The 57,090-nt window shown below is 65.2% G+C and carries 47 protein-coding genes and 1 tRNA gene; 23 read left to right on the forward strand and 25 right to left on the reverse strand.

Annotation, left to right across the window (positions count from 1 at the left end):
* The first annotated feature begins 250 nt into the window (after positions 1-250).
* The 3 genes from VIG90_RS00700 (at position 251) to VIG90_RS00710 (ending at position 2,585) form a co-directional block, all read left to right on the forward strand.
* Positions 251-327 (forward strand) — tRNA-Arg (locus VIG90_RS00700).
* A 395-nt stretch (positions 328-722) separates the two neighbouring features.
* Positions 723-2,216 (forward strand): ATPase domain-containing protein, encoded by a 1,494-nt coding sequence (locus tag VIG90_RS00705; protein WP_331591444.1) that lies wholly within the window; start codon positions 723-725, stop codon positions 2,214-2,216.
* 3 nt (positions 2,217-2,219) lie between these two features.
* Complete coding sequence (locus VIG90_RS00710) at positions 2,220-2,585, forward strand: response regulator (RefSeq protein ID WP_331591445.1); 366 nt, start codon at positions 2,220-2,222, stop codon at positions 2,583-2,585.
* Positions 2,586-2,594: 9 nt separating this feature from the next.
* Here VIG90_RS00710 and VIG90_RS00715 read toward each other — a convergent pair whose 3' ends face one another.
* Positions 2,595-3,263: a TetR/AcrR family transcriptional regulator gene (locus VIG90_RS00715; protein WP_331591446.1), complete on the reverse strand. Its 669-nt coding sequence runs from the start codon at positions 3,261-3,263 to the stop codon at positions 2,595-2,597.
* An 85-nt stretch (positions 3,264-3,348) separates the two neighbouring features.
* On the opposite strand from VIG90_RS00715, the gene VIG90_RS00720 reads away from it, so the two are divergent.
* Together VIG90_RS00720 and VIG90_RS00725 are read left to right on the forward strand one after the other, a co-directional pair.
* Positions 3,349-5,100 carry an FAD-binding protein gene (locus VIG90_RS00720; protein ID WP_331591447.1) on the forward strand — a complete coding sequence of 584 codons (1,752 nt, stop codon included), beginning with the start codon at positions 3,349-3,351 and terminating at the stop codon, positions 5,098-5,100.
* A 193-nt stretch (positions 5,101-5,293) separates the two neighbouring features.
* Positions 5,294-5,749 (forward strand): nuclear transport factor 2 family protein, encoded by a 456-nt coding sequence (locus VIG90_RS00725; RefSeq protein WP_331591448.1) that lies wholly within the window; start codon positions 5,294-5,296, stop codon positions 5,747-5,749.
* A gap of 85 nt (positions 5,750-5,834) precedes the next feature.
* Here the strand turns inward: VIG90_RS00725 and VIG90_RS00730 are convergent, their stop codons facing one another.
* The 6 genes from VIG90_RS00730 to VIG90_RS00755 form a co-directional block, all read right to left on the reverse strand.
* Positions 5,835-7,958, reverse strand: a complete 2,124-nt coding sequence (locus VIG90_RS00730) for a S8 family peptidase (RefSeq protein WP_331591450.1) — start codon at positions 7,956-7,958, stop codon at positions 5,835-5,837.
* A 96-nt stretch (positions 7,959-8,054) separates the two neighbouring features.
* On the reverse strand, positions 8,055-8,360 hold the full coding sequence (locus tag VIG90_RS00735) for a hypothetical protein (RefSeq protein WP_331591451.1): 306 nt from the start codon (positions 8,358-8,360) through the stop codon (positions 8,055-8,057).
* Positions 8,361-8,626: 266 nt separating this feature from the next.
* The gene (locus VIG90_RS00740; protein ID WP_331591452.1) at positions 8,627-10,027 is read right to left on the reverse strand and encodes a hypothetical protein; all 1,401 of its coding nucleotides are present in this window, start codon (positions 10,025-10,027) and stop codon (positions 8,627-8,629) included.
* A 537-nt stretch (positions 10,028-10,564) separates the two neighbouring features.
* Entirely contained in the window at positions 10,565-12,505 is a 1,941-nt protein-coding gene (locus VIG90_RS00745; protein WP_331591453.1) for a PhoX family phosphatase, read from the reverse strand.
* Positions 12,506-12,615: 110 nt separating this feature from the next.
* The gene (locus VIG90_RS00750; protein WP_331591454.1) at positions 12,616-14,583 is read right to left on the reverse strand and encodes a GGDEF and EAL domain-containing protein; all 1,968 of its coding nucleotides are present in this window, start codon (positions 14,581-14,583) and stop codon (positions 12,616-12,618) included.
* A gap of 291 nt (positions 14,584-14,874) precedes the next feature.
* Positions 14,875-15,399 carry an O-acetyl-ADP-ribose deacetylase gene (locus VIG90_RS00755; RefSeq protein ID WP_331591455.1) on the reverse strand — a complete coding sequence of 175 codons (525 nt, stop codon included), beginning with the start codon at positions 15,397-15,399 and terminating at the stop codon, positions 14,875-14,877.
* 109 nt (positions 15,400-15,508) lie between these two features.
* Between VIG90_RS00755 and VIG90_RS00760 the strand changes: the two genes are divergently transcribed.
* On the forward strand, positions 15,509-16,369 hold the full coding sequence (locus VIG90_RS00760) for a dienelactone hydrolase family protein (protein ID WP_331591456.1): 861 nt from the start codon (positions 15,509-15,511) through the stop codon (positions 16,367-16,369).
* Positions 16,370-16,459: 90 nt separating this feature from the next.
* Here VIG90_RS00760 and VIG90_RS00765 read toward each other — a convergent pair whose 3' ends face one another.
* Positions 16,460-17,566, reverse strand: a complete 1,107-nt coding sequence (locus VIG90_RS00765; protein ID WP_331591457.1) for a glycosyltransferase family 4 protein — start codon at positions 17,564-17,566, stop codon at positions 16,460-16,462.
* A gap of 37 nt (positions 17,567-17,603) precedes the next feature.
* Complete coding sequence (locus VIG90_RS00770) at positions 17,604-18,791, reverse strand: class I SAM-dependent rRNA methyltransferase (RefSeq protein ID WP_331591458.1); 1,188 nt, start codon at positions 18,789-18,791, stop codon at positions 17,604-17,606.
* Positions 18,792-19,006: 215 nt separating this feature from the next.
* Here VIG90_RS00770 and VIG90_RS00775 point away from each other — a divergent pair, with 215 nt between their 5' ends.
* From VIG90_RS00775 to VIG90_RS00795, 5 genes are all read left to right on the forward strand, one after another.
* Positions 19,007-20,743 (forward strand): hypothetical protein, encoded by a 1,737-nt coding sequence (locus VIG90_RS00775; protein WP_331591460.1) that lies wholly within the window; start codon positions 19,007-19,009, stop codon positions 20,741-20,743.
* A gap of 146 nt (positions 20,744-20,889) precedes the next feature.
* Complete coding sequence (locus VIG90_RS00780) at positions 20,890-22,437, forward strand: leucyl aminopeptidase (RefSeq protein WP_331591462.1); 1,548 nt, start codon at positions 20,890-20,892, stop codon at positions 22,435-22,437.
* A 144-nt stretch (positions 22,438-22,581) separates the two neighbouring features.
* Positions 22,582-24,270 (forward strand): hypothetical protein, encoded by a 1,689-nt coding sequence (locus VIG90_RS00785; protein ID WP_331591464.1) that lies wholly within the window; start codon positions 22,582-22,584, stop codon positions 24,268-24,270.
* A gap of 288 nt (positions 24,271-24,558) precedes the next feature.
* Positions 24,559-25,773, forward strand: coding sequence for a Na+/H+ antiporter NhaA (gene nhaA, locus VIG90_RS00790; protein ID WP_331591466.1), 1,215 nt, complete (start codon positions 24,559-24,561; stop codon positions 25,771-25,773).
* A 410-nt stretch (positions 25,774-26,183) separates the two neighbouring features.
* On the forward strand, positions 26,184-28,166 hold the full coding sequence (locus VIG90_RS00795) for a putative bifunctional diguanylate cyclase/phosphodiesterase (RefSeq protein WP_331591467.1): 1,983 nt from the start codon (positions 26,184-26,186) through the stop codon (positions 28,164-28,166).
* 33 nt (positions 28,167-28,199) lie between these two features.
* On the opposite strand, the gene VIG90_RS00800 is transcribed toward VIG90_RS00795, so the two are convergent.
* Positions 28,200-28,652, reverse strand: coding sequence for an Lrp/AsnC ligand binding domain-containing protein (locus tag VIG90_RS00800; protein ID WP_331591468.1), 453 nt, complete (start codon positions 28,650-28,652; stop codon positions 28,200-28,202).
* Positions 28,653-28,801: 149 nt separating this feature from the next.
* Here VIG90_RS00800 and putA point away from each other — a divergent pair, with 149 nt between their 5' ends.
* A complete protein-coding gene (gene putA, locus VIG90_RS00805) occupies positions 28,802-31,918 on the forward strand; it encodes a bifunctional proline dehydrogenase/L-glutamate gamma-semialdehyde dehydrogenase PutA (protein ID WP_331591469.1) in 3,117 nt (1,038 codons plus the stop codon).
* A gap of 151 nt (positions 31,919-32,069) precedes the next feature.
* Entirely contained in the window at positions 32,070-32,924 is an 855-nt protein-coding gene (cysQ, locus tag VIG90_RS00810) for a 3'(2'),5'-bisphosphate nucleotidase CysQ (protein WP_331591470.1), read from the forward strand.
* A 101-nt stretch (positions 32,925-33,025) separates the two neighbouring features.
* Here cysQ and VIG90_RS00815 read toward each other — a convergent pair whose 3' ends face one another.
* Positions 33,026-33,487 (reverse strand): Lrp/AsnC family transcriptional regulator, encoded by a 462-nt coding sequence (locus VIG90_RS00815; RefSeq protein WP_331591472.1) that lies wholly within the window; start codon positions 33,485-33,487, stop codon positions 33,026-33,028.
* A 134-nt stretch (positions 33,488-33,621) separates the two neighbouring features.
* Here VIG90_RS00815 and VIG90_RS00820 point away from each other — a divergent pair, with 134 nt between their 5' ends.
* Entirely contained in the window at positions 33,622-34,422 is an 801-nt protein-coding gene (locus VIG90_RS00820; protein ID WP_331591473.1) for a tryptophan 2,3-dioxygenase family protein, read from the forward strand.
* A 35-nt stretch (positions 34,423-34,457) separates the two neighbouring features.
* A complete protein-coding gene (locus tag VIG90_RS00825; RefSeq protein WP_331591474.1) occupies positions 34,458-34,970 on the forward strand; it encodes a lipocalin family protein in 513 nt (170 codons plus the stop codon).
* 334 nt (positions 34,971-35,304) lie between these two features.
* Here VIG90_RS00825 and VIG90_RS00830 read toward each other — a convergent pair whose 3' ends face one another.
* A complete protein-coding gene (locus VIG90_RS00830; protein ID WP_331591475.1) occupies positions 35,305-36,954 on the reverse strand; it encodes an ATP-binding protein in 1,650 nt (549 codons plus the stop codon).
* Positions 36,955-37,128: 174 nt separating this feature from the next.
* Between VIG90_RS00830 and VIG90_RS00835 the strand changes: the two genes are divergently transcribed.
* A complete protein-coding gene (locus VIG90_RS00835) occupies positions 37,129-37,443 on the forward strand; it encodes an NINE protein (protein ID WP_331591476.1) in 315 nt (104 codons plus the stop codon).
* Positions 37,444-37,591: 148 nt separating this feature from the next.
* Here the strand turns inward: VIG90_RS00835 and VIG90_RS00840 are convergent, their stop codons facing one another.
* The 3 genes from VIG90_RS00840 to VIG90_RS00850 form a co-directional block, all read right to left on the reverse strand.
* The gene (locus tag VIG90_RS00840) at positions 37,592-38,380 is read right to left on the reverse strand and encodes a TIGR02186 family protein (protein ID WP_331591478.1); all 789 of its coding nucleotides are present in this window, start codon (positions 38,378-38,380) and stop codon (positions 37,592-37,594) included.
* Positions 38,377-39,300, reverse strand: a complete 924-nt coding sequence (locus VIG90_RS00845) for a sulfite exporter TauE/SafE family protein (RefSeq protein WP_331591479.1) — start codon at positions 39,298-39,300, stop codon at positions 38,377-38,379. The genes VIG90_RS00840 and VIG90_RS00845 overlap by 4 nt, the downstream gene beginning before the upstream one ends.
* A 217-nt stretch (positions 39,301-39,517) precedes the next feature.
* Complete coding sequence (locus VIG90_RS00850) at positions 39,518-40,378, reverse strand: methyltransferase (RefSeq protein ID WP_331591480.1); 861 nt, start codon at positions 40,376-40,378, stop codon at positions 39,518-39,520.
* Positions 40,379-40,553: 175 nt separating this feature from the next.
* On the opposite strand from VIG90_RS00850, the gene VIG90_RS00855 reads away from it, so the two are divergent.
* Positions 40,554-40,769, forward strand: a complete 216-nt coding sequence (locus tag VIG90_RS00855) for a hypothetical protein (RefSeq protein WP_331591481.1) — start codon at positions 40,554-40,556, stop codon at positions 40,767-40,769.
* Here VIG90_RS00855 and VIG90_RS00860 read toward each other — a convergent pair.
* On the reverse strand, positions 40,758-41,597 hold the full coding sequence (locus tag VIG90_RS00860; protein WP_331591482.1) for a bifunctional precorrin-2 dehydrogenase/sirohydrochlorin ferrochelatase: 840 nt from the start codon (positions 41,595-41,597) through the stop codon (positions 40,758-40,760). The genes VIG90_RS00855 and VIG90_RS00860 overlap by 12 nt on opposite strands.
* Before the next feature lie 181 nt (positions 41,598-41,778).
* On the opposite strand from VIG90_RS00860, the gene VIG90_RS00865 reads away from it, so the two are divergent.
* Both VIG90_RS00865 and VIG90_RS00870 read left to right on the forward strand, forming a co-directional pair.
* Positions 41,779-43,710, forward strand: coding sequence for a tetratricopeptide repeat-containing diguanylate cyclase (locus VIG90_RS00865; RefSeq protein ID WP_331591483.1), 1,932 nt, complete (start codon positions 41,779-41,781; stop codon positions 43,708-43,710).
* A gap of 85 nt (positions 43,711-43,795) precedes the next feature.
* Positions 43,796-44,263: a hypothetical protein gene (locus VIG90_RS00870; protein WP_331591484.1), complete on the forward strand. Its 468-nt coding sequence runs from the start codon at positions 43,796-43,798 to the stop codon at positions 44,261-44,263.
* A 206-nt stretch (positions 44,264-44,469) separates the two neighbouring features.
* On the opposite strand, the gene VIG90_RS00875 is transcribed toward VIG90_RS00870, so the two are convergent.
* From VIG90_RS00875 to cobA, 5 genes are read right to left on the reverse strand one after another with little or no spacing between them, the layout of a single operon-like run.
* Positions 44,470-45,255: a phosphoadenylyl-sulfate reductase gene (locus tag VIG90_RS00875; RefSeq protein ID WP_331591485.1), complete on the reverse strand. Its 786-nt coding sequence runs from the start codon at positions 45,253-45,255 to the stop codon at positions 44,470-44,472.
* Positions 45,256-45,262: 7 nt separating this feature from the next.
* Positions 45,263-45,814: a DUF934 domain-containing protein gene (locus VIG90_RS00880; protein WP_331591486.1), complete on the reverse strand. Its 552-nt coding sequence runs from the start codon at positions 45,812-45,814 to the stop codon at positions 45,263-45,265.
* On the reverse strand, positions 45,801-47,456 hold the full coding sequence (locus VIG90_RS00885; protein ID WP_331591487.1) for a nitrite/sulfite reductase: 1,656 nt from the start codon (positions 47,454-47,456) through the stop codon (positions 45,801-45,803). Before VIG90_RS00885 ends, VIG90_RS00880 begins: the two co-directional genes overlap by 14 nt.
* Before the next feature lie 3 nt (positions 47,457-47,459).
* Complete coding sequence (locus VIG90_RS00890) at positions 47,460-47,741, reverse strand: DUF2849 domain-containing protein (RefSeq protein ID WP_331591488.1); 282 nt, start codon at positions 47,739-47,741, stop codon at positions 47,460-47,462.
* A gap of 7 nt (positions 47,742-47,748) precedes the next feature.
* Positions 47,749-48,612 carry a uroporphyrinogen-III C-methyltransferase gene (gene cobA / locus VIG90_RS00895; protein WP_331591490.1) on the reverse strand — a complete coding sequence of 288 codons (864 nt, stop codon included), beginning with the start codon at positions 48,610-48,612 and terminating at the stop codon, positions 47,749-47,751.
* Between the two features lie 222 nt (positions 48,613-48,834).
* Here cobA and VIG90_RS00900 point away from each other — a divergent pair, with 222 nt between their 5' ends.
* Positions 48,835-49,668: a universal stress protein gene (locus VIG90_RS00900; protein ID WP_331591491.1), complete on the forward strand. Its 834-nt coding sequence runs from the start codon at positions 48,835-48,837 to the stop codon at positions 49,666-49,668.
* Between the two features lie 148 nt (positions 49,669-49,816).
* Positions 49,817-50,656, forward strand: a complete 840-nt coding sequence (locus VIG90_RS00905; RefSeq protein ID WP_331591492.1) for a Coq4 family protein — start codon at positions 49,817-49,819, stop codon at positions 50,654-50,656.
* A 41-nt stretch (positions 50,657-50,697) separates the two neighbouring features.
* Here VIG90_RS00905 and VIG90_RS00910 read toward each other — a convergent pair whose 3' ends face one another.
* The 4 genes from VIG90_RS00910 to VIG90_RS00925 form a co-directional block, all read right to left on the reverse strand.
* Complete coding sequence (locus VIG90_RS00910; protein ID WP_331591494.1) at positions 50,698-51,987, reverse strand: N-succinylarginine dihydrolase; 1,290 nt, start codon at positions 51,985-51,987, stop codon at positions 50,698-50,700.
* Positions 51,988-52,061: 74 nt separating this feature from the next.
* Complete coding sequence (gene astD / locus VIG90_RS00915) at positions 52,062-53,513, reverse strand: succinylglutamate-semialdehyde dehydrogenase (protein ID WP_414695455.1); 1,452 nt, start codon at positions 53,511-53,513, stop codon at positions 52,062-52,064.
* Between the two features lie 16 nt (positions 53,514-53,529).
* Complete coding sequence (locus VIG90_RS00920) at positions 53,530-54,606, reverse strand: arginine N-succinyltransferase (RefSeq protein WP_331591497.1); 1,077 nt, start codon at positions 54,604-54,606, stop codon at positions 53,530-53,532.
* Entirely contained in the window at positions 54,603-55,859 is a 1,257-nt protein-coding gene (locus VIG90_RS00925; RefSeq protein WP_331591499.1) for a hydrolase, read from the reverse strand. The genes VIG90_RS00920 and VIG90_RS00925 overlap by 4 nt, the downstream gene beginning before the upstream one ends.
* 100 nt (positions 55,860-55,959) lie before the next feature.
* Between VIG90_RS00925 and VIG90_RS00930 the strand changes: the two genes are divergently transcribed.
* Positions 55,960-56,472 carry an Lrp/AsnC family transcriptional regulator gene (locus VIG90_RS00930; protein WP_331591500.1) on the forward strand — a complete coding sequence of 171 codons (513 nt, stop codon included), beginning with the start codon at positions 55,960-55,962 and terminating at the stop codon, positions 56,470-56,472.
* A gap of 33 nt (positions 56,473-56,505) precedes the next feature.
* Complete coding sequence (locus VIG90_RS00935) at positions 56,506-57,072, forward strand: GNAT family N-acetyltransferase (protein ID WP_331591501.1); 567 nt, start codon at positions 56,506-56,508, stop codon at positions 57,070-57,072.
* Positions 57,073-57,090: the final 18 nt, after the last annotated feature.

Consider the following 57,090-nt stretch of genomic DNA (forward strand, 5'->3'; position numbering starts at 1 on the left):
TTTTATAGAGGGGCGTGCGTTGGCGTTTCGATGATGCCGGCGGGACGGGGGCTGGAGGGGGGGTAAAAACAGCGTCGCTGCGCTGTTTGTGGCGTCATACGGGCTGATTGAACGCGGGAAGCTGCGGATATATTCTAAAAAAATCGTTTAGAATCAGTTAGTTATAAAGAAATTCAAAAACCCTGACAAAAACCCTTGCATGGTAGGGGTGATCTGGATAGGTTCCGCGCCGTCAGCCGATGAGGCTTGCGCGCCCGTAGCTCAGCTGGATAGAGCATCAGACTACGAATCTGAGGGTCGGACGTTCGAATCGTTCCGGGCGCGCCATTTTCTCCCTGACATCCCCCCTGAAAAGCGAAGAATTGATCGTCCCGCCACGCTTGCGATGCCGGATGGCACAGGGCAGGCTTGCGGCCGTCCTTGCGCGTGGGAGTTCATGCACGAGGCGGTGCCATGCAGCAGACCCTCCCTTGGCAAAAGCGCGCTGGCTCACTTTGGAGCGCTCCTGACCGCTACAGTCTGGTCCTTTGCCTAAAGCAAACTATTTGTGGGCGAACGGCCTGTGGATTCCGCATACGGAGCGATAAAAGGGAACAAAGATTAATTTGTTTGTTACAGAAACACCTGTGCTCTAAGTTTCTGTTTAGAAACAAAAATACGATCAGTAGATCAGAATGCATCTCTTTTGTCGGTTTTGATTTCCAGCGTGGACGGAGGCCAGTGTGAAGCCGAGTATCTCAGCGTCAGTTGATCGACTGCCGACGGGCATTGACGGGCTTGATGCTGTGTTGAGCGGCGGGCTCCTGCGTGGGGCGGCTTACATCATTCACGGCCCGCCGGGTGCGGGCAAGACCATCCTGTCCAACCAGATCTGCTTCGGCCACACCAGCCGCGGCGAATCTGCGCTTTATGTTTCCCTGTTCGCCGAATCCCACGACCGCATGATCCGCTTCATGCAGCGAATGGGCTTCTTCATGCCCGAGCATATTCCCGAGCGTCTGGTCTACCTGTCGGCCTATGCGGCGTTGCTGAAGGAAGGCCTGTCCGGCGTTCTGGGGCTGATTACGGCCGAGGTGCGCAAGCGCAAGGCGACGCTGGTCATCTTCGACGGTCTGTTCGTGGCGCAGGATGCGGCCGTGAGTGACCAGTCCTTCCGCGAGTTCGTTCACGAACTTCAGGGCATCGCCTCCATGCTGGGGGTGACGCTGCTGCTGCTGACCAACCAGCGCCGTGATCCGTCCTCCCCCGAATACACCATGGTGGATGGCTGGGTGGAGCTGTGCGACGAAAGCAAGGGGCTGCGCGCCGTGCGGTCTCTGGAAGTGCACAAGCAGCGCGGCGGCGGCTTCATGCGCGGCCGCCATCACTTTCGCATCACCAGCGGCGGTATCCAGGTATTTCCCAGGGCGGAAGTCGCCTTCAAGGCGTCGGTTGCCGATACGCCTTCGGGCCGGGTCACGTCTGGCGTTGCCGGGCTCGATGCCATGCTGCGCGGGGGCTATCCGTCCTTGTCGGCCACGTTGATTCATGGACCGACCGGCTCGGGCAAGACGACGCTCGGCCTGCACTTCGTGGGAAGCGCCACGAAAGAAGCGCCCGCCCTGTTTTATACCTTCTATGAATCGCCCCAGGCGCTGATGGCGAAGGCTGCGGCCTTCGGCATCGATGTGGAACGGCTTGTTGACGAGGGGGCGCTCAAGATCATCTGGCGCTCACCGGCTGAGAATCTGGTGGACGAGATCGTTCACGAGATCGTTCGGGAGGTGAAGTCCGGCGGCACGAAGCTGCTGTTTATCGACGGGCTGCACTCGCTCAAGACCTCCCTCATGTTCAGCGAACGCCTGCCGTATGTCATTCACGCTCTCAATCAATTTCTGAAGTCAGCGGGCGTCACTTCGCTCTATTCTTTGGAGACCAGGGAACTCTACCGCCCGACCAACCTTGAGTTGGGAGAGCTGTCCGCCATCATCAGTAATTTGATCCTGGCTCACTACGCCAGGGATGATGAGATGTTGCGGCGGAACATCTCCATTCTCAAGGTGCGGGATAGTGACTTCGATCCGATGACGCGGGAATTCTACATTACCAGTGGCGGTGTTGTTCTTGCCGAAGACAAGGCTGCTCTCCCAAGGGGCAAGGGCCCTCGGTCGGAAAGAGTACTGGATGTTGGCGCTAGCAGCGAAAGATCTGAGTGGTCCACTGAGAAAGACCGCTAAGCAATGGCACGGGTGCTGGTTGTTGAGGACGAGTTTGTCATTGCCTTGAATGCAAGCATGCTGCTTGAAGACGAGGGGATGCTTGTCGACACCGCCTATGACGGTGCCGAGGCGCTGGAGATGATCGTCTCGAACCCGCCCAGCCTGATCGTGACCGACTACATGATGCCCGTCATGGACGGGCTCGAACTGATTACTGCCCTTCGCAGGCAAGGATGGCGCGGCCCGATCATTCTGGCCACGGCGATTTCCGAGGATCGGCTGCCCTCGAACTACAAGGGCGGACACGACGCCTATATTTCCAAGCCGTACATGGCGGGCGACTTCGTCTCGCTCGTGAAGGAACTGCTCGCGCGGGCCGGGCAGTAGCGCGCGCGTTCAGCTTGCGCCGCGCGGACGGGCGCCATCAAGGAACAGGTCAACGGCATAGCGCGTCCAGTTGCGGCAGGCGTCGGCATCGAAGGTGTCGAGCCCGAGCGAGGCTGCGCGCAGCGGCGCGGCCAGCACCATATGCTGCAGCATGAGCATGGCCTGATGCGGATCGGGGCAGTCGATCTCGCCGCGTTCGGCGGCCTCCGTCAGCAGGGCGTGAAGAATGCTGCGACCGGGGAACGACTCGTCCCGGTCCGTCATGCGGGCAAGTTCGGGAAAGCGCTCGGCCTCGGCGGTGATGATGCAGTGCATCCGCACCATGCGGGGGTCGAGCATGGCGGCCAGCATCTGGTCCGCCACCTGCACGAGAGCATCGCGCAGCGTGCCCTGCCCGGCCGAGACCGGTGCGAACCGCTCCTTCAGCAGCCCATTGCTGACCTCTATGAACAGCGCTTCCTTGCTGCCGAAGCGGGCATAGACCGTCTGCTTGGTGGTGCCCGCCCTTGCGGCAATGGCCTCCATGCGCGCGCCGCCGAACCCTTCCGCCAGAAACACCTGCTCCGCCGCCGCCAGAATCGCTGCGCCCAGCCGCTCAGTGTCGGCCCGGCCGGGCCGGCCGCCGCGACGGCGAGCTGTGGAGTCGGGAGCGGGTGAGGTGGGGTTGGAGGCAGGCATCGGTTCCCCTGAAATTAACTTGACGGACCGTCATCTTAATCGCAATGCTCATGACAAGGGAAGTCTTATACGGGGAAGGGTCGCCATGATCGCGCAGAATGATCGTCCGGGTTCGCCGAACTGGCTGAGCAAGGTTGAAGCGGCGGAAGTTGTTGCCAACGCCGATGCGGCGCACTGGGACGAGACGGTGGACGTGGCCGTCGTCGGTTACGGCGGCGGCGGCGTGGCGGCGGCGCTGCATGCGGCCGAACTCGGCCTGTCGGTGGTGGCGCTGGACCGCTTCAACTGCGGCGGCTCGACCGCAATGAACGGCGGCATCGTCTATGCGGGCGGCGGCACTGCCATCCAGAAGCAGGCCGGCTTCGAGGATTCGACCGAGGCGATGTTCCGGTACCTGCAGCTGGAGACGCAGGGCGTGGTCTCCGATGAGACGCTGCGCCGCTTCTGCGAGCAGAGCCCGGCGTTGATCGATTGGCTGATGCAGCACGGCGTGCAATTCAACACCACCACTTACACGGGCAAGACCTCCTACCCGCCGCTGGACTACTACCTCTACCATTCGGACAGCTCGCTGAGCGGCCGGTATTCGGCAGTGTCCCGCCCTGCGCCGCGTGGTCACAAGGTTTACTCCCCCATCCAGAACAAGACCGGCACCGGCTTCGGCGCGGCGCTGTGGGGCCCGCTGCGCGAGTCTGCGCAGAAGCATGGCGTCAAGGAAATGCCGCCCGCCGAAGTGCGCAAGCTGGTGATGGATGAGAGCGGCGCGGTCGTCGGTGTGATTGCGCTGATGTTCGAGACCGGAACCAAGGTTGCCGAACAGCACGCCAAGTATCGGGCTCTCTCGCGCAAGCTGCTGCTGGCGCTGCCGCCGAGCTTTCCGGGCGGCAGCCTGCTGTGGAAGCTGGCGGACTATTACAGCGCCAAGGCGGAGGCGCTGGAGAAGCGCTATCGCATCGAATACCGCATCCGCGCCCGGCGCGGCGTGGTGCTAAGCGCGGGCGGCTTCATCTTCAACCGTCCGATGGTGGAAGCGCTGGCCCCCAAGTACGCCCCCGGCATGCCGCTGGGCAATCCGGGCGACGACGGCAGCGGCATTCGCCTCGGCCAGACGGCGGGCGGCGCGGTCAGCCGCATGGAGCACATCAGCGCATGGCGCTTCGTCAATCCGCCGGTGGCGCTCTCACGCGCCATGCTGGTCAACGCCAAGGGCGCGCGCTTCTGTGACGAGGCGTGGTACGGCTCCGCCATTGCCTACGAAATGTGCGAGAAGCACGGCGGCAAGGGCTGGCTGATCCTCGACAAGGCGCTGTATCAGCAAGCCTGGCAGAACGTGAAGAACGACGGGCTGCTGCCGTTCCAGCGCGACCCGGTGATCCTTGCCCTGCTGTTCCAGCGCAAGAAGGCGGCAACGCTGGACGCGCTGGCGGCCAAGATGGGCTTCGATCCCGCCACCCTGCGCGAGACCGTGCGCCAGTATAACGCCGCAGCCAAGGGCGAGCAGGCGGACCCGTTCGAGAAGAAGGCGACCGACATGGCGGTGCTGGGCGAGGGGCCGTACTACGCCATCGACGTCTCCATCACGAGCCGCCTGTTCCCGCTGACCACCCTCAGCATGGGCGGCCTTGTGGTGAACGAGGAGACCGGCAACGTGAAGCGCGCAGACGGCACGGACATTCCGGGTCTTTATGCCGCCGGGCGCACCGCCATCGGCATCTGCTCGCACCTCTACGTCAGCGGCCTGTCAGCGTCGGATTGCATGTTCTCCGGCAAGCGCGCAGCCGCCAGCATGGCGGGGCTCGGCGCACAGGTGGCGGCAACCGCAGAGGCGGTGGCTTAGAGCCTTTTCCGATCTGATTGCATCAGATCGCGGTTCTAAGCTCTTTGCTGGTCGCACTTTCTTAAGCGCAGGGTGTGCACCCTGCTCAAAAGCTGCTCTAGCGAACTGGCGCAGCCTCACAAAAAAAGCGGGGTGCGGGGGACCGAAACCCTTGCGAAAAAAGAAGAACGATAATCGAGGTGGGGAGAAAAGAATGACGACGCTTCAGGTGCTGCTCGATGAGCGCGAGATCACACGCGGGCTTGCCCGCTTTGCCCGGGCTCTGGATCAGAAGGACTGGGGCGCCGTCAGCGATGTGTTCGCGCAGGACGTGAGCTTCGACTACGGCACGGGCGGCGACCGGCACGGGATGGACGCGCTCATGGACAACTTCCGCCGCTTTCTGGACGTATGTGGCGGCACCCAGCATCTGATCGGGAGCATCATGATCGATGTGGACGGCGACCGGGCCGTCAGCCGCAGCTACGTGCAGGCCCGCCATCAGGGCGTCGGCGCGAAGGCGCACCTGTTCTTCGATTCCAACGGCGAGTACATCGACCGGTGGGAGCGTCGCCCGGAAGGGTGGCGTATCGTGCGCCGTGACGCCAAGTGGCAGATGCACATGGGCAATCCTTCGGTGCTTTCAGCGGATAGCGCGGACCTGGGCTGACCGGAGTCGCCGGGTCGGAGAAAAGGGCAGAGGGCCGCGCGGGCCCTCTGCAAGCAAGTCAGACAACTGTTGCAACAATCCGGCCTTATAGCAATCCGGCGGCGCGCATCTGAGAGATGAGCTGGAGGGCTGCCGGGTTTGAGAAGGCCCATGCGGCAAGGGCGTTCTGGGTGAGCGGCGTCCCGACCGGGGCCTGTTGCCAGGAGGTCATGCCGTAACCGGTCTGCCCGGCGGCAAAGCCCGGCGACCCTGCGCCGCCTCCCAGGCGACCGGGTGCACCGCCGATCATGGCGCCGTCCCGATAGGTTTCGTGTCCATTGCCGGGTCGGGCCTGCGGTGCCTGTGCGGTTTGGGAAGGGGCAGAGATGGTCAGGCCAAGCAGAGCCTGCACGGTGGGCACGCCCGCCCCGCCGCGCTGAACGTCGGCAACGCACGGAACAGCCGATGCCTTGAGCGCCTGGAACAGCGCCTGCACCCGTTCGGCGGAGCGCGTCTTCAGCGCCCCTTGGAACAGCGGGTGGTGCGCCAGCAGCAGGGCGGCAAGGCCGGTGACGTGCGGTGTTGCCATCGAGGTGCCATCCCACGCGGCATAACCGCCGCCCGCAACGCAGGACACGATCGCGACACCGGGCGCGGAGACATCTATGCCGGGGCCGAAGCAGCTGAACTTGGCCGGATAGATGCCGTTGATGGGCGGTATCTGGGGATCAAGCGTCTGGGCGTGGTAGGTGTCTTCCGGATACTCGCCGGTCTTGCCGATGGCAGAGACGGTCAGCACGTTCGGCAGGTTGCCCGGAAACTGCACCGGCCCGCCCGAGTTGCCCGCCGCCACGATGCAGGCCACGCCCCGGCTCTGGGCTTCCAGAATCTTCTGGGTGACCAGCTCGGAGACTTCATCGCTGCCGAGGCTAAGATTGACCACGTCGATCCCCCGCTCGATGCACAGGTCGAGCGCTTCGATGAGCGAGCTGAAGCGCCCGCCCGGGAACACCTTCAGCGCGAAGATCTCCGCTTCTGGCGCGAAGCCGCGAACGCCGGAGACGTTGGGACCGCTTGCGGCGGCGATGATGCCCGCGCAGTGGGTGCCGTGGGAAATGGTGTCGTTGGTCCAGCCGTCGGGGTCGGCGTCGTCCGTCGTCAGATCCATGCCCTGCTTCACGTTGCGCAGCTGAGGGTGGCTGTTGTCGCAGCCGGAGTCGATGATGGCGATCTTCACGCCGCGCCCGGTCAGGCCGCGGGCCAGCTGGTCGAGCCCCATCATCTTCTGGCCCCAGCCGACCGCCGCATTCCGGGGGAAGTCAGGGAAGGTTTCGTCAAGGCGGCGCAACTGGATGGTGTTGTCCGTGTCATCCTTCAGTGACGGGCGGGTGATGAACCTCTCCCAGTGGTCGGCTTCCGGCTTCACGTAAATGGCGGCTATGCTCTCGGCACCTCCGCCTACCACGGTGAGAATGACGTTGCCGCTTTCGTCGGTCACGCCCTGCGCCGGGAAGCTGCGACCGTATATGACGACGGTGGCACGGCCGACCGGCTGCCCGTCCGACCCTACGACGCGCACGGATATGTCGGTCGAGGTGGTGGCGGATGTTGGGTAGAGCGACGCCTCGAGCGTCGTCTTCATCAGCCGGGCGCTGGTCGCCACGTCGAGATGCTTGAGCAGGGCGTCATGCTCCACGATGACGCTGGCGGAGGCGGTACGGCGCAGCTGCTCGCCCTTATCAACGTCCATCTCGGCAACGACGATGCCGGGCATGGAAACCGGGCCCATGCCCGAGGCGGCCAGCATGCCGAAGCCTGCGGGCGCACGCGGCTTGATTTCCTTGACGATATCCGCGCCCAGTGTGCGCAGTTCGTCTTCGATCTGTTTCTCGTTCATCGGCTGAAGCGCTGCGGCCATGCTCTGAAGGCCGGCCGGCATGGGACGCCGAGCCACCAGATAGCGGCGCTTGCGGGGTTTCACCGCGCCGTCGCCCGTGGTGTCGCTGCTGCCACTCATGCCGTTGCCGCCGTTGTTTTTCATGCCCCCACCGGTGCTGCCGCCACCGGTATTGTTCTCCGCCGTGCGGGCGGGCTGGTTCTGCGAGGCCTGATTCTGCGGGGGCTGGGCGCTGGCCGACTGCGTACTGGATTGCGGCGTGGCTCGGGCCTGATCTTCGCGGCCCGCCTTCTTTTTCTGGGTGTCTGGGTCCTGACCCTTGTGTTCCGGCATTATAACCTCCGTGGAGATGGGAAGAACAACGCGAGTACTTTTCGGATGAACGGGCAAAATTTCTGCAAGCAGACGAAGAGGAAAAAAGAAGAGTTCTTAAATCTTGAAGTCCGGTAACAGTCTGGGATCGGGCAAAGAGGCGTCCCGCTCTATGATGAGACTTGCCCCAAACTGCTTTTGAATCTTCTCGGCAAAAAACGGTGAAAGGCGCACCTTCAACAGAGTGCGGCCCCCGGATACCGAAGCTGGCGCCAACTGCTCGATGGTCTCCTTGCACCTCTGCAGTTCCCGCACCTGGTGCGCATCGCCCGCATTGCGGGGAGCGATGAGGTAGGGCTCGGTCTTCTCGCGCTGCATTTCGTCATTGTCGTCATCGGGCCCGGTGGTGCTTCGGTCTGGCATGGGGCTATTGTCCGTTGCTGCGTGCGGAGACTGTGCGGATCTGCCGGTTCAGGCCGCCATAGGCGCCGACCGGCGAAAAGGAGGCTGTCCCCGGCCTCGACCGGGGACAGACCTTCCATACTGGCCAGAACGGCCGGGGCTCCGGATGTACCCGCCGGGAGAACGTGCGCTGCGCAGAAGCTGCGAGAACGCCGTGCTTTTTCCCGGTTTCCCAAGGGAAGGTACCCATTGCCGCTGCTCCGACCGTCTGTGACCGTCCGTGCCGATCAGCAGAGACCCGGCTGTTGCGCGAACTGGATCGGCAGGCTTGTGGGCGGAACGGCCCCGAACGGCTGCTGGAACTGGGGCGCGCTCTGGAACGGCAGGAAGTTGCCCAGCTGCCCGGCAAGGCCGCCGATGGTCTGGCCGAGACCCTGGTTGCCAAAGGCGCCGCCAATGGCGCCGCCGATCGGTGCGCCATACTGCTTCAGCAGGTCGCCGAAGAATCCCTGTGGCGCAAACTGCTGCCCGAACGGCTGCTGCTGGAACTGCGGCAGGGCCTTCTGCTGGAACAGATGCTGCAGGACCGGGAACTGCTGCAACTGCTGCTGGGCCAGCTGAAGCTGATCGAGCATCGGGAACTGCGGCGCGCTCTGGAACGGCAGCAGACCGCCGAGACGACCCGCGATGTTGCCGATGCTCTGACCGATGCCCGGCTGACCGAACAGGCCGCCGATAGCCCCGCCCGCCGCGCCACCATACTGCTTCAGCAGGTCGCCGAAGAAGCCTTGCGGCTGGAACTGGGGCGAGCTCTGGAACGGCAGGAAGTTGCCGAGCTGACCCGCGATGTTGCCGATGCTCTGACCGATGCCCGGCTGGCCGAACAGGCCGCCGATGGCGCCACCGGCGGTGCCGCCGTACTGCTTCAGCAGGTCGCCGAAGAAGCCCTGCGGCTGGAACTGCTGGCCGAACGGCTGCTGCTGTTGCTGCTGGAGAGCTGCCAGCAGCGGAAACTGCGGCGCGCTCTGGAACGGCAATAGGCCGCCGAGACGACCCGCGATGTTGCCGATGGTCTGACCGATGCCCGGCTGGCCGAACAGGCCGCCGATGGCGCCGCCGGCGGTGCCGCCATACTGCTTCAGCAGATCACCGAAGAAGCCCTGCGGCGCGAACTGCTGGCCGAACGGCTGCTGCTGCTGTTGCTGGAACTGCTGCATCCGCTCGAGCAGGGGGAACTGCGGCAGGATTTGCTGCTGGAACAGTTGCTGCAGGACCGGGAACTGCTGCAGCTGCTGCTGGGCCTGTAGCAGTTGCTGAAGGATCGGGTGCTGGCCCTGCTGGATGGCTTCCATCAGCGGGAACTGGGGTGCGCTCTGGAACGGCAGCAAGCCGCCGATCTGACCGGCGATATTGCCGATGGACTGGCCGAGGCCCGGCTGGCCGAACAGGCCGCCGATAGCGCCACCGGCGGAGCCGCCATACTGCTTCAGCAGGTCACCGAAGAAGCCTTGCGGCTGGAACTGCTGACCGAACGGCTGTTGTTGAAGCTGCTGCAGCAGCAGCTGTTGCAGGATCGGGAATTGCTGAAGCTGCTGGAGCTGCTGCTGCAATGGAAATTGCATCGCTCCGTCAGGAGCACCGAAGGGGGTAGAGCCAAAGGACGGCTGGCTTGTGAGCATGTCGATCATGTAGACCTCGCTTCAAAAGGAAGAGGTGAGTTTTCAAGGGGGAAATGCAGAGTGAGCAAAACGCAACTCACAGAAGGTGCTGAAGCGGACACTACCGAAAATGTAAAAGCTCAATCGAAAATATAATGCGCAGGTTTATTCAAATTAAAACAAATTGTATTTATTTGTTCATCTGAAAATCGTGAACTTGGGTAAGTTATATATCCATTTTATGATGTTCTACTAAGAAAACACCGGCGTACCGAAAATTTCAATTACGGGAAGCATTGCTTTTGCTTCCCGCCTGTCGGTGCGCAGATTTGGAAAGTGAACAACAGCCCAAAAAATTAAGGCGACAGCCGAACCGGTCGCCGCCTTGAGGCGTCATGAATGACGCTCGCCTGCAGCCAGCCAGTTCCTAGATTTCATCTGGCCCGTCTGGCTTCGCATCACGTCACTCATGGCGTTTAACTCCAGAATGGTACTTTTGGTCCATATCTGATGTGAAATTATAACTTATATGGTTCTCTCTCCGTATCGAGCCGGATGGGTTATGTGTTAGCCGCCGATCCGTCCGCCATCGTTGCGGGTAATCAGCACGACGGACGGGCGCGGCGGCGTGCTCGGTTTGAAGTCCGGCCAGCGGGTTGCGGGGTCTTCGAAAGAGGACGCGCGCTCGAAGCCCGGATAGCTGGAGGTGCCGTCAGCACCCGGATGCTGCACCGAGAGGAAGAGCGCGCGACCGTCCGGCGCGAAGCACGGGCCGCACATCTCCGCGCCCACCGGAACGCGGAAGAACATGCGGCTGGTGGCGCGGCCGTCCCCTTCGGTCTCGACGGCGTAGAGACCGTCCGCCGTGCCGGTCAGCGGCCAGTTGGAGCCCTGATCGGTGGAGACCCACAGGCGGCCCTCCATGTCGATCGCACCGTTGTCGGGCGAGCCGAACCAGCCGTTGGCGGAGGTGGCGGGATTGTACGTGGCGCCGACAGTCGCAACGGCGGGGTCGCCGCAGCGCAGCAGGATGTCCCACCGGAACGTGTCCGCCGTGTGGTCCGCGTCCGGTGCGATCATTTCGACGATGTGGCCGAAGGCGTTGCGGGCGCGCGGGTTGGCAGGGTTTACCTCCACATCCTGACGGCGGGTGTTGTTGGTCAGCATGGCATAGACGCGCCCGTTGGTGGGGTGCGGCTGCACGTCCTCCGGCCGGTCCATCGGCGTCGCGCCCAGCAGGGTGGCGGCGCGGCGCGCCTCGATCAGCACGTCGGCTTGTGAGTCAAAGCCATTGGCGGCGGTCAGCGGGCCGCTGCCGTGCACCAGCGCCAGCCAGTGCAGTGTGCCGTCCGCATCGAAGCGGGCGGCGTACAGGGTGCCTTCATCCAGCAGATCCATGTTGGCGTCGCGGTTGCTTGGGTCGAAGCGACCCTTGGTGACGAAGCGGTAGATGTATTGGAAGGTCTCGTCATCGCCCGAGTAGAGCACCACCCGGCCATCCTTGTTGAGCACGCTCTCCGCGCCTTCGTGCTTGAAGCGGCCGAGCGCAGTGCGCTTCTTCGGCGTGGACATGGGATTGCGCGGGTCGATCTCGACCACCCAGCCGAAGCGGTTGGGCTCGTTCGGCTCGTGGCTGACATCGAAGCGCTTCTGGATCAGGGCGAAGCGCGACACGCTCCCCGCGCCGATGCCGTAGTCGAAGTAGGCGCGGGTTTCGGGGTGGCCTTCGGGCAGCTGGCCGCCGAAGTAGCCGTCGAAATTCTCCTCGCCCGCCAGATAGGTGCCCCACGGCGTGACGCCGCCGGCGCAGTTGTTGATGGTACCGATGACGTGGCGGCCCTTGGGGTCGGCCTTGGTTTGCAGGCGCGGGTGGCCCGCCGCCGGGCCGGTGAGCAGGAACGGGGTCGAGCGGGCGGTGATGCGGCGGTTGCGCATGCTGTCAGGCACGATCGCCCAGCCTGCGCCCTTGCGCTGCACCTCGATGACCGAGACGCCATGGGCCGCCAGTTCGATGTCCGCCATCTGGGGCGTGTAGGCGTCCATGTTGAACTGGCCTTCGGCGTCAACCAGGCCGGGGAACATGAGCGTCGGGATGGTGTACTCGTGGTTCACGCACAGCAGGCCCCGGTCAGCCGACAGCGGCACGAAGCCGATGTAATCGCAGTTGTAGCCGAACTGGAGTTCCTGCGCCGCCACGGTCTGGTGACGCGGATCGAACGGCGGGGCAGCCGGCGTGACCGGATCGCCCCAGCGCAGGAACACATCCGCTGTATAGCCGGGGGCGACATGGTGGGTCTCGTCAACGCCATGCGCCACTTCCTCGAAGGCGAACGGCGCGGGGGACGCCGCGGCGTCGGTTGTAGCAGCAGCGGAAGCGGGGGCGGGGCGGAATGCAGGCGGCAGGGCGGCCAGCGCAGCCATGGCCAGGGCGCCGCGCAGCGCATCGCGGCGGCCGAAGCGGACGCCAACCACATCTTCAAAGCTGGTATTACCGCGGGATTCGTTCATCGGGAGACGCCTTGTACAGAAGTTCGTTTCCCGGCGGCCTTAACCCGGCGCTATTGCAGTTTGATGACCCTGCGTGACGAAACCCCGAGAGCCACGGTGTAACGAGCCGTTCAGGCGGCCACGGACGCGGTGAGGAAGGGCTGGAGCGCCTCCACCGGCAGCGGCGGGCTGATGAGATAGCCCTGCACGGTCTGGCACTGGCGGGCGCGCAGGAACTCCAGTTGCTCGGAGGTTTCCACGCCCTCGGCCGTGACGGCCAGGTTCATGGAGTGAGCCAGTTCCAGAATGGCGGCAACGATGGCGTCGCCCTCCTCGCTCGCATTCAGATCCTGCACGAACGAGCGGTCGATCTTCAGCTTGCTGACCGGCAGTTGCTTCAGCACCGCCAGCGAGGAATAGCCGGTGCCGAAGTCATCCACCGCCACATGAACGCCGAGGTCGCGCAACCGCTGGAGACGACCGCGAATGGCCTCGAAATCGCTCATGATGACGGATTCGGTGACTTCCAGCTCGAGGCACTCCGCCGGCAGGCCGGTCTCGGCCAGCACACAGGCAACTTCCTCAACGAAGCTGTCGTCATCCATCTGCCGCGCGGAGACGTTGACGGCAATCTTGATCGGGAACGGCGATGTCCGGTTCCAGCGCGCGGCCTGGGCGCAGGCGGTGCGCAGCACGAAGCAGCCGAGTTCTGCAATCAAGCCGGTTGCCTCGGCCAGCGGCACGAACTGCGCGGGCGATACCGCACCCAGCTCGGGGTGCGACCAGCGTGCCAGCGTCTCGAAGCCCACCAGCGCCTTGTCGCTGGTCCGCACCACGGGCTGATAATGCACCGTGAGCCCGCCGGTGCGCAGGGCCGTCGCCAGCTCCTGCTCCATGTACGCACGCTCGCGGAAAGCCTCGTTCATGCCGGACTCGTAGAAGCCCAGAGCCTGCCCGTCGTCCCGTGCCCGCGCCAGAGCGAGCTCGGCATAGAGCACCAGCTTCTCGGCGACCTCCCCATCGTTGGGAGCAATTGCCGCGCCCATGACGGAGCTGAGAGGAATGTTCTCGCCGTTCAGCTGAACAGGCTGGTTCGCGGTCTGACAGATGCGGTTCGCCAGTTCCTGAGCGGCCTCGACACTGGCGAGCGACGAAACGGCGATGGCGAAGTCATCGCCGGCGAAACGGGAGACGATGCCCCGGCGGCCGGCGACGAACTCCAGCCGATGGCCGAGGATGTTCAGGATCTGATCGCCAAGGACGCCGCCATAGACGTTGTTGATTTCCTGGAAGCGGTTGATGTCCAGACGGGCAACCAGCAGGACGCTCTCCGACGCGCTGAGCTGCTCGACCTTGGCATGAAGTATGTTCATGAACTTGGCGCGGTTCGGAAGCCCGGTCAGGGAATCGAAATAGGTCAGCCGTTCGATGCGGCTGTCCTTCTCCTTGGTGTGGCTGATGTCCATGGCCACGCCCACCACCCGCAGGGGCTTGCCCTTGTCATCCGAGAGCAGACGGCCGCGCACCTCGAACCAGGCGTAGGTGTTGTTGCGGCGCCGAACACGATACTGAACGGTGTGCTCTTCATCTGGCTCTTGCAACACGCGGCAGATGACGTTGCCGAACAGGGACTGGTCCTCGGGGTGGACGCGCTCGAGCAAGGCGCCCCAGGTTGAGGGCGCGTCGAACTTCTCGCCCAGCAAGCCGGCCAGCTGCTCTGACAGGTAGAAGCTGCGCGTCGGGAAATGCCACTCCCACACTCCGCTCTTGGCAGCGGTGAGGGCGATGCCAAGGCGCTCCGCATTGCGCTGCGCGATGAACTGGTCATTCAGCGTGCGGCGCAGGGACCATTTCAGCAGCCCGTACATCAATGCAGCGGTCAGGGCCGTGTAGGTCATGCCCTTGAGCATATTGAGATGAAGAAGATGTTCGGCGCTGCCGGTGAGGGAGCTGAGGACGCCGTCGGTCAGAAAGAGCCAGAGAATGCTGATGAGGGCAAAGATCAGCCCGGCGCGGATCGGCAGCCGCTGCAGAAAGGCGTGGCTGTCTTCATAGGCGGTTGGCGGAATGACGGGAGAGTCGCGCGTCGGAAGGCCCACCGAGGTTGCGTGATCAGGAACCCGAGCGCATCCGCCCGTGCACTGCGCTGGATCTCGCTGGTCACAGGACGCAACCGACATAACGGAACTCAACCTCTACGAACCGGAAACCGACTCAAAAACAATCGAAGCCGTGTTACCTAAGCAACCTACGTGAATTGCAAATGAATGCTTAAACTCCAATCCTAAATGATGTGCTAACTCCGCAACATAGAGTTTGCGCCGGGCCCCCAACAACCTGCTGCTCAGCCATGTTGCGGCCGGAACAGCAGCAAAAGTTGCCAATGATTCTCAGATCCTTTCGGACTGCTCGACCGCAGCCCTGTAGTGCGCTGCGGAGGGCTCGCTGAAGCAGACGAAAACCACCTGCTCGATTGCATCTGGATGCCGGTCCAGCCAGTCGAGCGTGGTGCGCGCGGCAATGCGCGCGGCCTTGTCTGCCGGATAGCCGTAAACGCCAGTGGCGATGGCCGGAAAGGCGATGGTCCTGATGCCATACGTTGCTGCCAGATCAAGGCTGCTGCGGTAGCAGGCTGCCAGCAGGTCGGTCTCGCCTGCATCGCCGCCGCGCCAGATCGGGCCGACGGTGTGAATCACATGCCGGGCGGGCAGGTTGTAGCCCCTGGTGATCCGCGCCTCGCCGGTGGGGCAGCCGCCGATGCCGCGGCATTCCTCCAGCAAACCGGGACCGGCCGCGCGGTGAATCGCGCCGTCAACGCCGCCGCCGCCCAGAAGGGACTCGTTTGCGGCGTTGACGATGGCGTCCACCTGAAAGGTTGTAATGTCGCCGGTTACGACTTTCAGCCTATCTGACATGTTTGACCTCTCCTCGCCTGCGGCTAATCTTCTGCAAGATCTAGCCGCTTGTCCCGCAAAGGAAACAGGCGGTACAGGGCGGTGCCAGAGAGAGGGCCGGGAGGGATTGATGATTGAAGATACGGACTGGATTTCCACTGCCCAATGGTCTCGCCGGCAGGCGCTGGGCGCGGGTGCTGCCGCTGCTGCCGGTTTTGCGCTGGCGGCCGGGCCGGTTTCCGCCGCTGCCATCCAGACGGATACCCAAGGGCTGGAAGCCGGCTGGGTGCAGGTGCCGACCGGTGACCGCGCCGTACCCGCCTATCGTGCCAAGCCCGCAGGCGGCGGCCCGCGCCCGGTCATCATCGTGGTGCAGGAGATCTTCGGCGTTCATGCCTGGATTCAGGACATCGTGCGCCGCTTCGCCAAGGCGGGATACTATGCCATCGCGCCGGACTGCTACGTGCGGCAGGGCGATGCCACCAAGGTTGCGGACACTCCGACGCTGGTGCGCACCATCGTCTCCAAGGTGCCGGACACGCAGGTGATGAGCGACCTTGACGCGACCGCCGCCTTCTCGGCGACGGACGGCGGCAATGCCGAGCAACTGGGCGTGACCGGCTTCTGCTGGGGCGGGCGTATCACATGGCTCTACACCGCCCACAATCCGGCGGTGAAGGCGGGCGTTGCCTGGTACGGCCGCCTGCGCGGCGAGCCCAACAGCCTGCAACCCACCTACCCGGTGGACGTGGCGGGTCAACTGAAGGGCCCCGTCCTCGGTCTCTACGGCGGACAGGACAAGGGCATTCCGCTGGAAGACGTGGAAGCCATGCGCGTGGCGCTGGCGCAGGCCAACTCTCCCTCGCAAATCATCGTCTATCCGGAAGCCGAACACGGCTTCCTTGCGGACTATCGCCCCAGCTACAACCAGCAGGCTGCCACCGCCGCGTGGAAGGAAACCCTCAGCTGGTTCGGCAAGCACCTTCGGTAGTACGGCGGGCTCTTCGTGGGGGTTTATAACCCCCACACTCCCCTTCGTTTATCGGATCGTGCGCGGCAAAAACTGAAAAATCGAGAAACTCTAGAATGCCCGCCCGGACGCTTCGGCGTAGAGGCGGGCGTAGGTGTCCACCATCACGTCCTGCGTGAACTCGGCCTCGACGCGGGCGCGGTTGGCTCTGCCGATGCGGGCGCGCAGATCAGCATCGCTCAGCAGAGTGCTGAGCGCCGTGGCGAAGGCGGCTTCGTCTGTCGCGGGCACGACGAAGGGCGCGTTTTCGTCTGCGATGATCTGGGAGATGTCGCCCACGTTGGTGCAGGCGGCGGGCAGACGCGCGGCCATGGCCTCGACGAGGCTGATGGGGAACTGCTCGGTGTCTGACGAGATGGCGTAGACATCGAACAGGCCCACGTAGCGCGCGGGGTTGGTCAGGTAGCCGGGCATCACCAGCCGGTCGGAGATGCCGTGGGCGGCAGCCTCGGCCTTGATCCGCTCTTCTTCCGGCCCTTGCCCGCCGATGATGAGCCAACAGTCCGTGCGGCCACGCGTGGCCGCAGCAAAGGCGCGCACAAGACGCGGCAGGTTCTTCACGTCGCGCAGGCCCGCCAGCGTGCCGACCACCAGATCGCCCGGTTTCTTTACAAAGCCGGGAATGGCGTCAGGCGGGGGCGGTGTGTCGAACGGACCGACATTGACGCCATTGGGGATGAAGCGCACGCGGGAGCGGGGCTGGCCCCAGTCATTCAGGGCGATGCGCTCGATCAGGCGGGAACAGGCGACAACCGCATGCGCGCCCGGCAGAGCAAGGCGGCGGAAGTGGTTGCGGCGGGGCAGGGTGGCGGTGGCTTCTTCCGGTCCGAAGCCGTCCTCATGATGAACCAGCGGCAGGCGTCCGAACAAACGGTTGGCCATGGCCACTTCGATGCTGCCCCAGTTGTAGGTGAGCACGAGATCAAAATTGCCGCGGCGCAGGTATCGGCCGATGTCCCACAGGCGCACCGGAAGGGACGGACCCTTGAAGCGGCAGGGCGCATCCGGAAATTCCACCGGCACGGCGGGGTCCAGCAGCTTCTGAGCAGCAAGCTGCCCGGCGAGGGTGGGCAGGATGGTGTGGTGAACACGGGGTCCGAAGGCATTCATCAACCGGGCGGTGCGGGTTTCCGCACCGCCCAGGTTGAATGTCGGCATGACATGAAGCCAGCGGGGCCGGTTCATCCGTCCGAACTCAGTCCAGCGCGTACACGAGGAACTTGAGGTAGGCGGTCTGCGGCAGCAGCGGGTGGACCGGGTGGTCCGGACCGGCAGCGGCCGAGTGGATCAGCCGTGCCGCGCGCCCGCCGGTGCGGATGCCCGCGCTGGTGGCTTCCTGGAAGGATTCCGCCGTAATGTGATGGCTGCACGAGGCGATGCACAGCAGGCCATCCGGGGCAACGCGCTGCACGGCGAGGCGTGCCAGCTTCTCGTAGCCCTTCATGGCGGAGGGAACGTCCTTGCGCGTCTTGGCGAAGGCCGGCGGATCGGCCACCACCACGCCATAGTGGCGGGTGTCGTTCTGGAGATATTCGAACACTTCCGCCGTCTGCGTGGTCACGCGGTCGGCAAGGCCATTGGCCTCGGCCGCCTTGTTCGCCAGCGTCAGCGCGGATTCGGAGCGATCGACAGCGGTCACGCTGGTCGCGCCGCCCTGCGCCGCCGCCAGTGCGAAGGCACCGGCGTAGGTGTAGAGGTCCAGCACGTCCTGCCCCTTGGAGAGGCGGGAGACGAAGGCGCGGTTCAGGCGGTGGTCGAAGAACCAGCCGGTCTTCTGGCCGCCGGTAATGTCACCAAAGTAGGTGAGGCCGTTCTCTTCCAGCTGCACCGGACCATCGATGGCGCCAACCGGCACTTCGCTCAGCGGCTCAAGGCCTTCCAGCACGCGGGCCGGGCCGGTGGAGATGAGCGCGATGTTCGCGGGACTCAGCACCGACTGCAGGGCCTCGATGATAAGGTCCTTGTGCGCGTCCATACCCGCCGTGTTCGGCTGAACCACGAGGGTGTCGCCATAGCGGTCGACGATGAGGCCGGGCAGGAAATCGCCCTCGCCGTGCACCAGCCGGTAGAACGGGCGGTCGAACAGGCGCTCACGCAGAGCCAGAGCCTTCTCGATCCGCTCCTTGAAGTAGCGGAAATCGATCGAGCGGCTGTGGTTGCGGGTGAGCAGGCGCGCCGCGATCAGCGAATGGGGGTTGAAGTGGTACAGGCCCAGCAGGCGTCCGTCGGCTTCGGCCAGCCGCACCACGGTGCCGGGCGCGATGGCGCGCACGTCTGCCGAGAACTGGATCTGGTTGGAGAACACCCAGGGTCGACCGCGCACGGCAGAGGGCTTGGTGCTGCGGGCAAGGAAAATTTTCGGTTCGTTTTCTTCGGAGGTCATGTGGAGGACGTAGCCGTACGCGCCATGAGTTGCAATGGATCGTGAGGTCTGGCCACCTTGAAGATGGTCCGATGCGGCGAAATGGCAACCAGATGCGTTGCAAGGCGCGCGGTAGGCATCTGGTGACGTTCCCTCTATAAGATGCCCGTCTATATGATCGGAAGCGTGGCCGTTAGGGTGGCCAATGCTTGCGAACCGGGGGGGATAGCGGACTTATGGGCGGCTGGTTTGTTTGCCGGAAGGATGACGACGCGCAGGAGCGGCTGGCGGCGGCAGAGCGTCAGTTTGCGGCCCACGGCTTCGGAAATCCGCGGCGCATCGAGACGCCTGCCCACACGGGCCTTGTGGTCGGGCACATCCATCCCGGCCCGGCGGCGACCTACGCCCGGGACGGGGACGACTTCATCGCCGTGGCCGGCACGCTGTTCTATGACGGCGAGGCGAGCGAGGCGGCGCTGCTGCGCCTGCTGCATGATCTGACCTTGCCCTTCAACCAGTGGGAGCGGGTGACCGGCCACTTCGCGCTGCTGGCGAGCAAGGCCGGGCGGCTGTACGTTTTCAACGACTACTTCGGCGCGTTCCATGTCTATGCAACGCCGGGGCACGAGGTGGTGACCACCTCCTTCCTTGCCGCGGCGGGCGCGCTGCCGCGCGTCAGCTTCGATGCGCAGGGCGTCTACGAGTTTGCCTTCAACGCGACGCCGCTGGGCGAGTCGACGGTGCTGCGGGAGATCACCAAACTGGCTCCCATCGAGCAGCTGGAATTGGGCGAGACGGTGCTGGTGCACGCCGTCACCAAGGGGCTGAATGCCCGCTTCGATCCCGCCGCGGCCGATGCGAAGCGACAGGCCGACCGGCTGCGCGATCTGTTCGCCGCGCCGCTCAGGACCTTCGGCGACAACATCCAGTGTCCGCTCTCGGGCGGGTTCGACAGCCGCCTTGTCCTCGCCCTGCTGCTGGACGCGGGCGTGAAGCCGCACGTTTATGTCTATGGCACGCCGGGGGACGAGGACGTGTCCGTCGCTACCGCCATCGGCAAGGCCGAGGGCTTCGAGGTGGAGGTGTTCAACAAGGCCGCCTACGCGAAGGTGGACCCGGACCAGTTCGCCGAGATCGTGCAGCACAACTTCCACGAGATGGACGGCGTGCCCATCGACGGCGGCCTGTTCGACAACGGCGGCAATTCGGTGGCGCGTCACAATCGGGCCAGGGGCGGCGCATTGGCCGTCTCCGGCGCGGCGGGGGAAATCTTCCGCAACTACTTCTACCTGCGCGACCGTCCTTTCCAAAGCCGGGACATTCTCTACGCCTTCTACTCCGGCTTCGACCCGGACGACTGTACGGCGGAATTCAAGGAAACCGCCTACTTCGATGCGATGGACGCCAAGCTGTGCCGCGCCCTGAGCAGCGGCGACGGCAATCTCAGCCGGGCTGAAGTTGAAAGCGCCTACCCGCTGTTCCGCTGCCCGGCCTTCTTCGGGCGGGAGATCAGTCTGGTCAGCCGCTTCGGCAGCTATTTCATGCCGTTCTTCGAATACAACATCGTACGGCACACCATCGGCATTCCGGTGTCCGCCCGCAACCACGGCGCGTTCCAGAGCCAGCTGCTCGCGACCATTCACCCACGCCTTGCCGGCTACATGTCAGCCTATGGCCACAGCTTCACCGAGCCCGCCAGCTTCGGCCACCGCCTGTCCGAAGCGGTCAGCCTCTACCGCCCGCCGTGGCTGCGCCGGTATGGCTGGCGCATGAAGCAGGCCGTGAAGGGCCGCCCGAGCCTCAACCCCACCGGCTACATGGCCCCGGATTACCTGGGCCGTGTCGTTGATCTGGAGTTTCCCGCCATGCGGCGCTTCTTCCGCATGGAACACGTGGCAGACATGATGCTCTACCGCCGCATCGCCACGCTGGAGCATCTGGCGGGCAAGCTCGGCAGCCGCCTGCAGAGGTAGGTTCGGCGCACAGGCATTAATCTCCACAGCTTGACAGTTTCCGTCAGCTTCGGTCTGACTGGGGAATAATCTTGCGCGCCGTGGGCGAGCCGGGGGAGCGGCGCGAGCATGGATTGTATTGCCCCGGTCAGATGGAGTTGCCCTCGATGTCCATGTCACGCATGGCGGCCCTGTTCGTTGCCGCTGCTGCTGTTGCCTTCAGCGCTGCGCCTGCCGCGGCGGCCCCTCTTGCCGTTGAATTTGCCGGGGCCGAGCTGCCCCGGAACCAGACCGTGGTTCTGCCGGTGGCCGAAGGCGGCTTGGCAGGTTCGGCTGCTGCCATCAACGCTGCCGGTCAGGGTGCGCTGGAACAGGCCATGCAGGCCGCAGGGTTCAAGGGCAAGGCGGGTGAGGTGCTGCCGCTCTACGGCGTGGCGGGCTATCGCTCGCTGCTGCTGGTTGGTGTGGGCAAGGATGCGCTGACCCGCGTGGCGCTGGAGGATTACGGCGCTCGGGCCGCCACCAAGGCGACGGGCACGGATGCGGTGCATGTGGTAGTGCCGGAGGGCACGGACGCGGAAGCCCCGGCGCACATCGCCAACGGCGCGGCGCTGGGCTCCTACGGGTTCGACAAGTACCGCAGCGGCACAGCCAAGCCCGCCCGCAAGCTGGTGGTTCATGCCGCCAACCCGCAGGACGCCGAGCAGCGTTACAAGCAATCCTGGCAACCGCTGGCCGAGAGCGTGGCCTTCGCCCGCGATCTGGTCAATGAGCCGGGCAATGCCCTGTGGCCGGAGGAATTCGTGCAGCGCACCCGCGATGCGTTCCGGGGCGTGAGCAACGTGACGGTCGAGGCGCTGGACGTTCCGGCCATGGAAAAGCTGGGCATGGGTGCATTGCTCGGCGTTGGTCAGGGCAGCAAGCGCCCGCCGCGCCTGCTGGTCGTTCACTATCGCGGCGCGGGCGCCAATGACGCGCCGGTGGTGTTCGCGGGCAAGGGCATCACGTTCGACTCCGGCGGCATCTCGCTGAAGCCGGGCTCGGGCATGGAGCAGATGAAGTACGACATGACCGGGGCCGCCACCGCCACGGCAACCGTGCTCAATCTGGCCAAGCGCGGTGCGAAGGTGAACGCCGTTGCCATCGCGGCGCTGGCCGAGAACATGCCGGGCGGCGGCGCCATCCGCCCGGGCGACGTGCTGAAGACCATGTCGGGCAAGACCATCGAGGTCATCAGCACCGACGCGGAAGGCCGTCTCGTGCTCTCCGATGCCGTGACCTACGCGCAGGTGCGCTTCAAGCCGCGCCTGCTGGTGGACGTGGCCACCCTGACCGGCGCGGTGCGCACGGCGCTGGGCGATGACTACGCGGGCCTGTTCTCCCGCCACGATGCGGTTGCCCAGCAGGTACTCGATGCCGGCCACAAGACGGGCGAGGAAGTGTGGCGTCTGCCGCTGCACCCGGACTATGCCAATGGCATCACCTCCGACATTGCGGACATCAAGGGCTCGGCCTCTGGCCGCGCCTATGCGGGCGCAGGCATCGGCGCACAGGTCATCGGCAGCTTCATCGCGCCGGAAACCCCGTGGGCGCACCTGGACATCGCCAGCGTCGCCTGGCTCGACGCGGCCCAGCCGACCAAGCCGCGCGGCGCGACCGCCTTCGGCATCCGCCTGCTCGACCAGCTGGTGCGGGACCACTACGAGGCCAGGTAAGGGGAGCTGGAGTCCGCCGAAGCTTTCCAGAGAAGCGAAACCTTGCGCCGTTGCTGAACCAAACCGGTGTTCAGCGGTTGCGCAAGGAGAGGGGCCGGGCGCCTGCCGCCCGGCCCCGCTGCTTTTCTGGAAAGGCCAGAGGCGATGACGCTGTTCACGCTCAGTCCTGATCTGGTGCGCGGTCTTGCCTGCGCTGTCTGGCTGACCGTTCTCATTGCCCTTGTCGTTCGCCGACCGGCCTGGCGCTTCGCGCCCGTCGGTGTCCGGCTCATGCTGGCGGGGCTTGCCATCGTGGGCGCGGGGCTGCTGATCGGTGCGGTCTTTACCATTCTGCACCGGGTCTCGGCCTCGCCGGACCGTATCGCGACGGAAGCCATCGGCCTGATTGCGGGCCTGTTCGCGCTGGCGGGCGTGCTGCGCTTCCGCCCGGTGGCCTCCGCGCCGTCTCCTGATATGCTCACCGGGGCGGATATAACAGAACGACCGCTAGACCTTGCCGAGCCCGCGCCTGGGGTCCGGTCCGCCGATGCCCGCGCCGCCAGCGCGCCTGACGAGCCGGAGCCGGCCTGGAGGGTCAACGCCCTTCAGAAGTACCAGTCTGACAAGCAGGAGGCGATGACCCGGCTGGCCGGAGGACTGGCGCATGACTTCAGCAACGTTCTGACCGTTATCCTGACTGCCAGCGAAATCCTGCTTCTGGAGCAGAACCTGCCGGAGAAGGTGCGCCGCCGGATCGAGAGGATGAACGGCGCAGCGCAGCGCGGCGCAGCCTTGGCGGACCAGTTGCGCTCCTTTGCCGGGCATCAGGACTTGCAGAGCGAGGTGATCGACCTGCATGACCTGCTGCGCTCCGACGCGGTCAGGCTGAAGGCGGCGGTGGGTCCGGACATAGAGCTGCATTACGAATTTGCGGATGATCCATGCCCGGTCCTGATCGATCCCGAGCAGATGTGCGCCGCTGTGGCCACGGTTCTGGTCTATTGCCGCTCCACGCTGCCGGACGGCGGACGGGTCAGTTTGTCGACCCGGTTCGAGACTGTGCCGGTGGCAGATGCCGCGCCCGACGGCCTGGCCGGGAGCGTTGTGCTGACCATTGCCCGTTCAGGTCAGAGACTTTCAATGGAACAGGCGCATCGCCTGCTGGACGAGCCCTACAGCATCGGTACGTCATCGGTTGTCGGCGGCGGGTTCGGCCTCAGCCTGGTCGCCGGGTTCATTCGGCAGTCCGGCGGAGAAGCCGAGTTCGTCGAGGAGCCAGGCCGTGGACCGGTTCTGGAAATCCGGCTGCCCCTGGTGCTTGACGGAGTTGCGAGCGGGGCATTCGGTGCCGAGGCTGACCTGGAGGGGGCAGAGGTGTTTTCCTCTGTCGGCACGCATCTATTGGCAGAGCCCGCCCCGCCAGCCACTCCACCGCCGGCCACTCCATCGCCTGCTACCGCATCGGCTGTCCCTCACCCCGCGGCCCCCGTTCCGCATGTCGAGCCGTTGCATGTTCTAGTGGTCGAAGAGGACGAACTGCTGCGGGAGTCGGTGATGGCGGAACTCGCCAGCCTGGGCTGCTCGGTCAGCGTGGCGGCAACACCTTCCGAAGGCTTTGCCCGGCTGGAGCGCGTGCCGTCCATCAACGTGCTGCTCTCCGGTCTGCCCCCTGGAGATGGCGAAGACGGCGCAGAGCTTGCCCGGCAGGTAAAGGCATGGCTTCCCCACCTTCGCGTCGTTCTGATGTCGGCAGACATCACGCGCACGGGCACGCTCGAAAACGGCCTTGCGGTGCTTCTGCCCAAACCCTTCACCCGCGCCCAACTGGCAGACAGTCTTGGGCTTGAGCGCTGAGCACGCCGAGGGTTTCGAACCTTTCCGGTCCGGTTTTTGTTGTTCCCGTTTGCGACGGTTTCTATGTTGCGACCTCGCTTCCCGGCGCGTTGCGCCGGGCCGGAGCCGGGCGTTTCTGTCTGATCGGGCCTGACCCCTCGGGCCTGTCTCTCGGGGCCAGCCATATGGGGCCAGCTATATAAGGACCCGCGGTCAGACGAGCGCATGCGCCTGGCGTCCTTTCCCGGGATGAATCATCGCGGCGGTGCGGGAACGCGCCACGGCGGTTGCCTGTGTATGGAGGTGTTGATGAGCCGAGAGGCGCAGTGGGGCCCAGCGCGCATGTTGGTGAATTTCTTCAGGATGGAAGCCGCAGGTGGGTTGTTGCTGCTGCTGGCCGCTGCCGTTGCCATCCTGATGCGCAATTCGGATTTCGCCGGATTGTACGACCTGCTTCAGAACTTCCCCATGACGTTCGGCTTTGGAGCCTACAGCCTCACCAAGCCTGCCGTCCTGTGGATCAACGATGGTCTCATGGCCATCTTCTTCCTGCTGGTTGGCCTTGAGATCAAACGGGAGATTCTGGAGGGCCAGCTCTCCAGCCGCGACCAGATCACCCTGCCGGTGGTGGCCGCCGCTGCGGGCATGGCTATGCCTGCCCTGGTCTATGTGTTCTTCAACATAAACACGCCCGAGACCCTGAGCGGATGGGCCATTCCGGCCGCCACGGACATCGCCTTTGCCCTGTGTCTTTTCTCGCTGGTGGGGAGCCGCGCGCCCCTGTCACTGAAGGTGCTGCTCACCGCCATTGCGGTGGTGGATGACATGGGCGCCATCGTGATCATCGCCCTGTTCTACACGGCCGAGCTGAGTCTGGCGTATCTGCTGGGCGCGGTGGTGTGCCTCGTCCTGCTCGCGATCCTCAACCGCTCGGGGCAGATGCGACTCTGGCCTTACCTGCTGGTCGGCGCCTTCCTGTGGTTCTTCGTGTTCAAGTCAGGTCTGCATGCCACCATCGCGGGTGTGCTGACGGCGCTGACCATTCCGCTGCGCACGCGGCGGCCGGAGCAGAAATCCCCGCTCAAGCGGCTGGAGCATGCGCTGCACCCCTGGGTTGCCTTCGCCATTCTGCCGATCTTCGCCTTTGCCAATGCAGGCGTGGATCTTCAGGGACTGTCGCTCGCCCTGCTGCTGGAGCCGCTGCCGCTGGGCATCGCCGCCGGGCTGTTTGTTGGCAAGCAGATCGGCATCTTTGGCAGTTGCTGGCTGATGATCAGGCTGGGCTGGGCGCGCATGCCGTTCAATGCAGGCTGGGTCAGCCTCTACGGTATGGCGATCCTGTGCGGTGTGGGCTTTACCATGAGCCTGTTCATCGGCGGCCTGGCGTTCACGACGCCGCTGTATCTCAACGAAGTCCGGCTCGGCATCCTGACCGGCTCGCTTCTCTCCTCGCTGGTCGGCGTTGCCGTGCTGGCCCTCGCACCCCGGCCGCGCGAGGTGGAGCGCGCGGAGTCGCAGGGGTAATTCGAGAAAAATGGGGGGTAGGGGGCCGGCCGGGCCCCACCCTTCGCACTTTGTTCGGTGCGCCGTACAGGCGCCTGCCCTGCCGCGCCTGAAGGCCGCAGCGTTTTGGTGCGGGACAGAAACGTCCTTTAATTTCAGTTAATTGTATTAACCTAAGATCATTTACTTACGGATATCCGCCAAGCCCCTCAGGTCCGGCAGTCTTGACTATTTACCTGTTTCGCCTTCTCGCAGGCAAAAACAGTCTGATCCGGACAACCCGTTAACCATTTGGTTAAGTATGCAGGTTTCTATTATTGTTTGAATATGTTCCAGGGACTAACCTCACCCCACCTGGTCGGGCTGAGATCTCTGGCCATGCAGGGCAGGGAGGGACGACAGACGGTATGAAGGCAGGGGGGCGAGGCGGCTTGGGCGACTTCAGCGTCCGGCAGGCGACGCAGACGGCGCGTCGCATGGTTCTGCTCGCCTTCGTGGGACTGGCCTTCGTGTTTGGCTGTGTGCTGGCAGATCAGGCCTACGTCCACCATCGCTACCGTGAAGTTCTGGCCAGTGCCAGCAAGGTCATCGACCTGTCCTGGCAGGTTGCGCTGACCGGCCATGAGATGACCGCTGCCACCGGAATGGCCGCTGCCACCGGCTCCAGCATTTGGATTGGCGTTTACAACGGCCTTGAGCCGCGCGGGGCGGAACTGATCGACCAGATCGTCCAGCATCTTCCGGAAGATACCAGCCAGGAAACCCGTGATCGGCTCATCGAGCTGGGGCGGACGCGGCGCGGCATCGACGAGCGGGTGTTCGGCATGGTCTATGCCGATGACCTTGCAGCGGCGCAGGCGCTTGTGAATTCCACCGGCTACCGCGACACCAGCCTTGCGTTCCGCAACCAGCTGGAGGAACTGCGCCAATCCGTCCGCAAGAGCGTCACGAATGAGATCCGCCGGATTCAAGTTCGCTCCTGGCTGGTCTCGGGCGGCCTGATGGTGCTGGCGGCCCTGTTCTTCGCGATCATCTGGCGCCGCCTGAACCGGGACATGGGCAAGTCCGAAGCGGCCTTCGCCGTGGCGGAGGCCCGGCTTGAGCAACTCGCCAGCTTCGATCCGCTCACCGGCATGCCCAACCGGCAGCGCCTGATCGAGGAAATCCAGCAGATGATGATCCGGGGCGAGCGCTCCGGCCAGCGCCTCGCGGTCATTGCGCTGGATATCGATGGCTTCCGCGCCATCAACGACCAGTTCGGCCATGACGTGGGCGACCGGGTTCTGCGCGAGGCCGGTCGGCGCATCATCTCCTCCGTCCGGCAGGATGAGATTGCCGCGCGGCTGGGGGATGACGAGTTCGTCATCGCCATCAGCTGCCAGAACAGCCAGGATGCGCCCATGCGCGTCGCACGGCGCATCATCGACCTGATCGGCCAGCCGCATCTGCTGGAAGGCATTGACGTGGACGTGCGCGCAACGGCGGGCGTTTCCATCTGGCCGGACGATTCCGCGCTTCCCGACGAACTGCTGCGCAAGGCGGACGTGGCGCTGGCCCGCGCCAAGGCCGAAACCCGCGGCGAGGTGCGCTTCTTCCAGCCGGTGATGGACGCGGACCTGCGTGAGCGCGCCCGCCTCCAGACCGAGCTGAAGCAGGCCATTCAGGAAGGGCAGATCGTTCCCTACTTCCAGCCGGTGGTCGATCTGGCGACCGGCGCCATTCAGGGCTTCGAGGTGCTCGCCCGCTGGAGCCACCCGACACGCGGCATCATCGCTCCCACGGCCTTCATCTCCTTCGCGGAAGATTCGGGCCTCATCAACGACCTGACCTTCTCCCTGCTGCGCGCCGCGCTCAAGGAGGCCCGTGCCTGGCCGGGCGAGCCGACCATCGCCATCAATATCTCCCAGCGCCAGCTCATCGACGCCAAGCTGGCAGGCAAGCTGCTCGGCGCGCTGGCGGACGTGGACTTCCCGGCGCACCGCTTCGAGGTGGAGGTGACGGAAAACGCCCTGGCGTCCGACATCCGCACCGCCAAGTACATCCTTTACGGCCTCAAGAGCCGGGGCGTGCGCATCTCGCTCGATGACTTCGGCACCGGTTACTCGTGCCTCGGCCATCTGGCCCAGCTGCCGGTGGACAAGATCAAGATTGACCGCTCCTTCACCCGCACCATGCATGGGCAGGAGCAGAGCGCCACCATCATCAAGTCCATCATCGGCCTCGGGCGCAGTCTCGGCCTGCCGGTCATCGCCGAGGGTATTGAAACCCTTGAGGACGCGAAAACCCTGCTCGCCATGGGCTGTGCCACCGCGCAAGGGTATTTCTTCTCGCCGCCGCTGCCGGCCGCCTCCGCCCAGCGACTGCTCGGCCGCCCGCTTGGTTATACCGATCAGGACAAGTCGGCCCGGGTCTGATCCGGGCCGGCTGCATCTTCCCTAAACCGGCCCCTACACCGGAATGGCGAGGGTGTTCTTGACCTCTTCCAGCACGGCATAGGTGCGCGTTTCGCGCACGCCGGGCAGGCGCACCAGCGTGTCGCCCAGAAAGCGGCGGTAGGCTTCCATGTCCGCCACCCGCGCCTTCACCAGATAGTCGAAGCCGCCCGCCACCATGTGGCATTCCAGCACGTCCGGCATCTTGCGGATGGCCGTCGCGAAGTCGTCGAAGATGTCGGACGTCGTGCGGTCGAGATGGATCTCGACAAAGATCAGGAGCGAGCGGTCCAGCTTGTCGGGATCAAGAATGGCCGTGTAGCCCTTGATGTAGCCCTGCTCCTTCAGCCGCCGCACGCGCTCATGGCAGGCGGCCGGAGACAGGCTGTTCCGCTGCGCCAGTTCCTGATTCGTGATGCGTCCGTTGGCCTGCAAATCGCGCAGCAGACGCCGGTCGATATCGTCCATGCTTCCCTCCCCGTTCTACAATCGAAGAATATGCGGCTGGAAAAGGGTTTAGTCGATGAAAAATCGGCGAGAGGCCGTGATATAAAAAGCACATTCGACGTTTTTCAGATGATAACGATGATATCACCAGTGTGGGACTAAATAGCTCCATGAGGAACATCGAAGCCTCTCTTGCCGCCATCCGCGGCCGTATGCCGGGCCTGTATCGCGCTCCCGAGGCAGACGTGCTGGCGGGTCTCGTACCGCAGGCAACTCCCTTGCCTGAGGAGCAGCGCGCTATTCTGGAAACGGGGCGCAAGCTCATCGGCCATGTGCGGGAGCACGGCCATGGCGGCCTGATCGACAGCTTTCTGCAGCAATACCGGTTGAACACCGCCGAAGGGCTGGCGCTGATGACGCTGGCCGAGAGCTACCTGCGCGTGCCGGACGTGCTGACCGCAGACGCCCTCATTCGCGACAAGATGACGTCGGCCCGGTGGGAAGCTTACAAGGGCCAGTCGGACTCCGCTCTGGTCAATGCCGCCACGCTCGGCCTCGTGCTGACCAAGGCGCTGGTGAAAAACGACGAAACCGCAGGCGCCCTCAAGAAGCTGATCACCCGCATGGGCGAGCCGTTCATCCGCACGGGCGTGGCCGCGGCCATGCGCGTGATGGGCGAGCAGTTCGTACTCGGACGCACCATCGGCGAGGCGCTGGCCCGCGCGCGCAGCGGCAAGAACCGCCTGTACCGCTACTCTTTTGACATGCTGGGCGAGGCCGCCCGCACGGCGGAAGATGCGGAGCGCTACTTCCAGGCCTATGCGGACGCCATTGCGGCAGTGGGCCGCGACGCTGCCTCCGTGCAGAACTTCTGGGACCGCAACACCGTCTCGGTGAAGCTGTCTGCGCTGCATCCCCGCTATGAGGTGGCGCAGGCCGACCGCTGCGTACCCGAGCTGATCGAGCGCATGGTGCGCCTCTCCGTCATGGCGCGGGAGGCCGGCATCGGCCTGACCGTGGACGCCGAGGAAGCAGACCGGCTGGTAATGTCGCTGGATATCATCGAGGCCATTGCCCGCGCGCCTGAGCTGAAGGGGTGGGACGGGCTCGGCATGGCCGTGCAGGCCTACCAGAAGCGCGCCCTTGCCGTAATTGACTGGGTGGATGCCCTCGCCGCCGACACCGGTATCAAGATCACTGTGCGTCTGGTGAAGGGTGCTTACTGGGACGCCGAGATCAAGCGCGCGCAGGAGCAGGGGCTGGAAGGCTATCCGGTCTATACCCGCAAGGTGGCGACGGACGTGAGCTACCTCGCCTGCGCCCGGGCCATGCTTCAGAAGAAACACCTCTATCCGGCGTTCGCCAGCCACAACGCTCACACGGTTGCCGCCATCCTCACCTGGGCGGGAGACCGGCGCGACTTCGAGCTCCAGCGCCTGCATGGCATGGGCAACGGCATGCACGATCCGCTGGTCGAGGCCGGTGATTACAACTGCCGCGTCTATGCGCCCGTCGGCGGTCATAGCGACCTGCTCGCCTATCTGGTCCGCCGCCTGCTCGAGAACGGGGCCAACTCCAGCTTCGTGCATCAGCTGGCGGACTCCTCGGTCGCGGCGGATGACCTGCTGCGTGACCCGGCCTCCACGCTGGCTGGTCTTGATTGCACGCCGCACCCGGCCATTGCGCTGCCGCTTGATATCTACGGCGCCGAGCGCCGCAATTCAGAGGGAATCGACATGTCCGAAGAGGGCATCACCAACGCTTTGCTTGAGGAAATGCAGCAGGTCTGGGCGCGCACGCACACCGCCGCGCCGCTGATCAACGGCGCGCTGGTGGCGGGTGAGGCCCGTCCGGTGCTGGACCCCTCCAACCGCAACCGTCAGGTCGGCACCGTGGTCGAGGCCAGCGCAGCGGACGTCTCCCGCGCCATCGGCATTGCCCACGCCGCCTTCCGCTCGTGGAACGGCGCGGACGTTGAAACCCGCGCGGCCGCCCTTGAAAAGCTGGGCGACCTTTTGGAGCGTGACCGCGCCGCGCTGATGGCCCTTGCCGTGCGCGAGGCGGGCAAGAGCATTCCCGATGCGCTGGCCGAAGTGCGCGAGGCGGTGGATTTCTGCCGCTACTATGCCGTTCAGGCCCGCAAGCTGTTCCAGGACATGCCGCTGCCCGGCCCCACGGGTGAGAGCAACACCCTCCGCCTCACCGGCCGGGGCGTGTTCGCCTGCATCGCGCCGTGGAACTTCCCGCTGGCCATCTTCCTAGGCCAGATCACGGCCGCGCTGGCAGCGGGCAATGCCGTCGTCGCCAAGCCCGCGCCGCAAACGCCGCTCATTGCCGCGCATGCCGCCCGCCTCATTCTGGAGGCAGGCGTGCCGGCAGACGCATTTCACCTGCTGCCCGGCGGCCCGGACGTGGGTGCTGCGCTCACCAGCGATCCGCGCGTGATGGGTGTTGCCTTCACCGGTTCCACCGGCACCGCCAAGCGCATTGCCCGCTCGCTGCTGGCGGACGACAACCGCCCCATCGTGCCGCTGATTGCCGAGACCGGCGGCCTCAACGCCATGATCGTCGACTCCACCGCCCTGCCGGAGCAGGTGGTGCGTGATCTCATCATCTCCGCTTTCCAGAGCGCGGGCCAGCGCTGTTCGGCGGCGCGCCTGCTCTGCGTGCAGGAAGACGTCGCCCCCCGCATCCTCGAGATGCTGGAAGGCGCGATGAGGGAGCTGCGGCTGGGCGATCCGGGCGATCTGTCCACCGACGTCGGCCCGGTCATCGACGAGGCGGCGCGCACGAAGATCCAGAACCATCTGGAGCGCAACGCCAGCCGCATCCTCTATCGCCTGCCGGTGCCCGAGGCGCTGGCGAACGGCAACTTCGTCGGCCCCGCCCTCGTGCGGCTGGAGCAGCCGGAAGACCTCAAGGAAGAGATCTTCGGCCCCGTGCTGCACGTTGCCACCTGGAAGGCGGGCGAGCTGCCGCAGCTGGTCGAGCGCATCAACGCCTCGGGCTACGGCCTCACCATGGGCCTGCACAGCCGCCTCGGCGAAGCTGCGCAGACCGTTGCCGCCACGGCTCATGTGGGCAACCTCTACGTAAACCGCTCGATGATCGGCGCAGTCGTCGGCGTGCAGCCGTTCGGCGGCGAGGGCTTGTCGGGCACCGGCCCGAAGGCGGGCGGCCCGCACTACCTGCTGCGGTTTGCAGCGGAGCGCACCGTCTCCATCGACACCACCTCAGCCGGCGGCAACACCTCGCTGCTGGCGCTGGAGAACGACCTGGCCAGCTGACGACCGGGTTGTGACGAAGGGCGCGGGAAGGCGTATACTCTTCCCGCGCCCTTTTTTTGTGCCGGAAGGTCAGCCGGACAGGAGCGGGAAACCGCAGCCGGGCGGATCGTTCAGCCCAGAGGCACGCGGTAACTTCAGATGGTGGCTTGGCATGACGGCAGACAGCGGCAACGGAGTGAAACCGGGCATTGATACCCCCGATGCCCGCCGCGCCCTTCTGGATGCGCTGGTGGATCCGGTGCGCCGCGCGGCAGATGCCATCGAAGACGTGCGCAAGGGCGGCATCACTGCCCGCGAAAAAGCCGACAAGTCCCCCGTCACCGCCGCAGACGAAGCCGCCGAGCAGATCATCGAGGCGGCGCTGCGGGAGCTGACGCCCGACATTCCGATTGTTGGCGAGGAAGCCTTCTCCGCCGGCACAGCGCCCGAGGATATCGGCGGCACCTTCTGGCTCATCGACCCGGTGGACGGCACCAAGGAGTTCGTGCGCGGCGGCAAGGATTACACCGTCAACGTCGGGCTGATCGTGAATTACGAGGCGGTGCTGGGCGTGCTCATGTCCCCGCGCGAGGGCACGCTCTGGGCCGGTGCCGAAGGTGTCGGCGCGTTCCGGTTGGACCACAACGGGCGGCGGGAAGCTATCTCCGCCCGGAGCCTCGCCAACCGCCCGCTCATCGTGCTCGCCAGCTACCGCCACCGCGACACCCAGACCAAACGCTATCTGGAAGCCCTGCCCAACGCCAAGGTCACCGGGCGCGGCAGCAGCATCAAGTTCGCCATGCTCGCCGAGGGCAACGCCGACCTCTATCCCCGCTGGTACGCTTGTTCCGAGTGGGACACCGCCGCCGGCCACGGCTTGCTTGTGGGCGCAGGCGGGCAGGTGTTCGACGCCAAGACCGGCGAACCCCTGCGCTACGCCAAGCCCGGCTTCGAGAACATCCCCTTCATCGCCGTGGGAGACGCGGACGCGGCAACGGCGCGCAAATTGATGCCATGGCAGCGGTGAGGCTGGGCTTAAGCCTTACGGCTTTTTGATCGCAGGGGGTTTTAACCCCCTGCACCCCCTGTCATTACGGGGGCGTGGAGTTGCCAATCTCCGCAAGAGAATCAATCTGTTACCAATCCCATCACCCCACCGTGGGCTTTGATGGTTTTCATGCCGATGGTGGTGGAGAAGCGTTTGACGCCGGGCAGCATGCACAGCTCCTGGCGTAACAGCTGGTCAAGGTCGGGCATGGTGCGGGCGCGCACTTCCAGCACATAGTCCGCATCGCCCGCCGTGGCGTAGCAGGCGAGAACGGACGGGTGCCGCTTTACGGCAGCCTCGAAGGCGTCATGCCGCTCGAACGCCACTTCCACCTGCACGAAAGCGTGGATCTCCAGCCCCACCGCCTGCGGGCTGATGAGTGCGCGGTAGCCTTCGATCACGCCCGCGGCCTCCAACGCCTGCACCCGCTTCCACGCCGGCGTCTTGCTGAGGCCTACCGTCTCTCCCAACTGGGCGAAGGACTGGCGGGCATCTCGCTCCAGTTCGGTGAGCAAGGCGCGGTCAATGCGGTCCAGCGGCACTAACGTTCTCCATATAGGAATTCAGGAAGAACAATGTCCTGCAAAATCTGCCTCTGCACAACCGATTGGGAACAATGTTTCCGCCCGGCGCGACTAGAATGGAGGCTTCGAACCACAGGGAGGGGAGGCCCGTCATGGATCGCGAACAATTCTACGCGCTGATGCAGAGCGACGAGACGCTGGATTACGAGGCCTATCTCAACTGCCGCCAATTGCTCAGCTGTCAGAAGCCGTTCGACCAGCTCTCCAACCGCGACGAGCTTCAGTTCCAGATCGTCCATCAGGTCGAGGAGCTGTGGATGAAGCTGGCCGCCTTCACCCTGCTGGAGATCGACGAGCAGATGGCCCAGCGCCAGACCTTCCGGGTGCTGACCCTCTTCGAGCGGGTAAACCGCGTGCTGCGGTTGATGACCACCCAGCTGGAATTGCTGGAGACCATGAGCCCCAAGGATTACCAGCAGATCCGCCTGCAACTGGGCAATGGCAGCGGGCAGGAATCTCCGGGCTTCCGGGTGCTGCTGCGCATGCCGACGTATCTGTGGCGCACCTTCAAGGCCCACTACCTTGAGCCACAGGGCCGCACGGTCGAGAGCATTTACGACAGCGAGTACGCGCACGATGAAGCCTACGCGGTGGCGGAAGCGCTGGTGGAATTCGACGAGCGCTTCCAGAAGTTCCGCGCGGATCACATCCTATTGATTCATCGCTCCATAGGCATGGGCTCCGCCTCGCTCAAGGGCCGCCCGGTCGAACTGCTGGAAGCCGGCGCGCGCCACCAGTTCTTCCCCGAGCTCTGGGCAATCCGCTCGCAAATGACCGATCGCTGGGGCGCTGCCTACGGCCGCGTACGCGAGAGCATTGCCGGACATCATGCTGAGAGCGCATTGGCTGGCGCCCCTGCCGCCGGCTGTCCACTCAACCATAGGGCGTCCTGATCGTTGTCTTCCTGTATTTTATAGGGAGACATCATATGGATGCTGTACATGATACCGAGCTGGCGACGGTAGAGTCGGTCGATCTGAAGCGCTACCTCGGCACCTGGTATGAGGTCGCCCGCCTGCCGTTTCGCCATGAAGACCGGGGCGCACGGAATGTGACGGCGCAATATTCCTTGAACGAGGACGGCACCATCCGTGTCATCAATCGTAACATCAATGAACAGGGTGAGGCGGAAGAAGCGGTGGGCGAGGCCAAGCCGGTCGATGCCACCAACTCCAAGCTGAAGGTGAGCTTCCTGCCCGAAGGGTTGCGCTGGGTGCCGTTCGCCAAGGGCGATTACTGGATTCTCCGGCTGGACCCGGACTACACCACCTCCCTCGTCGGCACGCCGGATCGGAAGTATCTCTGGCTGCTCTCCCGCACGCCGGTCATGCAGGAAGAGAAGCGCAACGACTGGCTGGAATTTGCGCGCTCGAAAGGCTTCGACATCTCGAAGATCATCATCACGCCCCAAACGGAAGAGGAATTTCCGTCTGCGAAGTAGGCGCGGTTTTCCCGCCGAGGTTTCTGAATAAGTCGTTAAATATCAATGTATTAAAATGTATATTAGACTATCGCATGCTTTGAGAGCCGAAACGACAGTCCTATTATTCGGTGGTCGGCGGGGAATTGTCCCCGCCGATTTCACCGAAAGGAACAGAGACATGCTTGTCTCCATCCTGTTCGAGTGGATGAAGATCAGACTGAGCGTCTGGTTCTACTTCTAGCTCGAACGCTCGGGGGTAAGGGCAGCAACCCTCCCCCGAGTTTCGGTAGAATACGAAACTGTTGTGATTTTCGCAACGCGGCCCAAGGTCGTATATCACTCCAAGGGAAAACTACCGCCGCTGCGTGCGCCAGCGCTGCACCGCGTCTTCAATCAGTGGCAGGCCGCGGCTGCCGGTGGTCCAGCTTGCGGAGAACACCGGATCATCCGATGCTGGGCAATGTTCCGGCGCAAGCGAGGCGATGCGCACGCGCATGGGCACGGCCGCGCCTTCGCCGCAGACGATGCACTCGCGGTTGCGCAGGGACGGGATGGCGTCCAAGAACCCCCGCGCCCCTTCGGACATGGCGGAGCGCACGAACAGCTGGTCACGCTCGTTATTGAGGCGCATCGAGATGATGGTGCCGCACTGGGACAGCACGGCCTCAGAGAGGTCCGACGGCCGCTGGGAGATCAGCCCGAGCGCCACGCCGTACTTGCGGCCCTCCTTGGCGATACGCTCCAAATTCTTGCGTGCCGAGCCGAAGATGTCCAGCCGCTCGGCGGGCACGTAGCGGTGCGCTTCCTCGCAGACGAGCAGGATCGGCCGCCGCTCCTGCTGGGGCGTCCACACCGCGAAGTCGAAAACGAGGCGGGAGATCAGCGCCACCACCACGTTGGTGATGTCTGACGGCACCCCGGAGAGGTCGATGATGGAGACGGGCCGCCCGTCAGCGGGCATGCGCAGCAACTCGGAGATCAGCGTCGCCAGCGTGTCGTTGATCTGAAGGCCGGAGAACATGAAGCTGTAGCGCGGGTCTGCCTTTAGTTCCTCCAGCTTGGTCTTCAGGCGCAGGTAGGGTGTGATCTTCTCCGGCTTGTCCAGCTTGCCCATCTGGGCGGAGAGGGCGGAGAGCAACTCGGCTAGCGTGTAGGGCACGGGCGTATCCACCGTGATGCGGTTGCCCGCGCCCGCCAGCCGCGACTTCTGCCGCGCCGCCAGCAGGCAGCGCTGGAGAATGTCAACGTCCGGCTCGCGCTCGGGCGAGCGCTGGCCGACCAGCACTTCCACATGCTCCTCGAAATTCATCAGCCAGTAGGGCAGGTGGAGATTGGAGACGTCGTAAACCTGCCCCACGTCCGCAAAGGCTGCGGCGTATTCGCCGTGGGGGTCCAGCATCAGCACATGCCCCTGAGGCGCCTGTTCGATGATCCCCCGCAGCAGCAGAGCAGCGGTAGTGGACTTGCCGGTGCCGGTGGAGCCGAGCAGGGCGAAATGGCGGGAGAGCAGCGGGTCGATGAACAGCGCGGCGCTCACATGCTCGGTCGGGTACACCGAGCCGATGGCCACATGCGCCCGGTCGCGTGCCGCATAAATCTCCTCCAGATCGGCAGAGGTGACGGAATAGAGAGTGTTGCCCGGCGCGGGGTGATGCGTAATGCCCCGCCGGAAATCGCCGAGGCCCGCCGCCCCCCCTTGCACCCAACCTTCGCCCAGGAAGTCGAGCGCCGCCACCGGTGCACTGGTCTCGCCCGCCAGTTCCACCGCCTTCACGTTGGCTACCACCCAGCGGCCGCGCACCAACGTTTTCACCGGCACGCCCACCTGCCCCGCAGTTTGCAGGGTGATGTCGTCGCTGGCGGCGAGGCGGGCGAGCGCGCTGGGGTCCAGCGTCGCCGTCGCCGCGTCGCCCGAGACGCTGAGGATGCGCCCGAGCACGGTCTGCGCTTCAGCCGAAGGGGCGAGACCGTTGGCGTGGATCGTGTCGGCATCGTGCAGCATGGCGCAAAAAATCCCGAAATTCATTGTGATAGGAGATTAGGCCAGTCTTGCTTCTGGGCAGTTAACTGTTCGTAACCTTGATGCTGATGTCGGTTAATATTTAAATGTTAAAATCCATTGCTGGCCTGCCAAGCCATTGCTATCAAGTAATAAATAAAGTCAGGGAGATTAATCTTGAGCACAATCATTAATAAGGTGCATTGCCGGTCGTGCGGCGCGGTCATCGCAGCCGAAGCGCGGGCATGCCCACAGTGTGGCGGTGTTCAGGCGGCAACAGGCGGCGTCGGGCAGAAGAACCGGATTGCGGCGATTGTTCTTGCGCTGCTTCTTGGCGGGTTTGGCGCTCACAAGTTTTATCTGGGCAAGCCGATCCAGGGTATTCTGTGCGTTTTGTTCTTCTGGACCTTCATTCCAGCACTCATCGCATTTGTTGAGGTGATTATCTACGCTTTCACCTCTGATCAGGACTTTGCTGCCAAATATGGCTGAGATCACGCCTTCTTGCTTGCAGGAAGAGCTTGTTCCTTCTGGATAGTTTCAGGGCCCATTGAAAGCAAATGGGGGATTGCCAAGGGGGTCTTTGATCCCATTGGCTAATGTCGAAGGCAAACAGGCCGCTGCCGTAAAAAATCCGGTCCTACCGCCGCATGATGGCGGCAACGCCCCAGCCGGAGGCGAGCGCGATGATGACGGCGAGCAGGCCATAGGCCAGGCTCTGGTCGATGGCGAAGTTGTACACCGCCTGCTCGAAGCCGGTCTTGCCCACGGTCAGCGGCACCGAGGTGGTGGCGATCACCTGCCGGTCGGCAATCAGGAACACCGAGGCGGAATATTCGCCCACCGGCGCATCGCCCGGCAGCCGGGCGCTGGTGCGGAACAGCACCCCTTCCACCACCCGCACACCGCCCATGTTCTCCACGTAAAGGCCGCCACGGTTGCGCAGGTCCACCAGCCCGGTCTGGAATTCCTGAATCTCCTGCGCGCTGCGCTCGGTCGAGGCGGGGGAGAAATGCAGGTTGGCGATGCCGAACTCGTAGATGGCCGCCGTCTTGGGGTCGACGATCTCCTCGAGCGGGCGGGTGCTGGAAATGGAATAGTAGCTGGGTGTGGTGTGGAACCGCACCGAGCGGGTGTTGAGCCACACGCCCGCCACCCGTTCCTTCTTGCGCACGGTCAGCGGGTGGGAGGGGCCGCGCACCACCACGATCAGGTCGAGCTGGCGGTTGCGCAGGCTGGAGGCGCGGTCGATCGCGCCGAACAGCATGATGTCCGCCCCGGCGAAGGTGTACTCGATGTCCACCCGGCTCTGGGAGAGGTCCGTGATCAGGCGCGGGCCCGCGCGCTGAGCCGAAGCCGCGCCGGGCAGGGCCGTCAGCATGCCGAGCGCGCACGCTAGCAGCAGGAAAAGGGCCGCCAGCCGCCTCATAACGCCATGCCCTCCACCACGGTGAACAGCTCGCTCGGGCGGATCATCAGCTCCACCGCCAGCCGCGCGGAGACGAGGAACACCAGAAGCCCCAGCGCCACGCGCAGCTTCTCGCCGCCAAGCTTCTGGGCGAACTGCGCGCCCAGCTGCGCGCCGACCGTGCCGCCCACCAGCAGCAGGATGGCCAGCAGGATATCGACACTCTGGGTGTTGATGGCGTGCAGCACGGTCACGGCCGCCGAGATGAAGATGATCTGGAACAGCGAGGTGCCGACGACCACGCTGGTGGAAACGCCCAGCATGTAGATCATGGCGGGCACCAGAATGAAGCCGCCGCCCACCCCCATGATGGCGGTGAGCATGCCCACGGCCGCACCCAGCGCCAGCGGCGCCAGCGGGCTGATGTAAAGGCCGGAGCGCGGGAAACGCATGCGCCAGGGCAGGCGGTGCAGCAGGCCGTGATGCCGCTTGCGCGCGGGCGGCGGGGCCTGCCCGGTTCGGGCGCGCAGTAACGCCCCGACGGATTCGATGAGCATGAGCCCGCCGATGACGCCGAGGATCAGCACGTAAAGCAGCTGAATGATGAAATCGACCTGGCCGACGTCCTTCAGCGCCTTGAAGATGTAGGAGCCGATCGTCGAGCCGACGAGGCCGCCGACGATCAGCACGCCGCCCATCTTGGGATCAACGCCGCCGCGCCGCCAGTGGGCGCGCACGCCCGAGACCGACGAGCCCGCGATCTGCGTGGCCGCGCTGGCTACCGCAACTGAGGGGGGAATGCCGTAGAAGATCAGGAGCGGCGTGGTGAGGAAGCCTCCGCCCACGCCAAACATGCCGGAGAGGAAGCCCACGACCGCACCGAAGCCGACAATGACGAGGGCATTCACCGACATCTCGGCAATGGGCAGATAAATATCCATCTCGGCCGTTCCAACCCCTACCCCAGGACGCTGACTTAAACCGGGTAACCGTTGCCGTCGAGGGGGGATTCCGGCGATCCCCTCCCGCTGCAAATCCCGGCCCGCCGGGTTTGTATCCCGTACCAATTCCGGTGAAAAAGGCGAGCCCTGAAGACGTATCTCCAAGGCCCGCCGCGTCCAACCGATCGCGGACGGTTCAGGACAACCCGTTGGTTCTTTACGGCTTCACGAACTTGAGCGTCATGCGGTCGGACTCGCCGATGGCGGCGTAGCGGCCGCGATCCTTTGCTCCTTCTGCGAAGCTCGGGGGAAGGGTCCACACGCCCTTGGGGTAGTCCTTGGTGTCGCGCGGGTTGGCGTTGATCTCCGACTTGCCGACCAGCTTGAAGCCTGCGCTTTCCGCCATGCGGATCACGTCGGACTCCTTCAGGTAGCCCGAGCGCGGGTTCACCTCGCGGTCTTCCGGCCAGCGGTGGTCGGTCACGCCCAGCACGCCGCCCGGCTTCAGCGCTGCAAAGAACAGCTTGAAGGCAGCCTCGGCGCTATTGGAGCCGACCCAGTTGTGAACGTTGCGGAAAGTCAGCACCATGTCGGCGGTGCCGGGCGCAACGCCGAGCAGGTTCTTGCCCGGATTGAACGGCACCACCTCAACCTTCTCGTACACGTCCGGGTGGGTGCCCAGTTTCAGCAGGTAGCCGCCAAGGGACTTGCGGCCATAGGTCCCGCTGTTCGGGTCATTGTGCGCGGCAATGAGGCGGCCTTGCTCCTTGAGCACGGGGGCAAGGACTTCGGTGTACCAGCCGCCGCCCGGCGCGATCTCGACCACGGTCATGTCAGGGCGCAGGCCGAAGAAGGCGAGGGTTTCCTTCGGGTGGCGCTCCGCATCGCGGCCGCGGTTCTCCGGCGCACGGTGCGCACCGGCAAGGGCGGTGTCCAGTGCGGCGCTGATGCTGGTCTGAGCTGCACCCGGGACGCCCGGGGTGGCGGTGGACACCGGGGCTGCGGTCTGGGCCAGAGCCGGCGCACCCGCGCCGAGAACCGTGGCAAGGGCCAGGGCCGCATAGGTTGTGTAACGCATTGAACACGATCTCCCGTTCAGGCTGGTTGCGCCTCTGTGACGATTAGGGCTGGCGCTTCCGGCAATTGCTCCCCACATTCCCGCAACAGTTGGCACCCCAGAACTCAGGCGACCACCTGACCAGACGGGAATGGTGCAACCGGCAGGTTAACGGATCGAGGCGCAGGCACAAGCTATGGATTGGGAGACAACCATCGGGGCGTTCGTGGTGGTGGCGCTCATTACGCTCTGGGCCAACATCGCCTCCCGCCGTCCGCGCAGGCTGGGCCGGGTGCCGCTGATCCCGCCCGATGTCATTCAGCTGATCGGCCTCATCGCCCTGTTCATACTGGGCGCGCACCTAATCACGCTGTACCGGGGCGAGCCGCTGAACATCCGCTCACGGTTCTGAGGATTCGCCTGCGGGCCGGTGTTCGCTCAGCCGCAGCCGCAGCACGACGCCGGTGAGCCCGGAGGGCGCATCCGCCCCGTCCGGCAGGGGCAGGCGGGCGGCATCCCGCCGCGCCTTGTCCAGCAGGGCCTCCGGCATGTCCGGATCATGCAGAATGACATCGGCCCGCTGAAGGAGGCGCAGCTGACGCAGGGTGAGATCTTCGGGATCCGCGCTGCCGAGGCTGAGCGTCAGAACGTTCCGGTCGGGCTGAGTCTCGCCTGCCAGCGCCTCGGTGATCACCGTATCCGCATCCGCCGTTGCCGCGAAAGGATCGAGCGCGCCGCCGGGGGCGAGCAGCCGGTCCCAGAAGGCGCGGCGGGCCTCAATGGTCGTGGCGTGGCGGGAAACGTCGGCGCGGCGGCGGGAGATCGCCTCGGCCAGCGAGCCGAGGGTGGGCGGCAACCACGCCTCCAGCCGCTCCCGCAGGGCCTTGGCGAGGGAGGCCGAGCGCCCCCCGGTGGCGATGGCGATGCTGACCGTGCCCCGGTCCACAATGGCGGGCACCTGAAAGTCGCACAGGTCCGGCCTGTCCACCACGTTGACGGCAAGGCCCCGCTGTCTCAGCGCTTCTGCCCAGCGTTCGGCAAGGCGTGCGTCCGCCACCGCCACGAAGGCAAGGCGCGCGGGCGGCAGCGGATGGGCATCGGGCGCGACCTCCGGGCTTAGGTGGACCGGCTCCCCGCCGGCGGCCCGCACCAGCCGGGCCTTGGCCTCGGCCATGCCGCCATGGCCCACCACGATCACCGGTTTGCTCTGAATATCGAAGCTGAGAGGCAGAATGCGCATGCCCCCACTCTACAGGAGGCCAGGCCGGGGCGCACCCCCGCCGTTGGCTCCCGGTGTTGCTTTTCAGACGTCCGGGGCAAATCTATGAGCAAGTAATTTTGTTATAATAATAACCACTTGCAGTATTGTTTCGGCCGTGTTTCAAGCCGGATGAGGGCAATCCTGCCGAGGGCTTTGCTGCATGTTCTCTCCTCCACCGCTGCGCCGACTGACCGCGTCAGCCCTGTTGCTGGCGGCGGGCCTCGGCGCGTCCTCAGCGGGCGCAAGCGTGCTCTGTGTTGAAACACCGGACCCGAAGATCGCGGCTCTCTCGCGGCAGGTCGGACAGGACCCCCACGCGGCGCTGCGGGCCGCACAGCAACGGCTGGAAACTGACAAGACGCTCACGTCACAGCAGAAGGCCTGGCTGCACGCCGTTCGAGCCGCGGGCTATTGGGCGCTGTCTCGGGTTCGGGATACGAAAGAGGAATCGGCCATCGGTCTGGAGCTGGTTCCAGACCCGAAGGATCCCGCTCACGTTCAGCTGCTGATCCTCAACGGACAGGCGGATTTCCGGATGGAGGCCATTCGTGCGGCCATCCCCCGGTTTGAGGCGGCGCGGGCGCACCATGACAAGGAGTCGGACGAGAGTCTATGCCTGCAGATTGCGCTGGCAGATGCGCTGTTGCAGACCGACCAGATCGAATCTGCCGTCAGCCATTTTCAGGAGGCCTATGTCGCCGGGCAAGCCCCGGGGCGGGAGCAGCAGCGGGTTCATGCCGCAATGGCTCTGGGCCAGTTCATGCGCTACGCCGGTGATTTCGAGCAGGCGCTTGCCCTGCTGGCAGAGCAGACCGCGTGGGACAAGCGCCACGGTCACACCCATGGTCTCAGCAACGATTATTATTTTGTTGCCCGCTACCATCGCCTGGCCGGCCGACCGGCCGAGGCGGTTCAGTATTACGCCCAGTCCCGCCGGTTGAGCGCGCCGTTCGGCGACACGGTGGGGGACGCCTACATTGATCTCGAGTGGTGCATGGCTCTGACCGATATGGGCCGGCTACATGACGCCACGGCGCGGTGCGAGGCGGCCGCGAAGGTGTTCGTTGCCAACGGCGAGGAGGCCGAGGCAGAGGCGCATATCCAGATGGCTGAGATTGCGCTGAAGAAGCAGCAGCCCGCACGGGCGCTCGCTCTCCTGAACGGGGTGTTCCAGTCTTCTGCTGTCGAGTCCACCGCCATCAGTATCATGCAGGCCTACCGATACCGGGCGGAGGCGCAGGAGCGACTTGGCAACCACGCGCAGGCCTATGCAGATCTTGCGGAATATCTGCGTCAGTTCACCCGGCGCAATGAGGTGGAGCGCACACGGCAGATGGCTGCGCAGCGCGCGCTGGTGCAAATCAATCGCCAGATCGAGCGGAACGAGGCGCTTCGCCGCGAGCTGGAAGTGGCGAAGGACCGTCAGCAGCAGCAGGCCCGGCAACTGGTGCTGATGTTCGTGGTGGGCGTGTTGCTGATCGGCGGCCTGCTCTCGGGATATCTGGTCAGCCGGCGCCACCAGCTTGCTCTTCAGGAGGTGGCGCGCAAGGATTCGCTCACCGGGCTCAACAACCGCCGACGCACCGTCGAGCTGGCAAAATCCGTGTTCTATGATGTGGCAGAGACCCGGCGGCCAGTAGCAGTGGCCATCATCGATCTGGACCACTTCAAGCAGATCAACGACAGGTGGGGCCATGCGGCGGGCGACGCGGTGCTGATTGCCTTTGCCGAGACCTTGAAGCAGGCGGTGCGCCCGCAGGATATCATCGGCCGCTGGGGCGGCGAAGAATTTCTTGTGATATTGCCGAACACCGGGGCCGAGGCGGCGGCGGAGGTGATCGAGCGCACGCGCTCCGGCCTTGCCGGGTGCAGCCTGTCGTTCACGTCTGATTTTCGAGCCACGTTCAGCGCCGGGCTGGCCGTCGGCTTTGCACCCGAAGACGGGTTCCGTATCCTGCTCGACCGGGCGGATGACGCTCTCTATCGTGCCAAGGCGGAAGGGCGTGATCGCACCTGCCTTTACCAGCCCTGGAGCGAAAGGGAGGAGCCCGGTCCTGCACGGCTGCACCCTGCCGACGAAATTGCGGTCTGACCGACAGCGCGGCGTGCCATTTGACATGACCGCTGTAATGCACCAGCCTGAATGCTCCTGAGGTATGAGTAAATGGAGAGCCCCCATGATGTGCCGCCAAAGCCGACGGCTCAGTATTCTGAGCATCCTCGTTTGCGGGCTGGCCGGCGTTCAGGGCGCTCACGCTGCTGACACCAAGTCTTCAGGGACGGTCTACAGCCTCTCGCCGGAGGAAAAGGCGGAGATCGAGGCGGAAGGCCTCGAGCGCGAGATGCACGCTTCCGGTCTGGCGGGTGAGGACTCCGAACGGCGTATCCACGGCGAGGCATCGATGATGGTCGGCACGGGTGGCGCACGCGGCGTTGCCACATCTGTCGTGGCCCCGGTCGGCAAGAGCGCGACGGTTGGGGCGTCTTTCGTCTATGAGCGCAATCGCTACGATTACGACCCTTATGGCTATTACGCGCCCTCTGGCATTGAGCGCCACAGCTTTGGCGCGTCAGACCGCTTCGGCCACCTCGAGCGGGTCGAACGGATGGAGCGGTATCGGGACTGGCGGGCAGGCCGCCCGTAAAGGTCGTGCTCCCGCCCGCTCAATTCATCCGCTAAGCGAAATCGCTGCCAGAGAGTTTTAAACCCATTATCAGAGGATTTTGCCTGCCAAAGCTGTGCAGGTAGCGGCAGGATCCGTTCTGGCGCTGTAACCTGCCTTTGCGGGCGATTGCTGGGCGTCCTGAGGACAGGAATCCCTCTCCCGCCGGGGAGGGCGGGGGAGGCGCCTCAGAACACCGGTTCGGAGCCCGGCTTCACCGGGGTGTGGATGCCGCATTCAGTCTTGTCCCAGCCGCGCCAACGGCCCGCACGCGGGTCTTCACCCGGGCGCACCGGGGTGGTGCAGGGCATGCAGCCGATGGAGAGGTAACCGTCCGCCTCAAGCGGGTGATGGGGCAGGTTGTACTGCTCCATGTAGGCCACTAGATCCTCGCGGGTCCAGCGGGCCAGCGGGTTGATCTTCAGGCGGCTGTCCGCAATCTCGAACAGCGGAATGTTGGCGCGGGTGGCGGCCTGAAACGCCTTGCGGCCGGAAATCCACGCATCCACGCCGGTCAACGCGCGGGCCAGCGGCTCCACCTTGCGCACGGCGCAGCAGGCGTCCGGGTTGTAGGACCACAGCAGATACTTGGGGTCCGCCTCCGCCAGCTTTTCCGGCAGCGGCTCGAAGGTCTGCACGTTGGTCAGGCCCAGCAGCTTCACCAGCTGGTCCCGGTAGCGCGTCGTCTCGGGGAACAGGCGCAGCGTATCGATGAACAGCACCGGCACGGCCGGGTCGGCCTGCGCCACCAGATGCAGCAGTACGGAAGATTCGGTGCCGAAGGAGGAAACCATCGAGACCTGACCCGGGAGCACGTCCGTCAGCACCTCCCGCAGCATCTGGGCGGCAGGCACCTGTGCGAAACGCTGGTTCAGCTCATCCGCGTGGGCCTGCGTGAAGCGCGGCTGGAAGGTGGCGTCCGCCCCTTCCGCCAGCTCCAGGTCCAGCGATGCCAGTTCGGTGAACTCGGTCATGGCCGGGTTATCCATTCCTGAGCGTCCAGACCGGACGGCGATCGTCGCTGGACTGCTGGTAGACGAAGGCGAAGCGGTCGAGCGCGCGACGGGCGGTTTCTTCCTTCACGCTGGGGTGCAGCGCGAGGCAGTCGATGCCGACGCGGATCATGTAGAACAGCTGGTCGGCCAGCACGTCGCCAATGGCGCGGATCTCGCCGGTGTACTTCAGCTGCTGACGCAGGATCGCGGCGGAGGAGTAGTTGCGCCCGTCGCGGAACTTGGGGAATTCCAGCTCCACGATGCCGATGCGTGCCAGATGCGGGGCAATCTCCCGCACGTCCTCGCCCGCCTGAATGCGCACGCCAACGCTGCCGTAGCGGCTGTCGCCTGCCACGTCCGCCAGACGCTTCAGGCTGACCACCACGTTGCCTTCCGCCGGAAGCTCGGCATCGTCGGGCACGAAGGTCCACTCGCGCGGCTCGTCCTCGCGCAGGCGGATCTCCAGCGCGCCTTCAACCTCAAGAACGCCCGCGGTCGCCTCTTCCAGGCTTTTACGCTTGATCTCAATTCGAGCCATAAACCGCATCCTTGAACGGCTGAACGCTAACACGACGATAGGTGTCGAGGAACCGCTCGCCCTCGTTGCGGATGGAGCGGTAGGTCTCGACGATGGTCTCGACGGCATTAATCACGCCGTCATAGTCAAAGCCCGGGCCGATGATCTTGCCGAGCGAGGCGTCTTCCGCGCCCGAGCCGCCCAGCGTGATCTGGAAGTTTTCCTCGCCGCGCTTGTCCACGCCCAGAATGCCGATGTGGCCGGCATGGTGGTGGCCGCAGGCGTTGATGCACCCGGAGATCTTGATCTTCAGCTCGCCAACGTCGCGCTGGCGCTCGATATCGGCAAAGCGCTTGGCGATGTCCTGCGCCACCGGAATGGCGCGGGCGTTGGCCAGCGTGCAGTAATCAAGGCCCGGGCAGGCGATGATGTCTGACAGGAGGCCGGCGTTGGAGGTCGCCAGCTCCTGTTTCACCAGTTCCTGCCACAGCACGAACAGGTCCGCCTTCTTCACGTGCGGCAGAACCAGGTTCTGCTCGTGGGTCACGCGCACCTCGCCGAAGGAGAACTGGTCGGCCAGGTCGGCAACGGCGTCCAGCTGGTCCGCCGAGGCGTCGCCCGGAATGCCGCCGATCGGCTTCAGCGAAAGGGTGGCGATGGCATAGCCCGGCGCCTTGTGGGCAGAGACGTTCTGCTTCACCCACTTGGCGAACTCGGCGTCAGCGGTCAGCGCGGCGTCAAAACCGGCATCCGTGTCGGCCAGCGTCTCGAACGGCGGCGGGGCAAAGTTGGCGGCGATGCGCTCCACCTCGCGCGGGTCGATGTCCTGGAAGGTCTTGAGGACCTCCTGCCACTCGGCCTCCACTTCCTCGCGGAACTTCTCGATGCCCAGTTCGTGAACCAGGATCTTGATGCGCGCCTTGTAGATGTTGTCGCGGCGGCCATAGCGGTTGTACACCCGCATCAGGGCCTCGAGGTACGACAGGAAATGCTGCTGCGGCAGCCACTCGCGCACCACCTTGCCGATGATTGGGGTGCGGCCCATGCCGCCGCCGGCCAGCACGCGGAAGCCCAGCTCGCCTGCCTCGTTCTTGTGAATGACGATGCCGACGTCATGCCACTGCACGGCGGCGCGGTCGTTGTCGGCGGCGGTGATCGCCACTTTGAACTTGCGCGGCAGGAAGCTGTATTCCGGGTGGAAGGTGGACCATTGGCGCAGCACTTCGGCCCACACGCGCGGGTCGGTCACTTCCTCGGCGGTCGCACCGGCGAACTGGTCCGCCGTGGTGTTGCGGATGCAGTTGCCCGACGTCTGGATGGAATGCAGACCAACGGTGGACAGGTCGCGGATGATGTCCGGCGTGTCCTGCAGCCTGATCCAGTTGAACTGGATGTTCTGCCGGGTCGTGAAGTGGCCGTAGCCCTTGTCGTACGTGCGCGCCACATGGCCCAGCATGCGCACCTGTTTGGTGTTCAGCGTGCCGTAGGGAATGGCGATGCGCAGCATGTAGGCGTGCAGCTGGAGATAGACGCCGTTCATCAGCCGCAGCGGCCGGAACTGCTCCTCGGTCAGCTCGCCCGAGAGGCGGCGGCCCACCTGATCGCGGAACTCCTCGACGCGGGCGTCGAGAATGGCCTGATCGAAATTATCGTACTGGTACATGGCTCAGAGCTCCGCCTGCTTGCCGAGGTCAAGACGAACGGACGGGCCGCTGGCGCGCACCACCTCGCGGTAGCGGGTGGGCCAGGGCTTGCCGTCCTTCAGCTCGACGTCGATCGGGTAGTGGTCCATCACCTTCTGGGCGACGGCGTCACGGGTCGAGGCAGCCTCGGCCAGGGTCGCGTCGTCAAATGCCACGGCCTCGCGCACATCGCGGGTCCAGCCGTCGCCTCGCCAGTAGACGACATCGCCGGTGGGTACATCATAAGCGGTCATAACTTGCGGCATTACAAAATCACTCCGCGGGCATCAGAAGGTCGATGTTTTCAGGAACGTAAGGGGCAACGGCAGGCGCAAGGGCACCGGGCCGCTCCACGGCCAGTGCCGCCACCTCGCCCACAACCAGCAGCGCCGGGCTGCGCACGCCGTGCTCGGCAATGGTCTCGGCCAGCGCGCCGAGGCGGGTCACGAACGTGCGGCCGTCAAGGCGCGTGCCGCCTTCCAGAATGGCGGCGGGGGTATCGCCCGGCAGTCCGTCCGCCATCAGCTTCTCCGCAATGGCGGGGGCGGCGGTCACGCCCATGTAGACCACCAGCGTGCGCCCCGGGGCTGCAAGGCCCTGCCAGTTCTGGTCCGTGAGACCCTTGCACTGGCCCGCAACGAACGTGACGGCGCTGGCGTGATCGCGGTGGGTGAGCGGCAGCAGGCTCTCGGCCGCGCAGCCGAGCGCGGCGGTAATGCCCGGAATCACCTCCACCGGAATGCCCGCTTCCCGGCAGGCTTCCACTTCCTCGCCGCCCCGGCCGAACACGAACGGGTCTCCGCCCTTCAGGCGGGCGACGCGGTAACCGGCGCGGGCCTTGGCGACGAGCAGCAGGTTGATGTCCTCCTGCTTCATGGTGTGGCGGGAGCGGGCCTTGGCCACGCAGATCATCTCCGCCAGCGGATTGACCAGCTCCATGATGCGGGAATCGATGAGGCCGTCGTAAACCACGACCTCGGCGTCGCGCAGGGCCTTCACCGCTTTCACGGTCAGAAGGTCCGGATCGCCCGGCCCGCCACCCACGAGCACGACCTTGCCCTGGGCGGGCTTTTGCTCGCGCAGGGATGAGTCTATGCCAAAGGGACGGTTGGCCTGTGTAGCCAGCCACCGTTGCATGGTTTTCTCCTGAATTCTTGAAGCGTAAACTGGCCCCACCAAGGTCAGATCGCAAACGAGCTTTTCTTGGCCCTCCCGTAGTCCAACTTGGGGAAACCGGGGGCGGCGCTGGCCGGTTGGGTCTGCGTGGTTGCTCATGCGTTGAATATTTAAACGCAGCGCGGCGCTTCGGCCGTGCCGATCCGGGGCCGGGGAAAAGGCCAGACAAGGGGACTGCCTGCCATGGTAAAAGACATTCTGGTGCTGCTGGGAGAAACCGGAGACGAGTCTCCGGCGCTTGAGGTCGCCATCGAGTTGTGCCGCGCCAATAGCGCCCACCTGACGGTGGTGGTGTGCGCGGGCGTGCCGCTGTATCAGGAATACCTGCTCGGCACCGTGATCTACGAGGCCTACCAGTCCGAGGTCGGCCGTCAGACCGAGGTGGCGGAGCAGACCTGCGCCACCATCCGCGAGCGGCTGGACGCCGCCGGGATTCGCCATGAGGTGCGCACCATCGTGGTGGACATGGACATCCTGCCGATGGATGCGGCGGTGCACGCCCGCTATGCCGATCTGGTGCTGATGGGCGGCCGCTCCAGCCAGGGCGACGGGCGCATGTGGGACCGGCTGGTGCAGAGCATCGTGTTCCAGACCGGCCGCCCGCTGTTGATCCTGCCCGAGCGCTCGCACCTGCCGTTCGACAAGGTGACCATCGGCTGGAATGCCAGCAAGGAAGCGGTGCGCGCCGTGCATGACGCCATGGACCTCATCACCGCCGCCGCGCAGGTGGACATCGCCATCGTCGATGCCGTGCCCAGCGATGACGGCCACGGCGAGGAGCCGGGCGCGGGGCTGGCCCGCCATCTCGCCCGCCATGTGCGCAACGTGAACGTTCACCGGCTCGACAGTCAGGGACGCTCCATCGGCGAGGTGCTGCAGGCCTTTGCCCGCGATCAGGGCTCGCGCCTGCTGATCATGGGCGCTTACGGCCATTCCCGCATGTGGGAGATGTTCCTCGGCGGCGCGACCCGTGACGTTCTGGGCAACGCCACCGTTCCGGTGCTGCTCTCGCATTGATGCCCTGAATTGATGTCCTGAGAGGGGCGCCCGGCCGAATGACCTTCCCCCAGCCGACTGGCTTGGTGCATCCGCGTTTGTGCGGCATGGTTTATCGCGTAAACTAAACCCGCGTTTGCGCGATAAACCAGAAAAATGGGGAGAGGGTATGGCCGAGGATCTGGGCCTGAAACTGGCCGACAAGGAAGCGCAGTACCTGAAGGGCGGCCGGGAGCCGGTCGCCGGCAGCATCCTGATCAGCACGTCAAAGTATTTGAACAACCCGCTGTTCCGGGACCTGTTCGCCCAGATGGGCCTGAAGCGGGACGGCCATGATCTGCCCGGCGCTTATCTCGTGCCGGAGATCAACCGCGCCTTCGGCGAGGTGACCGACACGCAGGCGCTGTTCGGCGGGCTGGCGGACGCCCGCAGGCGTTTGCCGGACTTCGCCGCGTGGCTGGAGGAGCGCTTCGTCTCGGACCTGAAGCCGGAGCATGTGAAGGACTGCGCGCCCGGCACGCTGGGTGAGCGCGTCTACCGCTTCATGGTCGAGAGCGGCATGGACATCGACTTCATGTTCCTCGGCGAGCCGCGCAACGACTATGAATACCTGAACAAGCGCCGGATTCAGGTGCACGACATCGAGCACATGGTCACGGGCCTCGACCCCAGCCCGGTCGGCGAGATGGCGCTGATCGTGGCGAACACCGTCGCCAACATCAATTACTTCGGCGCGGAATTCGCGGCAGAGCTCAACCGCCACGGCGCGTTTCTGGTGACAACCGGGCTCATGCGTGCCTCCTGCCACTACCCCGCCGTCGTGCCCGCCTATCTGGAGGGCATCGTGCGCGGGCAGGCGCTGGGCAGCAAGCAGAAGCGTCCCCTCTTCATGATGAAGTGGGAAGATTACTTCGACTGGACGATCGAGGACATCCGTGAGGAATTCAACTTTCATGACGGCCCGCCCGAAGGCCACTGGACCTGGACCTTCGAAGCCTCAAAGGGCTGAGGCGGGCTTGACTCGATCCGGTTACTCCTCCGCTGCCGCCCTCACGCCAGTCCCATCTCGGCCAGCAGGGCGCGGCGGGCGGCCCAGGCCTGCTCCCAGAGGGCGGCGTTGCCGATGTCGCCGGGGGTGATGCGCTCGGGCCAGTGGGTCTCGACCACGCGGTTCAGCGCCTCCCACTTGCGCTCATCCAGCAGGAAGCGGGAATCGATGGCGGCCATGGCGGCTTCGTCCACCTGCACGCGCAGCCGCAGGCAGGCGGGGCCGCCGCCGTTCCTCATGCTCTCGCGCACGTCGATGACGATGGCCTCGCGGATGGGCGTGTTCTTGTCCAGAAGACGCTGCACGTAATCCCACACGCGAATATTGTCGCGGCACTCCTGCGGCATGACGAGGGCCATGTCCCCATTCGGCAGGGTGATGAGCTGGGAGTTGAACAGGTAGGAGCGGATGGCGTCTTCCAGCCCCACCTCGGCAGACGGCACCTCGACGATGAGGACGCCCGGCAGCGCATCCTCCAGCGCATTGTAGAACTTCGCCTTGTCCTCGAAGGCGTGCTCATGGGTGAACAGCACGTGCTCGTTGGCGACGGCCACCACGTCGTTGTGGAAGGCCCCGGCCTGAATGGCGGCGTCCGACTGGGCGACGAACAGCGTGCGCTTCATGTCCAGCCCGTGCAGGCGGGCAATCGCCTCGCTGGCGCGGCGCTTCTGGCGGGCGGGAAAACGGCCGCCCTTGTCCTCGCCGTAAACGAAGACCTCGACGCCCGTCGCGCCGTGGGCCGGGGCAAGGCGCATGTGATTGGCCGCGCCCTCGTCCCCGAAGTGCACGCCGAAGCGCAGGGCGCTGTGAACGCAGAAATGCTGCTCGGCCCCGAACGCCAGGCGCAGCCACTGCTCGGTCTCTGGCGGCTCCAGCGAGCGGTGCGCCATGCTGGCGAGGTTGGCGACCGTCAGGTGCACGCGCCCGTCCGCCGTGTCCGGCTTGGGCGACACGGTGGCGGCGTTGGCGGTCCACATCGAAGAGGCGGCAAAGGCGTTGCGGAACAGGGCGGGGTCCGCCGCGAACGCCGCCGCGCACACGGCCGCGTCCGAGCCGTCGAACCCCAGCATGCGCAGCACCGGCACATAGGGCCGCTCCTGCGGCGGCAGCACACCCTGCGGTAGCCCCCGGTCCATCAGCTGCTTCATCTTGGCAAGGCCCTGAAGCGCGGCCGCCCGCGGGGACGAGACCTCGCCCGCGTTGGCGGCGGAGGCCACGTTGCCGAGGCTGAGCCCGGCGTAGTTGTGAGTGGGGCCGATCAGCCCGTCGAAATTGATTTCAACCGTAGTCATTCTGCACTCGCTTTAGAGCGACTTTCGAGCAGGCCGCATGGCCTGCGGTCCAGAAAGCGCGATCAACAAAGGTTTCAGGCGGGCTTCAACCCGGTGCGGATGGGAGCGTTCGGCGCGGACTGCTCAAGGCTGGCCACGGGGAAGGCGCAGTAATCCGCCGCATAGTAGGCGCTGGGCCGGTGGTTGCCGGACAGCCCCACGCCGCCGAACGGCGAAGCGGAGGCAGCGCCGGTCGTCGGCCGGTTCCACGCCAGCACGCCCGCGCGGCTGTCGTCCCAGAAGCGCTGGTAGAGTTTCTCGTCATCGCTGATGAGCCCTGCGGCCAGCCCGTAGCGCGTGGCATTGGCTTCATCGAGCGCGGCGCTGAAATCCGTCACGCGCACCACCTGCAGCAGCGGGCCGAAATGCTCCTCGTCCGCCCGGTTGTTGACGTGGGTCACGTCGACGAGGCCGGGTGTGAGGAACGGCTTGTCCGCGTCCGGCGCGGTCATCAGCTTCAGCGGCGTGCCCCCGGCGGCCAGCAGGCCATCCTGCGCGGTCAGCAGGCGGCGAGCGGCGTTGCGGTTGATGACCGGGCCCATGAACGGCTGGGGATCATCGAACGGCGCGCCGACGATCAGCCGGTCAACCACGTCCAGCACCGCCTCCACAATGCGGTTGCCCGCCTCGCCCGTGGGCAGGATGAGGCGGCGGGCGCAGGTGCAGCGCTGCCCGGCAGACAGGAACGCGGACTGGGCGATGATGTGGGCGGCAGCCTCCGCGTCTGCCACGTCCCACGCCACCAGCGGGTTGTTGCCGCCCATCTCCAGCGCGAGGATCCGGTTGGGCGTCTCGGCGAACTGGCGATGCAGCGCCACGCCCGTCGGCATGGAGCCGGTGAACAGCAGCCCATCGATGTCCGGATGCCCGGCCAGCGCCTTGCCGGTGCTGGCCGCGCCGATCACCACATGCAGCACGTCCGCCGGCAGCCCCGCTTCCTCCCACACTTCGGCCATGGCAAGGCCGCAGAACGGGGTTTCCTCGCTCGGCTTGAACACCACCGTGTTGCCCGCCAGCAAGGCCGGTACGATGTGGCCATTGGCCAGATGCATGGGGAAATTGTACGGCCCCAGCACCGCCAGCACGCCGTGCGCCTTGTGGGCCACGCGCTGGCGCATGCCGCCCGTGTCCTGCACGCGCGTGCCGGTGCGCTCCTGATAGGCGCGGATGGAGATGTCCACCTTGCCCGCCACGCTGTCGATTTCGGTCTGCGCTTCCCAGAACGGCTTGCCGGTTTCCAGCGAGATGAGGCGGGCCAACTCCTCCTTCCGCTCGCGCATGCGCTCGGCAAAGGTGGTGGCGATGGCGGCGCGATCCTCGAACGAGCGGCGAGACCAGGCGGGCGCGGCACTGCGGGCGGCGGCAATGGCGGCAGACACCACGGCCTCGTTTGCAACCGGGCCGCGCCACACCGCCTCGCCCGTGGCCGGGTTGTAGGACACCAGCGTCTCGCCGGGCTGCGCGCCTGCCTGATCCGCCTGCGGCATGGCAGTGTGGGTGGTATCAGAAGGTGACATGCAGAATCTCCATGCCTGGGGTGACGTCAAGGGCGCCGGCAAGGGCCTCGTCAAGGATCACGGCGTCGTGGGGCAGAAGTTCCAGCCGTCCGCGCGCGGCGCGAAAATTTGCGGCATGACCGGCGCACGCCAGCACGTCGAGGCTGGAGGTGCTGTCGATCCGGCGAATGTCGCTGACGGTGGCGCGGTGGTGGTCCTTTACCGCCTTCAGGTCGCTCACATAGGCGGTCATGGTCGGCCCGCCGTCGAAGATGTCCACATAGCCCTCGTAGCGAAACCCTTCCTCCGCCAGCAGGGCGAAGGCGCGCTCCCCATCCCGGTGCGGACGGCCGATGGCGGCCTGCGCGGCGGGCGGCAGCAACCGGGCATAGATGGGGTACTTGGGCATGAGGTCCGCAATGAACTGGTTGCCGTGCAGGCTGTTGAACCGGTCCGCGTCCTCGAACTCCATCTGGAAGAAGTGGCGGCCCAGCCCTTCCCAGAACGGCCAGCTGCCGTCTTCCGCCTGATACCCGCGCAGGTCGGCGATGATCTTCTCGGCAAAGCGCGCCCGGTGGGCGGCAACGAACAGGTAGCGGCTGCGGGCGACGGTGCGGCCCGCCCCGGAGGCCCGCCGGTCCGGCTCCAGAAACAGCCCGCCCACTTCCGAGCAGCCGTCGAAGTCATTCACCAGATGCAGCACATCTGACGTGAGCGACTTGCTCAGCTCCTTGCACGTCTGTGACAGGCGGTTGATCTTGTAGCTGTAGAACGGCCACTCGGTGCCCAGCCGGGTGAACAGGCTGGCGGTTCCGAACACTGTGTTGTCGGCGGCATCTTCCAGCACCAGCATGTAGAGGTCGCCTGCGCTTGTCTCCTCGGCCCCCTCCCGCGCGAGGGCCTTGGCGCTGGCGTTGACGCGCCGGGCGATGTCGTCCCGGTTGGGCGGCAGGTTGGTGAAGCCGCCGCCGGTTTTCAGCGCCAGCTGATAGAGCGCCTCCGTGTCCTCCGGGCGAGCAGTGCGCACCCTGTAGGTGCCGTTCGCACCGTTCGCGACGTCCGTGCCATTCTCGTTCGCGCTCATGGGCGGTCACTCCGCTCGCCGCGCGGGGGCAGGGGCATGGCCCCGGATGCCAGCCGCATCAGCAGCAGGCCTGACAGGCGGGCCCGCTCGGCAAGGCTTTCGGTGATGAGATACTCGTCGGCTGAATGGATGGCCCCGCCGCGCACGCCAAGCGTGTCCACCACCGCCAGCCCCTCGGCGGCAAGGTTGTTGCCATCGCAGCAGCCGCCCGTGGCGGCCCAGTGAATGGGCAGGTCCAGGTCTTCCCCGCACAGCTTCACGGCGGCGAACAGCGCGGCCTGCCGCTCGTCCATTGGTTTGGGCGGGCGGTTGAAGCGGCCATGCAAGGTCAGCGCCACCTCGCGCTCGGCGGCCACGGCGGCAATGATCCGCTGGGCCTCCCCTTGCGCCCAGTGCATGTCCTCATGGGTGGCGACGCGAATCTCGAACCGCCCGACGGCGGAGGCCGGCACCACGTTGGTGGGCGCGCCGCCTTCCACCCGGGCGACGTTCACCGTGAGGCCCGGCCGTGCCCCGGTCAGCGTGGCAAGGCGCAGGAAGGCGTCCGCCACCGCCAGTACCGCGTTGCGGCCTGCCTCCGGATTGCGCCCGGCGTGGGCGGACTTGCCTTCCGCCACAACGCTGAACGAGCCGATGCCCTTACGCGCGCCCGCCAGCCGCCCGTCTTCCATGGCGGGCTCATAGACAAGGCCAAGGTCAGCCGCGCGCGCCGCCTGCGCCAGCACGGGCGCGGAGCCAAGGGAAGAGATCTCCTCATCCGCATTGATGACGATTTCATACCCCAGCCCCTCCGCCCACGGGCTGCGCTCAAGGGCCAGCAGGGCGTGGAGCATCACAAGGAGCCCGCCCTTCATGTCGGCAACGCCGGGGCCGTTGATGACGCCGGGGGCGCTGTCGCACGGCGTCTGGAACGGATGATCCGGGGCGAACACCGTGTCCATGTGTCCGGCCAGCAGCACCCGCCGCGGCGCGTCCGGCCGCTTGGTGAGGCGCAGGATGCGGCCGTGCTCCAGGGGCACCAGCTGGCCGTCCCCGTCCACGCTGTGGGCGGGCGCTGCATCAACGAGGCGAAGCTCGCCGCCCAGCGGCGCGAAGGCCTCCGCCAGAATGTCAGCCATGAGCGCGAGGCCCGCCAGATTGCGGCTGCCGGAATTGATGGCGCTCCAGCGGCGCACGGTGTCGATCATGGCGTCACTTTCACCGGCAATGCCGTCCAGCGCCGCCTGCTCGCGGGGGTCGAGACCTTTCAGCATGACATGTCCCTTTCGGCGAAGATCATGTCACGCCTGCCGCCGCAGGGGTAACGAAAGGCCAAGCTTCCAGCCGCAGAAAATTCGGTGTAAGAGTAATTTTATGACAAGGGGCAACGACCACTTCTCCGTGCTTGATTCCATCGACCGGCGGATTCTCCAGACCCTTCAGGAGAACGCCCGGATCACAAATCAGGCACTGGCAGAAACGGTTAACCTGTCTCCGAGCGCCTGCCTTGCGCGGGTGCGCCGGCTGGAGGCGGCGGGCGTGCTCATGGGGGCGCACGCGGCGGTGGAGATCGAGCGGGTCCAGCCCACGGTGGTCGTCTTCGCCGAGGTGCGGCTGGCCAGCCACCGCCCGCAGGATTTCGCCCGCTTCGAGGAGAAGATCCGCGCCCTGCCGCAGGTGATCGAGGCCGCACAGGTCTCCGGCAGTTTCGACTATCTGCTGAAGGTCGCCGTGCCGGACATCAACGCGTGGCGCATTCTGGCCGACAGCCTCTCCATGGAGGATTACGGCATTGCCCAGATCACCTCCCTCATCCGCATGGGGGAGGTAAAGCGCTTCACCGGATACCCCATTGACGGCGTGCGGTCGCCGAACGGCAAGCGGTAGGAAAGCCCGCTTCGGAAAAGGGAAAGAAGACACGTGCAGAACATTGTGATCGAGACGCCGCGCCTCATCCTGCGCGCCTGGCGCGATGAGGACCGCGCCCCCTTTGCCGCCATGAACGCGGACCCGGAGGTGATGCGCTACTTCCCCGCGCCGTACACGCGGGCAGAAAGCGACGCAATGGTGGACCGCATCAGCGCCATGATGGCGGAGCGCGGCTTCGGCTTCTATGCGGTGGAAGAGAAGGGCGGCGCGCCGTTCATCGGCTTCGTCGGCCTGTCCGTCCCCCGGTTCGCGGCGGCGTTCACCCCTTGCGTCGAGATCGGCTGGCGGCTGGTGCGCTCAAGCTGGGGGCAGGGCTACGCCACCGAGGCGGCGCAGGCCGCGCGGGACGACGGCTTCACCCGATTGGGTTTGAACGAGATCGTCTCCTTCACCGCCGTGCCGAACGAGCCCTCCCAGCGTGTGATGCAGCGCATCGGCTTCCGCCATGAGCCGTCCCTGGACTTCGACCACCCGCTCGTAGAGGAAGGCAACTGGCTGCGCCGCCACGTCCTCTACCGCCTCGACCGCGCAGGGTGGGAGGGGCTTCAGACGGGCTGATTCTCTGTTTTGCAGGAG

The organism is Pedomonas sp. (genome assembly GCF_036515995.1).
GTDB lineage: Bacteria > Pseudomonadota > Alphaproteobacteria > Sphingomonadales > Sphingomonadaceae > Pedomonas.

Bases quoted from the DNA above. Each gene is read 5' to 3' on its own strand.
- VIG90_RS00850 (WP_331591480.1), bottom strand. From the start codon at position 40,378: ATGCGTTACACAACCTATGCGGCCCTGGCCCTTGCCACGGTTCTCGGC.
- VIG90_RS00840 (WP_331591478.1), bottom strand. From the start codon at position 38,380: ATGAGGCGGCTGGCGGCCCTTTTCCTGCTGCTAGCGTGCGCGCTCGGC.
- VIG90_RS00885 (WP_331591487.1), bottom strand. From the start codon at position 47,456: ATGTACCAGTACGATAATTTCGATCAGGCCATTCTCGACGCCCGCGTC.
- VIG90_RS00820 (WP_331591473.1), top strand. From the start codon at position 33,622: ATGGATCGCGAACAATTCTACGCGCTGATGCAGAGCGACGAGACGCTG.
- VIG90_RS00730 (WP_331591450.1), bottom strand. From the start codon at position 7,958: ATGCCGGAACACAAGGGTCAGGACCCAGACACCCAGAAAAAGAAGGCG.
- VIG90_RS00890 (WP_331591488.1), bottom strand. From the start codon at position 47,741: ATGCCGCAAGTTATGACCGCTTATGATGTACCCACCGGCGATGTCGTC.
- VIG90_RS00735 (WP_331591451.1), bottom strand. From the start codon at position 8,360: ATGCCAGACCGAAGCACCACCGGGCCCGATGACGACAATGACGAAATG.
- cobA (WP_331591490.1), bottom strand. From the start codon at position 48,612: ATGCAACGGTGGCTGGCTACACAGGCCAACCGTCCCTTTGGCATAGAC.
- VIG90_RS00765 (WP_331591457.1), bottom strand. From the start codon at position 17,566: ATGCCGACATTCAACCTGGGCGGTGCGGAAACCCGCACCGCCCGGTTG.
- VIG90_RS00860 (WP_331591482.1), bottom strand. From the start codon at position 41,597: ATGCGCATTCTGCCTCTCAGCTTCGATATTCAGAGCAAACCGGTGATC.
- VIG90_RS00720 (WP_331591447.1), top strand. From the start codon at position 3,349: ATGATCGCGCAGAATGATCGTCCGGGTTCGCCGAACTGGCTGAGCAAG.
- VIG90_RS00775 (WP_331591460.1), top strand. From the start codon at position 19,007: ATGGGCGGCTGGTTTGTTTGCCGGAAGGATGACGACGCGCAGGAGCGG.
- VIG90_RS00770 (WP_331591458.1), bottom strand. From the start codon at position 18,791: ATGACCTCCGAAGAAAACGAACCGAAAATTTTCCTTGCCCGCAGCACC.
- VIG90_RS00715 (WP_331591446.1), bottom strand. From the start codon at position 3,263: ATGCCTGCCTCCAACCCCACCTCACCCGCTCCCGACTCCACAGCTCGC.
- VIG90_RS00745 (WP_331591453.1), bottom strand. From the start codon at position 12,505: ATGAACGAATCCCGCGGTAATACCAGCTTTGAAGATGTGGTTGGCGTC.
- VIG90_RS00905 (WP_331591492.1), top strand. From the start codon at position 49,817: ATGGCCGAGGATCTGGGCCTGAAACTGGCCGACAAGGAAGCGCAGTAC.
- VIG90_RS00920 (WP_331591497.1), bottom strand. From the start codon at position 54,606: ATGAGCGCGAACGAGAATGGCACGGACGTCGCGAACGGTGCGAACGGC.
- VIG90_RS00870 (WP_331591484.1), top strand. From the start codon at position 43,796: ATGATGTGCCGCCAAAGCCGACGGCTCAGTATTCTGAGCATCCTCGTT.
- VIG90_RS00875 (WP_331591485.1), bottom strand. From the start codon at position 45,255: ATGACCGAGTTCACCGAACTGGCATCGCTGGACCTGGAGCTGGCGGAA.
- putA (WP_331591469.1), top strand. From the start codon at position 28,802: ATGAGGAACATCGAAGCCTCTCTTGCCGCCATCCGCGGCCGTATGCCG.
- VIG90_RS00740 (WP_331591452.1), bottom strand. From the start codon at position 10,027: ATGATCGACATGCTCACAAGCCAGCCGTCCTTTGGCTCTACCCCCTTC.
- nhaA (WP_331591466.1), top strand. From the start codon at position 24,559: ATGAGCCGAGAGGCGCAGTGGGGCCCAGCGCGCATGTTGGTGAATTTC.
- VIG90_RS00825 (WP_331591474.1), top strand. From the start codon at position 34,458: ATGGATGCTGTACATGATACCGAGCTGGCGACGGTAGAGTCGGTCGAT.
- VIG90_RS00830 (WP_331591475.1), bottom strand. From the start codon at position 36,954: ATGCTGCACGATGCCGACACGATCCACGCCAACGGTCTCGCCCCTTCG.
- VIG90_RS00910 (WP_331591494.1), bottom strand. From the start codon at position 51,987: ATGACTACGGTTGAAATCAATTTCGACGGGCTGATCGGCCCCACTCAC.
- VIG90_RS00800 (WP_331591468.1), bottom strand. From the start codon at position 28,652: ATGGACGATATCGACCGGCGTCTGCTGCGCGATTTGCAGGCCAACGGA.
- VIG90_RS00785 (WP_331591464.1), top strand. From the start codon at position 22,582: ATGACGCTGTTCACGCTCAGTCCTGATCTGGTGCGCGGTCTTGCCTGC.
- VIG90_RS00845 (WP_331591479.1), bottom strand. From the start codon at position 39,300: ATGGATATTTATCTGCCCATTGCCGAGATGTCGGTGAATGCCCTCGTC.
- VIG90_RS00865 (WP_331591483.1), top strand. From the start codon at position 41,779: ATGTTCTCTCCTCCACCGCTGCGCCGACTGACCGCGTCAGCCCTGTTG.
- VIG90_RS00880 (WP_331591486.1), bottom strand. From the start codon at position 45,814: ATGGCTCGAATTGAGATCAAGCGTAAAAGCCTGGAAGAGGCGACCGCG.
- VIG90_RS00725 (WP_331591448.1), top strand. From the start codon at position 5,294: ATGACGACGCTTCAGGTGCTGCTCGATGAGCGCGAGATCACACGCGGG.
- astD (WP_414695455.1), bottom strand. From the start codon at position 53,513: ATGCCGCAGGCGGATCAGGCAGGCGCGCAGCCCGGCGAGACGCTGGTG.
- VIG90_RS00780 (WP_331591462.1), top strand. From the start codon at position 20,890: ATGTCCATGTCACGCATGGCGGCCCTGTTCGTTGCCGCTGCTGCTGTT.
- VIG90_RS00930 (WP_331591500.1), top strand. From the start codon at position 55,960: ATGACAAGGGGCAACGACCACTTCTCCGTGCTTGATTCCATCGACCGG.
- VIG90_RS00855 (WP_331591481.1), top strand. From the start codon at position 40,554: ATGGATTGGGAGACAACCATCGGGGCGTTCGTGGTGGTGGCGCTCATT.
- VIG90_RS00760 (WP_331591456.1), top strand. From the start codon at position 15,509: ATGATTGAAGATACGGACTGGATTTCCACTGCCCAATGGTCTCGCCGG.
- VIG90_RS00900 (WP_331591491.1), top strand. From the start codon at position 48,835: ATGGTAAAAGACATTCTGGTGCTGCTGGGAGAAACCGGAGACGAGTCT.
- VIG90_RS00925 (WP_331591499.1), bottom strand. From the start codon at position 55,859: ATGCTGAAAGGTCTCGACCCCCGCGAGCAGGCGGCGCTGGACGGCATT.
- VIG90_RS00755 (WP_331591455.1), bottom strand. From the start codon at position 15,399: ATGTCAGATAGGCTGAAAGTCGTAACCGGCGACATTACAACCTTTCAG.
- cysQ (WP_331591470.1), top strand. From the start codon at position 32,070: ATGACGGCAGACAGCGGCAACGGAGTGAAACCGGGCATTGATACCCCC.
- VIG90_RS00710 (WP_331591445.1), top strand. From the start codon at position 2,220: ATGGCACGGGTGCTGGTTGTTGAGGACGAGTTTGTCATTGCCTTGAAT.